Here is a 57,671-nt window from a genome sequence, read left to right as displayed (position 1 = left end):
TTACGCCAATGCCTCACAAGTTGCTTTTTATATTCAGCAAAACGTTTTGCGCATATTTCTACACTAAATAAGGCTTCGAGTAGTTCATCAACTAGCTCAAGCTGACTTGATGATAAGCCTGCAGTATGAAGCGTGAGGCCACCCTGGTGAGAGGTTAAATGATAACTTAAGCCTGCCAGCTCGGCAGGGTAAAATTGCTCAGCGACACTATCCATAAATAAATCAGCAAACAGCCGAGTTAAAGCCATATGCTTGACATCTTTAATGGCATAGTGCGAGTCCATCGCTAAGTAAAAATGTCCCTTAGCAACGCGAAAAGTCGCATCCTGCTTAAACCAAAAATCAAAGCCTTCTTGTTTTATCAGTAACTCAGGCGTTTTTTTAGGTTTATCCAGTGCTAAAAGTTCAACATTCTTCGTTAGATACGGGTTGGCAACAGGCAAACTCATTTCAGGTAATGGGGTGTTAATTTCACTTAATGCATCAAGCCAGCAAGGTGATATATTTTCGATTTTATAAGGCGTATTGTACCAAGCCGTGGTGTTTTCCGGCTCTACATCTGGATGTATGAGTACAAGACGCATATTATCAGGCGTTAACCACTGCATTGCAATTTCATGCGCACAGTGATTAAAGCCTTCCATGAGGTAATCACCTTGCACGTAGTTGGCTTCATCATAGTGTTGCATATTAATGCTTAAACCACTTACCCAATCTATAAGTCGGGCTTTTTCTTGATTATCAAAGGCAATTTGCAGCAAATTCTTTTTATCTTGATAAAGCCTTGGTAACTTGTCACAGTTTTGGTTTATCAGACAAATGTATTCGAATACCATTTCAACAATATCTTCGTAGTATTCAATACCTTCATCGGTCAGTGCCATACTGATATTGAAGTCTTTGAAGTTACTGCCGTTTATACCACCGCCTGCTGAGAGTGCGTTGATCCAACCTTGCTCTTTTAAAATTGAGTAAAGTGAGCCTTTTCCCTCATAACCTAACAAGTGAGCAATAAAGCTCACCGTTTTATGGCGATAAAAATCATCAATATTTGGCATAGCAAAGCTAATGATGAGCTTTTGCATGTGCTTATGCGGCTCAATGTGTAGCACTTTACCTAAGTCTTGTTTGCGATAAAGTGGCTGTTCAATAATTTCTTTGCTTTTGGGCTGACCTTTAATCTCGCTGAAATAGCGCTTTACCCAAGTTGTCATGGTCGCAATATCTTCATTACTACAGATCACCAGTGTCATCCACTGTGCTTGGTAATGGCTGTTGAAAAAAGCGCGTAGCTCGTCACTTATGCAGCCTTCGCGATCAGCCAAAGTTTGCTGGTTACCAACCGAAAATTTAGCGAAGGGGTGTGCAGGGTTTACCGTTTCTTTATGTGCTTGGTAGATGCGTCTGCCATCATCTTTGATCTTTAATTTAAATTCAGCATCAATCGCGTTACGCTCTTTGGCTGTCTCTTTTGGGTTTAATAGTGGGGCAATAAAAAAGCGGCTAAATTGAGCGAGGGCTTCAGAAAACTGATGATTATTAATATCAAAAAAGTAACAAGAGTGCTCAGTGCCTGTCCATGCGTTAGTGTTTCCACCAGATTGTGATACAAAATTAGAAAACCCGCCAGACTCAGGGTATAGGTCAGTGCCTAAAAAAAGCATATGCTCTAAAAAGTGTGCAAGGCCCTGCCTATCAAGGGGATCGTCAAAGTGACCCGCATTAATTGCCATTGATGCCGCTGATTTAGTTGATTCTAAGTCTTGCACTAAAAGTACTTTTAGACCATTGTCCAGTGTGAGGGGTTGGTATGTTCTGTTATCATTGCGGCTGATATTCAAAAGGTGCTCCTGAAGAATGCGTTAATGTCCTAACAACAGATGATAAATCAGGAACGCTAAAGGCACTGCAACGAAAATCTACCTGAATATCATAAGAGGATGTTTAATGTGTTTTGTGATGATATTCTAATATAGCGGACAATCAAGCAAACTGGCTACTGTTTTATATTCTTTAATCGGTTGATTTTTTATGAAAACAATCTTAATCATGCGCCATGGCGAAGCAACGCCAATGCAAGCAGATGATGCAGCAAGACAACTGACAAATACAGGGCGACAGGAAGCCAGTAAAATGGGGCAGTGGTTAGCAATAAATTATAAACCAGATGCGTTATTGGTAAGTCCTTACATACGTGCCCAGCAAACAGCGAAAGCGGCAACGCAAAATAATCCATTACAATTTAGTGAAACCTGTAACGACATAATTCCAGATGGCACTCCTCAAGTTGCTGCTGACTACCTTGAAACCTTAATCGCCATGCACCCAGAATGCTCAACTTGGTTGGTTGTTGCACACATGCCAATTGTTAGTTATCTGGTTGACCAATTGAGCCCTGGTAACATGCCGATTTTTAACACAGGCGCTATTGCTGTTATTGAATATGACGATACCAAGCAGCGCAGTCATTACTTAAGTATTCACTCACCTAATAACGTCGAAATATAAGTATGAATTTGCTAGATTTATGTTTCTGTTAACTATTGAATTAAAACTATGACAATCGAACGTTTACAAACTGGTGCGCGCATGAGCCGTATCGTTAAGCATAACGGTACGGTGTACCTGTGTGGCCAAGTGTGTGCAGATGCAGAAAAAGATATCAGCGAACAAACGCAAACCATGCTAGATAAGGTAGAAGCGTTACTTATTGAAGCGGGGAGTAGCAAAGAGCATATGCTAAGCGCCACAATCTACCTGAAAAGCATGGAATACTTTGCAGCGATGAACGCGGTTTGGGATGCATGGGTACCACAAGGTCATGCGCCAGCACGTGCCTGTGTAGAGGCAAAAATGGCGCGCGATGCACTGCTTGTAGAGATTTCGGTTGTTGCAGCCGTTAAGTAACGAGCAGCGTAAGGCGCAGTTGATTGCTCGCTTTAATGAGCAATCAGGGTGCGCCGTTGATGAACTACCAAGTTGGCATTTTTGTGATAATGAGCAAGATGCCAATGACTGCGCATTACTTGTTTTAAAAGGTATAAAACAAGCAACAACCTCTTCACTGTATTGGTTTAAAGCTAATGACGAAGCTTTACCTCAAGTTGGCGACCTAGCTATTTTTACTAATTGGCAAGAACAGCCCCTAGGCATTATTGAAACCATCGCGGTTACTATTACGGCATTTAATCAAATCACAGACGAATATGCTGCATTAGAGGGGGAGGGTGACAAAAGCCTTGCTTATTGGCAGCGTGTGCACTGGAATTATTATCAGCGAGAGCTAGCAGGTACAGGTTATCAATGTCATCCTGAAATGCTTTTAGTATGCGAGCAGTTTAAATTGGTATTTAAGGAGTGAGAATGAGTTTGAACCCTGTGGTTCTTATCACTGGAGGCGGCCGTGGTATTGGGGCTGCAACGGCTAAGTTATTTGCCGAGCAAGGCTATGACGTGTGTATTAACTATAAGTCAGATCAAGTAAGTGCACAGCAGGTCGCTGAAGAGCTAGAAGCCTTTGGCGTGAATTCATATTTGTTCCAAGCCGATATTGCTGATGAGCAGCAAGTACTCGCCATGTTCGCTAAATTAGATGAGCAAGTTGCGCGCTTAGACGTTTTAGTTAATAACGCGGCGATGATGAAACCACAAATGCCGCTATTAGAGATGGATGCCAAGCGCATTAACGCCATTTTAAGTTGCAACGTCACAGGCGCATTTTTGTGCGCGCGAGAAGCTATTAAACGAATGGATAAAGGCAGTATTGTGAATGTTTCCTCGGGTGCGTCGCGAACAGGTTCGCCAAATGAATATTTAGATTATGCCGCATCGAAAGGTGCACTTGATACGTTTACTATTGGCCTTGCTAAAGAAGTAGCCAGTAAAGGTATACGGGTGAATGCGGTAAGGCCTGGCCTTATTTATACCGATATGCACCGTGATGGCGGTGAAATGAACCGAGTTGATCGTTTAAAATCAAAGTTACCCCTTGGGCGTGGTGGTGAGGCTGATGAGGTTGCCTCAGCAATTTACTTTCTGGCAAGTGAACAAGCTTCATTCACAACAGGCAGTTTTATCGATGTGTCGGGTGGTTTATAAAACTAAAGTAAAATACTTAACCAAACACTAAAGCTGACTACACTTAATACCGTTGAGAGCACCACAGTACTTGCGAGCGTCGCTTGATGCTGCTTAATTTGATTGGCGATTAGGTAAGCGTTGACTCCTAAAGGAGAGGCGCTTAAAAGTACTAAAACGTTCAGTAACGATTGTTCTAGATGAAATACGTAGCCTGCAAAAAAGTAGACTCCGTACGGTAACACGGCAAGCTTGATGATGGTTGCGATAAGTGATGCTTGTAAGTTGTCGGCCACTTTATAAAACGCAAGGTTCGCTCCTAATACGAATAACGCACAGGCAATGGCAGGTTTAGCAAGTAAGCTGAGGCCATTTACTAAATCATCAAAAAGTGTAAAGCCAAGTAGGTTTACAGCAAGGCCGCTACTGATGCTTAATACCACAGGGTTCAGTAGCATGTTTTTAGCAAATGCTCGCCAAGAAAACGTTTGCTGCGATTTAGCACTGAGCAAAAAGGTGAGGGTAAACAAAAGTGCGCTATGAAAAGTAATGATCATAAACACAATGCCGACCATTTGCTCGCCAAGTGCAGCAATAATAATAGGCAAACCTACCAGTACCGTATTTGAGTAACTACTGCCAAGGGCAAAAACTGCGTGATGTGATGCTGCAGATTGTTTCTTAATGCAATAGCGGTCAATAACATAGCCAAGGGTGTAAATAGCCAACACCGGAATGTAAAAGCTCAAAAACCCCGCAACAGACACACTACTTTGTAAATCAGCTTGGGCCATATTTAAAAATAAAAAAGCAGGCACACTAATGTAAAAAGTAAACTTACTTAACCCTGCTATATGCTCTTTCGATAAAAACGTGCTTCGCGAGCTGATGTAGCCACTTAACACGATAAAAATCAGTGGAAAGATAATCGAAAAAATATGCACATTAGGCCTTATGATAAGAAGACGTTAGCGTCTGAACTCGTCACTTTGTGGAAGGTTAATTAAAATAAGTACTGCACCCTTACCACCAAATTCAAGCGGTGCTTGGTGCATGGCAATCACATCAGGGTGTTGTACTAAATATTGCGGTACCTTGTGTTTAAGTATGCGCTCACCAATACCGTGCACAACACAGGCGCAATAGTAATGTTGTTTTTTACACTCATGAATCAAACCCGCTAGCTCGTCTTTGGCTAATTCTTTATTTAAGCCATGTAAATCAAGGGTTAAGTCAGGTGGGTAATCTCCACGGCGAAGTTGTTTTGCCAAATAGCTATCGTGACCAGGCTTGACATAACTGACGGTGCCGTGAGTGTCGATATCTGGTACATATTCATCAGAAAAGAAAAATTCTGCCTGATGTTGCTTTTTTTGCTGGGAAAATTGCTTCGCTTGTGACACTTTAGGCTTATTGGTGAATCGAATAGTGTCTTGTTTAAATGCTTTGGCACCACTGATACTCTGACGAAATAAGTCAATATCGTCAGTGCTAATGTGGTTGTTGTCGTGGGGATCTTTTTTCATGGCGGCAGTCTAAACAAAAAAACGCTAAAAATCGAGTAAAAACCAACTGAAAAGACGGTACAATACGCGTCAGAACAGACTTTGAAAGTTAAGGAACATACATGAACCATTTCCAGATAGAAGACGCAATTTTAGACGAGGCAATTGCAGAACTTTCAACGTTGCACGATTGGTTACGTTGGACAACCAGTCAATTTGCCAGCAGTGGTATTTTCTTTGGGCACGGTACAGACAACGCGTGGGATGAAGCTGTTAGCCTGTTATTGCCAGCGCTAAGCTTGCCAATCGACGCGCCAAAAGAGCTAATGCATGCGCGTTTAACCAGCACCGAGAAAAACCGTTTAGCTGAACTAATTGCAGAGCGTATTAATGATTGTACGCCAGTACCTTACCTGACCAACACCGCGTGGTTCGCAGGTATGCCGTTTTATGTTGATGAGCGCGTGTTAATTCCACGTTCGCCATTTGCAGAGTTAATTAACAATCGCTTTGCACCATGGGTAGAAGAGCCAAGCTCAGTTACGCGCATTCTTGATTTATGTACAGGCTCTGCATGTATTGCTATTGCACTTGCGCAAGCATTTGAAGATGCACAGGTTGATGCGGTTGATATTTCTTATGAAGCGCTCGAAGTTGCCGATATTAATATCAGCGATTACATGCTAAATGACCGTGTACTGCCAATTCAGTCAGACGTGTTTAGTGGTGTTCCGGGTCAAAAATATGACCTGATCGTCGCTAACCCACCGTATGTTGATGCTGAAGATATGGCTGATTTACCACGTGAATTCCATCACGAGCCAGAGCTTGGTTTAGCATCGGGTCATGATGGTCTTGATGTTACTCGCACCATCCTAGCGGAAGCTGCTGAGCATCTAACTGATAACGGTTTGTTATTTGTCGAAGTTGGTAACTCTATGGTACATATGGAAGAGCTGTACCCAGGTGCGCCGTTTGAGTGGGTTGAATTCGAACAAGGTGGTCTTGGCGTGTTTGTAATCAGCAAACAGCAGCTTGTTAACTATTTCGCAGATTAAAAGCAGATTTTAAAAGCCGAGCCTGAGGGCTCGGTCTCAGTAGTCATTAGGAATGAGGAAAATTAATGGCAGGTAATAGCATCGGACAACTATTTAAAGTGTCCACCTTTGGTGAGAGCCACGGCGTTGCATTAGGCGGCGTTGTTGATGGCACACCAGCAGGTCTTGAAATTAGCGAGGCCGATTTACAAATTGATTTAGACCGTCGCAAGCCGGGGCAAAGTCGTTATACAACACAGCGCCGCGAAAGTGACGAAGTAAAAATTCTTTCAGGTGTGTTCGAAGGTAAAACCACAGGTACTAGCATTGGTTTACTGATTGAAAACACCGATCAACGTTCAAAAGATTACGGCAAAATTGCCGATGTATTTCGCCCTGGTCACGGCGATTATACCTATTGGCATAAATACGGTATCCGTGATTACCGAGGTGGTGGTCGCTCTTCAGCCCGTGAAACAGCAATTCGTGTAGCGGCAGGTGCAATTGCAAAAAAATACCTAAAACAGTTTCATGGTATTGAAGTGCGTGCTTGTTTGAGCCAGCTTGGGCCAATTAAAGCTGAAGATTACAACTGGGATGAAGTGGAAAACAATGCATTTTTCTTCCCTGATCCAAGCAAGTTAGACGCGCTTGATGAATATATGCGCGACCTAAAAAAGCAAGGTGATTCGGTAGGCGCTAAAGTTAAAGTGGTTGCTAAAAATGTGCCTGTTGGTCTTGGTGAGCCTGTATTTGATCGCCTTGATGCAGAACTTGCACATTCACTAATGAGCATTAATGCAGTAAAAGGCGTTGAGATTGGTGATGGCTTTGATGTGGTTGAGCAAAAAGGCTCTGAGCACCGTGATGAATTGACCCCAGATGGTTTCACATCAAATCACGCGGGCGGTGTACTTGCAGGCATCTCGACAGGACAAGATATCATTGCCTCTATCGCACTTAAGCCAACCTCAAGCATTACCATACCGGGCAACAGCATTAATACCAGCAACGAAGCGGTAGAGATGATCACCAAAGGACGTCATGACCCATGTGTAGGTATTCGCGCAATTCCAATTGCTGAGGCGATGATGGCGATTACCTTAATGGATCACTTATTGCGCCAACGTGGTCAAAACCCACATGTAAGCCACGAACATGGACCAATCAAAGGTTCGATTGATTAACTTGGTTTGATTAGCAAAGAACTATAAACTTAAAACGCGGCTTGATTTGCCGCGTTTTTGATTGGGGAAGGGTATTTTTAATCGTGTTTTTATTTGGTTATTTAGGCATGCAGCAGACTAAAATGCTCATAGAGCTAATAATTACACGAGTCAAATAACTACAGACTGCTTTATTATATAAGTTCAAATATGAGTTTCTTTTAATGGAAGTGAAAGGTGTTTTTGAAGTTTTAAATGTAATTTTTGTATTGAGTTTTTTAATTTCTGGATTGTGTTTTACGCGCTTAACCATTCGTCACTTAGATAAAAAAATCAAAGAGGAAGGTGAGGGAACCCCTTCGTGGGATAGGGGCGGGATGGGTCTTAGAGTTGGTATGTATGCAGGAATATTAGTTCGAGGTAAAAAAGGAAAAACCCCTCTAGCAAATGAAGATATCATTTTACGCCATGCAAGACCAATAGACCGTTTTCTGGCATTTTTTATGGATATCAGCCTAATTGGTATGATTCTTCTAGGTATAACGGGATTATGTTTGGGATACTTTGACTAGCAATAACTTAAAGTGGCTTAGTGTTTAGAAATTAATGCAATTTAATGAGCGCGATGATTAATAAAAATCATCACGCTTTTTTTATGCCTGTTAGAATTTTAATAAGGGGAGTAGGCTGTGTTTGCTATCAGTCCACATTGCCAGCTCGCTATGTGGGTAGCGTTTAATGGGCGACAAATCACTGATAGATACACGATTTAAAAAAGCCTGATTGTCAGTTAGCACCACCCAGTCTGAGCCTATGTCTGATGGGTTATGGCCTTGATAGCTAAACTTTAACAAAGCCTTATTAAAGTGTTGGCTATGTGCCTGTAATACAGGCAGTAAGTCGATATGATTATTTGAAATATGCACAATCAATACGCCATTTTCATTGAGCCTCTGCCAATAAAGTGACATTGCTTCTTGGGTTAGCAAATGCGCAGGAATTACATCACTGGTAAATGCATCAATAATTAAGACATCAAATACTTCGTTCGCATTATTTTTTAGCGCAATACGACCATCCCCTAAGCTGACTGTGAGCTTGGCTTCACTGTTTTCTAAATATGAGAAATAACGCTTTGCCATCTCGACCACAGCAGGGTTTAACTCAAAAAAGTGAATACTATCCTGCTGGTCTGCAAACCGAGCTAAAACGCCTGCACCCAAACCAATCACGCCAATGTTTAGTGCGCTGTGTTGTTTTAGTATGGCAAGTGATTTAGCGACACCAGTATGCTGGTGGTAATAACTTTGCTCAAACTGTTGGTTTGGATTTAGTGGCTCTGAGCCATGAATCGTGGTGCCGTCAATTAAGCGCCTTTCTTTTATTGATTGAGTGTTTATATCTTTAACCGCTAAATAGCCATAAAAGTTGCGGCTAGTCGCAACGTTATATTGGTTAAAGTTTACCGCTAAAAAACAATAACACGATAGCCAAGCAACGGAGCTGGTTGCGAGAGTGAATTTGAGCTGTTTTGTCTTTGTTCTAGCTTTTAATTGGTAGTAACACACAAAACTAAAAATAACCGCTAATGTAAGTAAATACTCGTCAATTTGGACGAATAGCAATGGGGCAATGAGCGTACTGAAAAGCGAACCTAACACACCGCCAAGGGCGATATAGAAATAAAAAATCGTAAATTGCTCATTTTCAGGGGCCTTGCTTCTAAGCTCACCGTGGCAAATCATGCAGGCGGTAAATAGAATCAGGCTGTAAATTATAAGCTGGGCTAGGGCATTGAATAAGCTGCCAAAATAAAACATTAGCAGGCCTGCAAAAGCCGAAAATATAAACGCATATGCCCACTTATGACGCTGATAATTTGCTTTGTTGGCAAACGTATAACTAAAGGTGAGCAAGTAAATTACAAGGGGCAGTGACCAAAGTAATGGCATGGGTGGAATATTAGTGCTGATCATATGCGTGGTAGATACCAACATGGCTGAGCTTAAGGCACTGAGTAACAGCCATTGACCTTTACCTTTTAATACCGTGATATGCCTAGTTTGAATAGGCGCTCTTGATATATCGGGTGCTTTTTTTAGTAAAAATATTACAAGAAGTGTTAATAACAAGCAGTAGCTGATAAGTCCAAATAGCCAGTAGGTAGTTTGCTGCTCTAAAGAAAATAGTAATTCATAAACGAGCGGGTAGCTCATTAACGCCAGTAAAGAACCCAAGTTTGAGATGGAATACCAATGGTAAGGCACTTGTGCTGAAGCAGTTTGCACGTACCACCTTTGTAAAAGCACGCTGGTGGCGCTCAGTAGAATAAATATTGGACCAATTTCAATAAATAGATTAACAAACACCGCAAGCGTAGGCGGCCACTTTGTGAGATTTGGGGCTGCAAATTTTGTCACAACAATGAGTGTGGCAAAGGTGACTAAAACTATATGGGTGACTACCTGCAACTTAATATGAAAGCGACCCATGTTATGCGCATAGAAATAGCCAATAAGTAACATGACTTGATAAAACACTAAACTCGCTGACCAAATAGATGCACCACCACCAAATTGGGGTAGAAGTTGTTTTGAAAGCATCGGCTGAATTTGAAAAATTAAAAAAGCACTGATGAAAATAGTGAGCGTTGATAAATATTTATACATTGTTTTTATTACCTATTTTGAGATAACAAAAACAATCTAATAGCCAGAGCAAAGTGACAATGGAGTAACCCTTGAGTTTCTCTTAAGAAAACCTTAATCTTTGATTCGTAAATATTTATTGGAGAAGTAAGTGGCGCGTTATCGAATCGGCAAATTTGCAATTGATAAGAGTAGATGTTTAATTTCATCGCAAGATTATGAGCAAATAGTCGAGCCAAAGGTCATGGATGTATTACATACTCTTTATTTAAATAAGGGTGAAGTGGTAAGCCAAGAAGTAATCTTTGCAAAAGTGTGGCCTAATGCTACCTATAACCCAAGTTCGGTACAGCGTTGTATCGCATTGCTGAGAAAAGCACTCCAAGAAGATGCCAAAAATCCGCAGTTTATAATTACACACCCTAAGCGCGGTTATAGCCTTGAAAAAGTAACAGACGGGCAAGCAAAAACACTAAAAGCGCAATTTTTGATATTGTTAGTTGTTCTGCTAATTAGTTTTGTTGTTATTGCTTGGCAGCTAATACCTCAAAAGAAAGTAAATACTCACTTTAACCAGTTAATGCCACTCACTTCGAGTGAACTAAATGAAGCTAACTTATCACTTTCACATAGTGGTAAGTACCTCGCTTTTGTGCGAGGCGATAAAGAGAGCCAACATATTTGGATTAAAGAGCTCTTAACAGAGCGAGAGGTGAGGCTGACTGAAGATGCCGCAAGCTACTACGCGTTGGGGTGGTCTACCTCCGATAATGCGCTCGCGTTTGTAAAAACCGTAGACCAAACACAATCACTCAACACCTTAAGCATAGATTTATCAAAATTTCTGCCATTAGAGCAAACGACAGTGAGTGTTTTTAATGACAGCATATTAACCAGTCATCACATAGATTGGGGAGCTGATAAGCTACTCTATTACATAGAAAAAGAGAAACAAAACAACGATACTCGACTTGTCTCACTGGATTTAAACACTAAACAAAAGACACGCTTAGTGACAGCAGCACAACAAGATTGGTTACTTGTGAGTGCGTTATCTAAAGATGGTAGTAAAATCGCATTAGGCATTGAAGCAGGGCAAAACAAATACCGTATTGATGTACTTGACCTTACCAATAGAAAATCACAAACCATTACTGTCATAGAAGATGGTATTCAAGGCTTAAGCTGGCACCCAAATAATCAAGCGTTATTAATTAGTCAACGCAATCAGCTTATTCACTTAGACCTTGATGGTGAGCTACAGCTAATTCCATTTAATAATTATCAAATAATTCGTGATGCACAGTACACATCAAACGCTGAAGCTATTTTGATGGAGTTAGTAAATGTTGATGTGGATATTGTCAGCCAAACACGCGCTAAACCAGACACTCTGACCAAACTCGTTGATACCTCATCAATCGACTTTCTTCCCGTGTTTTCGCCAGATTCTACTCAATTTGTATTTGAGTCACATCGTTTTGGATTAAAACAATTATTTTTATACGACAATGGTAAGCAAACACGTATTTTTTCAAACCCTGATAACCATGAGTTATTTGGCATAGTTTGGAGCCAAGATGCTCAACAGGTTTACACTGCAAGTAAAGATACATTATTTAAAATTGATTTAAGCAGTGGCACTTATGAATCAATTCCTCATGGTAATCACTCTTTTTATTTAAGAGAAATGTATCATAATGAAAACGCAATTCTGGTTTCTTATCGCGCAGAGGATGGACAGACATTTCACCCGGCTAAATTTGATTTAACAAGTCTAACTTTGACACCATTTACAGGCTCAGGGAAACGCTTAAGTTGCTATGGTATGGATTTAGATGAGCAAGATCAGATTTACTTTTCGAACAGTAACGAAGTGTTTCGAGTTAATAGCCGTGGCGATATAGAGACTGTTTGGCAAGCAGCTAACAATGACATCATTGGTATATCTGTAAGTAACCAGCAATTAGCCGTTACCATGGAGTATGCTGATAAAGTCAGCTTTCAGCGTATTGATTTAGCAACTGCCAAAACTGAACGTTGGCAATTAGCACAACCTAAGCAACATATGCTGATCAACAGTGCTCATAATTTAAGTGAGTTTTTATATCTTACAGAACCAATTAGAACTCGCAAATTGGTTAAACTCCAGTAGTTTATTATGCTTATTTATTCCCTAATCAACTCCACAATCCGCTTTAATTGCTCATGGCGAACAGGGTTGTGGGCATGATTACCATACAGTAGAACAATATCAATCATAGGAAGAGTTGGCAGCGAGCCATCGCTGATTTCTTCCACACTCGCTTGCATGCTTATTCGCGCCATACTCCCAATGGCTAGGCCTTGTTCAATTAAGCCATGTAACGCACCCACAGAGCCACAGCAGGCAACAATATTAAAACGACGCTCGGCTTTTAATAGACCCTCAATACTAGCTTGGTGAAACTTACAGTCTCGTTGAAACAAGGCGATAGAAAGAGGGGTTGAATCGTTAATCTCAAGGGCAGAGCTTTTCACCCACACGCCTTGGCTTGATCGTAATAAGTAACCTTCTTCGCTGTCAGGTGAGCGAGTGGCAATTACTAAATCCAGCATACCTTGGTCTAGTTTGGCTCTAAGCTCAGTGCTTGGAGCGCAGCTTATCTGTAAATCAAGCGCATTAAATTGCTGGTGCAGAGCATCAACAAGCTCTGGTAGTAAAGAATGGGCATAGTCATCAGGACAGCCAATGCGCACACGTAAATTACCTGTGCCTGCTTTTAATTGCTTAAACGCCTCATCATGAAGTGTGATCAGTTGCTTTGCATAACTTGCAAGCTGGTGGCCTTGCTGGGTTAGCACCAGTTGGCGTCCTTGTTTTTCAAAGAGTGGACTTGCTAAATCTTGTTCAAGCTTTTTCATCTGCATGCTTACCGCAGATTGAGTTCTACAAATTTGTGCTGCGGCGCGGGTAAAACTTCCCGTATCAACAAAGGCACAAAAAGTTCTGAGGGCATCAATATCCATCATGTATCAGCTTTTCTTATAGGTTGTATAAAAACTATTGGCGAGTAATTAACCGCTCGCTACTTTATAGTGAACTTAATCTACTCGTTAAAGAACGTATAATGCAATTATTTATTGGCAATAAAAATTACTCAACTTGGTCACTGAGAGCGTGGTATTTACTGAGTAAATTCAATGTCTCGTTTGTAGAAAAGCAACTAGTCTTAGATACCCCTGAATTTTATGAAGCGCTAAAAAGGAAGTTTCCAGTGCAAAAAGTACCGGCTCTTATAGATAGCAGTTTAATCGTGTGGGATTCGTTCGCAATTTGTGAATACATCAATGATGCTTATCTAAATGGTGCTGCTTGGCCTAGTGACATAGCCCAAAGAGCAAAAGCGCGGAGCTTAGCTGCCGAGATGCACTCTGGCTTTGCTGCACTTCGTAATGAAATGCCTATGAATATTCGTGCTAAAAGGCATGTTGAGTTATCAGAACAAGCTAGAAAAGACATTACGCGCATGGATGAGATATTTTCGGCTCAGCAGCAAAGTTACCCTAATGCGTGGTTATTTGGTGATTTTTCTATTGTTGATGCGATGTTTGCACCTGTGGTGCTGCGCTTTAAAACGTACCAGACCGAGCTTTCGAGTGCAGCACAAGCTTATTGCCAGCATGTACTTGCGTGCCCAATCTTGCAAACATGGATTGCTAAGGCATTGGCAGAAACAGATATTGTTGAATGTGATGAAGCTGGCGAGGAGCTTATTTAATTAAAGTGAAAAGTAGTTACCTATATTTTGTTATTGCCCTGCTATTTAAATGAACTAATTAATAGCCTTATTGAAAGACTGCATTGTTTTTTTGCTGTGAGCATAAATTTTGTAGCTTTCTATTTGTAATACTTAATCATTGGTGTATAAAAGATATACAAGTTAATAATTACGAATTTAGCATAGCAGGGAGTTGCATAGGTGCTGGTAGCTGCTTTTTATAAATTAAAAGAAAAAATCCGTTTCTCTATTCGTTTAACTGTTGTGGCTGTATTTGTGCTTGCAACCTCACTAACAGCAATTATTGCAATCAGCTTGCAATACTATTTTAGCGAAAAAATGGCATTAGAGGCGAGTGTAAAACACTTCAATTTAACCACAGACTCAGTGGCAGGTTATCTCACAAGGATTAATGAAAAGTCCGAAAACACGTTAAGTGTAATGATTCAAAATAGTACCCTTGTTACATCGAATAAAATCGACAAAAGTGAATTACGAAATGTAATGAGCGAGATAATGCAGCTAAATCCTCAACTTTATGCCATGTATGTTGGTTATGAGAATGGAGATTTTTATGAGCTTATTAATTTAGAAAGTAGCAATATCGTTCGTCAGCAGCTTCAGGCGATAGAAGCAGATCGTTGGGTAGTGATACACATTAAAGGGGAGGGAGAGGCCCGAACCCACCAAACTCATTACCTTGATGAACAATTTAATTTGCGTATTTCACAAAGTAAAGCAACTAATTATGACCCTCGTGAGCGGATCTGGTTTAAAAACGCGAATTCAACCCATGTCAGTAAAACGAAGCCTTATTTTTTCACACATTTGCAAGCGCCTGGGCAAACCTATTCTATAAAATCAGCGGATCAAAAAAGTGTATTAGCACTAGATGTGAGTTTGTCGAGTATTTCGGAATACTTGGCTCGTCAGCAAAAAAATATTAGCAGCAAGTACTTAACCGAGTTGTATATTTACAATAAAGAAGGGGAGATTGTAGCCTCTAACCAGCAAAAAAATAATCTTCAGTTACCCACATTAACACAGCTTACTTTGAGCGAATACCAACAAGCTGTGTTGAATAAATACCCCTACCTAACGGTATCAAATGAGACGAATTGGCCACCACTTGATTTTAGTGTTGGCGGGACACCCAAAGGCTATAGCATTGATTATATTAATGGGATTGCTGAGATGCTGGGCTTAAAAGTGACATATATCAATGGTTACGCATGGTCAGAGTTTTTACAGCAATTTGCCAATAATGAGATTGATATTGTTCAGCCTATCTTCAAAACACCAACTAATGAAGCGCTAGGGTTGATGAGTGAGCCCATAACAACCTTGCCATTTAGTATCATAACTAAAGAGGGGGAGCTGCCTATTTTAAGTATGAAACAGTTAGCAGGTATGAAGCTAGCTATAGGGGAAGGGTGGTCGGTGATAGAGGTCATAAAAAAACACTTTCCAGATATCGAAATTATTGAACTTGCAAGTACCAAAGCCGTGTTAGATGCCGTTAGTCAAGGGAAAGTTTTTGCAGGGCTCGATAACGAAGCCGTGTTTAAATACACGCAAAAGCAATTTTTTATTAAAGGCATTCAATACAACTATTTGGATGCTTTTAGCCATGATTTATTACCTGACACATTACACCTATTATTTCACCCTGAAGATGCCGAGCTTAAAGGTTTAATCGATTTGGCAATTAAGCGTTTACCTAGTGAGTACTTAACAGCCTTACATAATAAGTGGTTGTCAAATGAGTTGCATGTTACTTCAAAGGTCGTAGGAACAGTACCTTACCCAGAGCTTTTGACGCTACTTGAGCAGAGTGATCAGTTTTCCAAACTTAGGCTTATGACATTAAATGGCATTGAAAAATATGTTTATATAACCCCTTTATCTGCCAATATCAAAAATGGTGACTTTTTGGCAATTGCGGTACCCAAAGAGGGAGTGCTTAGTTCTACACATGAGAAAATTAAGCTTTCTACTTTCATTACAGCCGCTTGTTTAATTATGGTGCTACCTGTTTCGTGGTTTTTTGCTTCACCGATTGTCGGACCAATTAAAACACTGGAAGGTGAGAACTTAAAAATAAAAAAACGCCAGTTTGATCAAGTCTCTACTTTAAAAAGTAACATTAAAGAAATTCATAACTTGGCGTCTTCCATGGTCGAAATGAGCCAATCAATTCAACAACATGAACAAAATCAAAAAGCGTTAATGGAATCATTTATCGAGTTAATAGCGCAAGCTATCGACGATAAGTCCCCGTATACCGCCGGTCACTGTGAGCGGGTTCCTGAACTTGGAATCATGCTTGCAAAGGCTGCGTCAAGCTCAAATGAGCAAGCATTTAAAGACTTTGAATTTAAAAACGATGATGAGTTTAGAGAATTTAGTCTAGCAGCTTGGCTTCATGACTGCGGAAAAATTACCACGCCAGAGCATATTGTCGATAAAGGGACAAAGCTCGAAACTATCTATAACCGAATTCATGAAATAAGAACCCGCTTTGAAGTGTTATGGCGAGATGCTGAAATTGACTATTTACAAGCTGCACGCCGAGCGCCAGAAAAAGAAGGGCAATTAAAGTCACAGCTCAAAGAAAAACAGTCTCAGTTACAAAAAGATTTTTCATTCATAGCATCCTGTAATGTAGGTGGTGAGTTTATGGATGAAGCGAGCCTTGAGCGGCTAGAGAAGTTAAGCAATATCACGTGGCTGCGGTATTTTGATGACAAATTAGGGTTGTCACCGGTGGAGGAAATTCGTCATAGTAATACTGATGAACAACTCCCTGCAACAGAGAAACTATTAAGTGATAAAGCAGAGCACCTAATACCCCATGATAAGCCAATAGAATACGATGAGCGCTTAGGTATTAAAGTGACGATTCCTGAATACAAATACAACCTAGGTGAATTGTATAATTTAAAAATTACACGTGGCACGCTAACAACAGAAGATCGCTTTAAAATTAATGAACATATTATAAGTACTATTCGTATGCTTGATAATGTGCCGTTTCCCGATGAGCTTGCTAGAGTACCCCGTTACGCATCAACTCACCATGAGACATTAATTGGCACAGGGTATCCGCGTAAATTAACTGCTGATAACTTATCTATTCCAGAGCGTGTGTTGGTTCTTGCGGATATTTTTGAAGCACTTACAGCCGCAGACCGGCCTTATAAAAAAGCCAAACCCTTGAGTGTTGCAATCGATATATTGGCGAATATGGTGGATGAGCAACATGTAGACCGTGATGTTTTCACACTGTTTTTACGCTCCGGAATTTACTTGAACTATGCAAAACGGTACTTGAACCCTGCACAAATTGATCAGGTCGATCTAACAAAGTACCTATAGCTTTTACTTTGACCCTAAAAGTCCGTACAATTCGGCTCGTTTTTAGCGTGTTATTTTAACCCTTTTGACGAGACGAATTCAGCCTGTATGCACCATATTGCCGATTTAATCGCTATTTTTGAAAGCACCTTTTATCAAAGCCATAACACGCGTTTGATAAAGGGCGAAGATGAACCTATTTACCTGCCTGCTGATCAGCAAACACCTTATCACCAAATCGTGTTTGCCCATGGTTTTTATGCCAGTGCCTTACACGAAATAGCCCATTGGCTGGTGGCCGGTGAAGCACGACGATTAAAAGAAGATTATGGTTATTGGTATTGCCCTGACGGTCGTGATAAACAGCAGCAAGCTGAATTTGAAGCGGTTGAAGTAAAGCCTCAAGCTATTGAATGGGCGCTAAGTGTGGCTGCGGGGTTTGCTTTTAATGTCTCGGTTGATAATTTAAATGGTGAACAGACCTGCCGATTTGATTTTCAAGCGCGGGTTCACCAGCAAGTGTTGAGCTTTTTAGCATCTGGCTTTAATCAGCGCACGACAGCGCTACTCAAAGCATTGAGTGATTTTTATAAAACCCCATGGCCATTAACGGCTGCACAGTTTACGTGGCAGCGTGATTTTCATGGCAACCAAGGAGCTTTATCTAATGCAGTTTAAATTAGGTCTGATTGTTAACCCTGTTGCTGGCTTAGGAGGCAGTGTGGCACTGAAGGGCAGTGATGGGGCAGATACGGCAGCAAAAGCGATACAACTCGGTGCAGAGCCCAAAGCTAATTTACGAACCCGTGCAGCCCTTGAAGTTCTTCTAACTCATCAAGATGCACTCACTATTTACACTGTAAACGGTGAAATGGGCGAGCAAACGGCAAGTCAGCTAGGCTTTAATACTCAAGTGGTTTATCAAACAAAAGATATCACAACACCCGATGATACTGAGCAGGCTGCCAAGTTATTAGTTGAGCAAGGTGTCGACCTTATTTTATTCGCAGGGGGCGATGGTACGGCCCGCAATATTTGTCATGCGGTTGGCGATAGCACCCCTGTGTTAGGTATTCCAGCAGGCTGTAAAATACATTCTGGCGTTTATGCTATTACCCCTAAAGCTGCGGGGCGCGTTGTTGAAATGCTCGTTAAAGGTGAGCTTGTTAGCCTTGGCGATGCTGATGTAATGGATATTGATGAAGACGCATTTCGTGAAGGCATGGTAAAAGCTAAGCGCTATGGTGAAATGCAAGTACCTAGTGAAGTGCGTTATGTACAAGCGGTTAAAAATGGCGGCAAAGAAACTGATGAGTTAGTGCTTGCGGATATTGCTGCTTATGTTGTCAGTGAAATGGATGAAGACTGCTTATATGTGATGGGCAGTGGTTCAACCGTGGCTGCAATAATGGAAGAGATGGGTCTTGAAAATACCTTATTAGGTGTTGACTTAGTGGCAGACCAAGAACTTGTCGCTAAGGATTTAACAGCGCAGCAATTACTTGAGCTCACAGAAGGTAAAGAAACCAAGTTGGTGATCACCTTAATTGGTGGACAAGGGCATATTTTTGGCCGTGGCAACCAACAACTAAGCCCTGCACTTATTCGTGCGATTGGTCGCGATAATATTATTGTAGTGGCGACTAAAACCAAATTACAGGCTTTAAATGGCCGACCACTGATTGCCGATACAGGTGATAGTGAATTAGACGATGAATTAAGTGGTTATATTCGTGTAACCACAGGGTTCAATGACCATATTATGTATGCAGTGGGTCATCAAGAAGGGCTGCACCCAGAGGAGAAATAACAATGAGTTTAGTAAGTTATATTGATGCAGCGCAGCAATATTTTGATGATTTGGTTGATAAAGCAACCGACGACGAGCTTTTTGCTGGTGGTTATTTACGTGGCCACTTTGATTTAGCCGTTGGTTATGCCCAAGTTGAAGAGCTTAACCTGACGACTGAAGAACTAAATAGCCAAGTAGAGTCAAGCCTCGTAAAGGCGTATCGCAATGGTGAGCTTAATGAAGATGATAAAGCATTAGTGGTTCGTCTTTGGGATGAAGTGAAGTCACTGGCTTAATAAGTGTCTATCAAAAGAATATGAGCGGCTTTTTTGCCGCTTTTTCATACAATCCGTTTACCTAATAAAGGTAATTTTATTAACTTAAAATTTACCTTGTTGTAGAGATACGATAAGGTTAGCAAGACGTTTTTCTAGGGAATAAAAAAATGAATAACAATAATAATGTGCAGGCACAAAGTGGTGCAATCGCACGTTTTTTAAATACAATAGAAAGGGTTGGGAACAAACTTCCTGATCCAGCCATAATCTTCTTAGTAGCTATGCTACTTATTTGGTTATTGTCATGGCTGTTTTCAGGCATGACATTTGACGCTATTGACCCACGTACAGGCGAGGCTATCGTTGTACATAACCTTTTAGCGGGTGACTCCTTAGCTACTTTTTTATCATCAATGGTAAAAACCTTCACAGGTTTCGCCCCTTTAGGTGTAGTGCTTGTTGCTATGTTAGGTGTCGGGGTCGCTGAACATTCAGGCTTTATCAATACGGGTTTAAAGTTAATGCTAAAGGTAACCCCTAAGCAGCTTTTAACCCCGTCGATTATCTTAGTAGCGATAGTCAGCCATACTGCTACGGACGCTGGCTATGTGTTAGTTATTCCGCTTGCTGGGGTTATTTTTTATGCCATGGGGCGTCACCCGCTAGCTGGTATTGCTGCCGCGTTTGCTGGGGTTAGTGGCGGCTTTAGCGCAAACTTTATTCCATCAGGCATTGACCCGTTACTGCAAAGCTTTACGCAAAGCGCGGCGCAAATTATTAACCCTGATATGGCGATTAACCCACTTAATAACTGGTTTTTCACCTCAGCTTCAAGCTTATTTATTATCTTATTAGGTTGGTACATCACAGATAAAATCATTGAACCGCGTTTGCAAAATACCCCACTTGATGGTGACACTGAAGACTTACCAGCGTTTGATGAAGCGCGTAGCGACGAAAAACGTGCGTTTTATATTGCCAGTTCTGTAATGATTGCAGGTCTGGCTTTACTATGGTTTGTATCTGCCCCTGCTGATTCTGCTCTACGTAGCCCAGATGGTTCATTAACTAACTTCCGCTCGCCTTTAATGCAATCTATTGTGCCGCTCATCTTCTTATTGTTCTGGATCCCAGGTGCAGTATATGGCTTTGTGGTTGGTACGTTTAAAAGCTCAAAAGATATGATAGATGCAATGAGTAAGGCTATGGGTGGCATGGCTTACTATATTGTTATGGCATTTTTCTGTGCGCTATTTATTGCGGCATTTAGTAAATCAAACCTAGGGGCATTACTTGCTATTGAAGGGGCGCAATTACTTAAAGCGATGGCATTACCTAGCTCTGTCACAGTGATTGGTATTATCTTTTTAACAGCATTTGTAAACTTGTTCGTAGGTTCAAGTTCTGCAAAGTGGGCGTTATTAGGGCCAATTTTTGTACCCATGCTGATGCAGTTAGGAATTTCCCCTGACCTTTCACAAGCGGCTTATAGGGTAGGTGACTCAAGCTCTAATATCATCACCCCACTGATGCCTTACTTCCCGCTGGTGGTGGTTTACTGCCAAAAGTATGTTAAGGATACTGGTATCGGCACACTTATTGCGATGATGCTGCCTTATTCAATTGCATTCTTAATCGGTTGGAGCATCTTCTTACTGGCGTATTGGGGCTTAGGCATCCCACTTGGCTTACAGTCGAGTTATGTATACCCAGCTGTAGTGCCATAGTAACTAAGATGTGATTTTTTAAAAGAGAGGCCTCATCATGAAAATGGTGAGGCCTTTATTATTTAAATTAAATTTATTTTTCATAGCTAATTATTATTTTTTCGATAGATGTAGATAAAACAGCGCCATTTTTATCGAGAATATTTGTTATACGTATGTCTGGCAGACCGTCCCCAGTAGTATCTTTAATAATTATTTCTGATTCATCATTCAAACTGGTAAAAGTAGAGAAAACAAGGTTATCTTGTTTATTGATCACAAATGGAGAGGGTGTAACGCTCGTTTCTTGTATTTCATAGCTAGTGTCAGTAAAAGCTAAATTAATTTTAAAGTTATCAGTCCATACGCTAGAGTTTAAGTTATCATTTATAGCTGATATCACCGCTGGGTTAGCCTTAAAAGCTAAAGTGATTAAAATAAGTATTAGAGCAGTTAATAGCTTCATGTTCTCTCCTTAACTACCTGTTTGTCTGGATAAATCTAAGATCATCAAAGCATAGTACTTTGATGATCTTAGATGTGATATTTATAGACTGATAGTTGAATTATTATTTGAAGTAGGCAGGTTTTGCTGGTTTTGATCTTGTGCGCCAACATCTGTCGAAGGGCTTGTTGATGAAGCAATACTATATGTGGCACCTGATGAGCTTTGAATCTGTAGCACCAGAATATATGCTGTTGCACTTACTTCAAAGCCAGGGATCAAACCAGTGACCATAAGGTCAACATCCACGGAGCCATCGACTTTTTGCTGTTGACTAAGCTCTTGCATTGCTTCTTTGATTTCCTCTTTGTGTGTTTCGGCATTTGCACCGAAACCAAGCCATCCCCAAAAGCCACTAACGCCACCTGATATATTGTATTCAGAAACCATTTTTTGATATGTACGAGAGCTTTCTAGGTTTACTATCGAAAAATCAAAAGAACCAGACATTTTAGCCCAAGCACCAGCTCCAGATACTGTTACACCGACACCTGAAATAGTCCCTTTCTTTTCCGAGATCTGCCACGTCTCCGCTTCAGTTGATGCAAGCGCAGTTGTATTCGCAGGAGTAGTGTTAGCAACTAGGATTGTTTTTGGATTCGGTAGTATAGTAAGTGTATTTGACATGATAAATCTCCATTTAAGTTTGCTGAGTATTAGTTTGAATAAAGATGTATTCCTTATTCCACAAACTTTATAGCTGAGAAACTCATCATTAAACATTACACACTATTACGAGCAATAAATGAGGGATGGTGTATGGCTGATATTTACTGCTGTAACGCTATGGATCTAAAAAATTTACAGCGCTAAAAACAAAAAAACCTTGTCACTTTCATGACAAGGTTTTTACTTAAAGCTTACTGCTCTATTAGTTCGATGTGAAGCTCACTGGACGGCGCTCTTTACGTGGGCCGCCACGTTTTTCACCACGATCTTTGTCTTTGAAGCTGCGCTTTTTGTCACCACGATCACCGCTTGGGCGTTCAGAGCGAGGAGCCGCAGGACCTTGGTCTTGCGTTAGCGTCATATTCATAGGACGTTTACAGATAAATACCTTTTGGAAGTGATCAAGCACATCTTTTGGCATGTTCTGTGGTAATTGCACAGTACTGTGACTGTCGTGTAAGCGGATATCACCAATGAACTTGCTTGAAATATCAGCTTCGTTAGCAATCGCGCCTACAATGTTCTTAACTTGTACACCGTGCTCACGACCGACTTCGATACGGTAAGTGTCCATAGGACCCATACTACGGCTGTTGCGTTCACGCGGCTCACGAGGTTTACGCTCACGTCCAGCACGGTCGCCACGATCACCACGTTCGTTACGACGACGATCGCTACGTTCGCTACGCTCACCACGCGGTTGAACTTTAACTTCTTCAACTTTGATCGGTGATTGTTGCTGTGCCAAACAAAGTAGCGCACCAGCTAAATCTTCAAAGCTTAGTTCAAGTTTTTCAGCCATGTTAGCGGCCACTTGATTAAAGAAGGTGATATCTTTGTTTTCAAGTGCAATAGTGAGTTTATCTTGAAGCGCTTTAATACGTTTTTCTTCAACTACTTTTGCTGTTGGTAAATCAACTTGTGCGATCTCTGACTTCGTATGACGAATGATATTTTTAAGTAAATAACGCTCGTTATGTTTTACGAAAAGAATCGCTTTACCTGTACGACCCGCACGACCAGTACGCCCAATACGGTGAACGTAGGCTTCTGAGTCTTGTGGAATATCGTAGTTGATTACTAAGCTTAAACGGTCTACATCAAGACCACGTGCAGCAACGTCTGTTGCAATAACGATATCAACTAGGCCGTTTTTCAAACGGTCTACTGTGCGCTCACGTGCTTGTTGGTTCATGTCACCATTAAGTGGTGCCGCAGAGAAACCTTCGCGCTCAAGTAATTCAGCTAACTGTACAGTGTCGTTACGTGTACGTACGAAAACAATTGCACCATCGTATTGTTCAGCTTCTAAGAAGCGAACGATAGCTTTGTTTTTATGTACATGTGCATTCCAAAATACTTGCTCAACAGTAGATACAGTTGAGTTACGAGCAGAGATATGAACTTGCTCAGGCTCATTCATGTATTTGCTACTGATATTTTGGATTTGCTTAGGCATGGTCGCAGAGAAAAGGCATGTTTGCTTTTCACGCGGTGTTTTTTCCATGATGCTTTCAACATCATCGATAAAGCCCATGCGTAACATTTCGTCTGCTTCATCAAGAACAAGCGCTTGTAAGCTCTCAAACTTGATGGTACCACGGTTAATGTGGTCGATTAAGCGACCTGGCGTTGCAACAATAATTTGCGCGCCACGACGAAGTGCACTTAATTGGATGCTGTAGCTTTGGCCGCCATATAGGGCTAAAACTTCAACTCCACGAGTATGCTTAGCATATTGTTCGAATGCCTCAGCTACTTGGATCGCAAGTTCACGCGTAGGCGTTAAAACAAGGATCTGTGGCTGTTTTACAGACGGGTCAATATTATTTAGTAACGGCAGTGCAAATGCTGCTGTTTTACCTGTACCCGTTTGCGCTAGTCCCAGTACGTCCTTTCTTTCTAGCAATAACGGTATACATTGAGCTTGGATTTCAGATGGAGTCTTGTAACCCAACTCTTCAACTGCTTTAAGGATTGCAGGAGAAAGATTTAGAGATTCAAACGTGACTGGTTCTGACATTAATACGCCTCAACGAATTTAAAGAGGCGCGCATTGTATAGGAAATACAAGGCAATTGCTTGTATAAATTACAACTAATTTGTATGTGGTTGATGTTGGTCATAATTTAATCAGTCCAAAAGTGCCAAAATCAACCATGTTTACAATTTATTGATATAACCCTAAATTTTCTTTTGCGTATGCCTCAAATTCAGTGAAGCCACCAATGTGGGCTTGGTCAATAAAAATCTGTGGTACGGTTGGGCAGGGTTTGCCTGCAGACTGCTCTAAATCAGCTTTACTGATACCTTCTTTGATAATGTCGATGTAACGGTATTTAAAATCGTCACGCTCATTTGCTAGTTTCTCAGCAACGTCTTTAGCACGAACGCAAAAAGGGCAGCCTTCACGGCCAAAAATTACAGTTAACATATCGCTCTCCTCGATGTGAATGTGTTTATCATCTTAACGGATTAAATGAATAAAAACAGTGCATAAAATCGATTGTACTGTTCTGTTTTTTCTCTTTATGAATAATTTAACTACTCAAGTGTTCGCAAGCGTAAGCCTAGTTCAGTTGAGTAACCCATAGAACGTGCTGTAATGGTCAGTTGCTCATCAATCACATAATAGGTGGGGTAAGCAGACACTTTATAATCTTTACCTGTGTTTCGACTGCCCAATAGTACCGGCATGGTTAACTGTAATGAGTCAGTAAACTGTTTTATTTCATCAATATTTTGATAATCAAGAGCGATCGCAATCGCATTTAGCTTACCTTGTTGATGGGCTGTTTCTAAATTTGGCATGCTGTAGCGACAAATTGAACACCAAGGGGCAAAAAAGTACACCACGGTTTGTTTACCTTGTAACTGTGCAATACTGACGCGCTGATTTGGGTCTTCGAGTGTGGCTAAATTAAAATAAGGTGCGGGCGTTTTATCTGTTGAGAGTAAGTTACGTTGCTGAAATGTCGTTACAGCATAAAAAACCACAACTATCAACACGGCAGTTTTTATCACACTGAAAAATTTTTTTAAAAAAGTAGGATTTTTTTTCATTCTCACCTTGTACGTGCTTAGCCTTTTAAAATCAACCTATTCGGACCAGTTTTAGGCTTTTTGAATTTCACTTTTTAGAAAAAACCCCCATTTTTTTTACTAAAAAATCTTGAAAAGAATTTACCCGCCCATAAATAGTTTAGTGAGGACGCCTGATGGGTCCCAAACCAACTAAAGTAATTGAAATTTATAATGTTAATTTAACTTTGTTAGCGTTTGTTCAAACGAAGAACACTAACAAAATATCGCTTAAATATGAGGATATAATTATGCGTACAGTAGACTTATCACCACTTTATCGTTCATTCATCGGCTTCGATCATTTAGCATCATTAATGGATGCGGCAGCACGTACCGACAAGCAGCCAAGTTTTCCTCCGTATAACATCGAAGCACTCGATAAAGACAAATATCGTATCACTATGGCTGTAGCCGGTTTTAGTGACAGTGAATTGACTATTGAGTCAGAAAACAACACCTTAAAAGTCAGCGGTACTAAAGCTGATAAAGAAGATAATGCAGAGCGTAAATTCATTCATCAAGGCATAGCAGAGCGCAACTTTGAGCGTAAATTCCAATTAGGTGACCACGTCAAAGTGCTGGGTGCAGATCTTGAAAATGGTTTACTTAGTATCGATTTACAACGTGAAATCCCTGAAGCTTTAAAACCACGTAAAATTGAAATCGGTAATGGTAACTTACTCGAAAATAAGTAATACCGACCAGCATTGTTCCCTGAATTAGTTTTGCCGCCTCAATTGAGGCGGCTTTTTTTGTTACAGTTTTTCTAAATTATCTAAGCACCACTTGGCACGTTTTAACGTTGCTTGCTTAAGTGACTCATCTTGTTTATACCAATTGTTGTAAATCATTCCAATACGTGGGTTTTGCGATAGCTGTTGTTCGTGCTCTAACATAAAGTGCCAATATAAACTGTTAAACGGACATGCGTCATCAGTTTCTTTTTCTTTAACGTTGTAGCTACAATGCTTGCAGTAATCACTCATTTTATTGATGTAATTACCACTGGCGGCATAGGGTTTAGTTGCTATTAACCCTCCATCTGCGAACTGACTCATGCCACGCGTGTTCGGCATTTCTACCCATTCGATAGCATCGATATAGATACCTAAATACCAAGCATCAACTTCATTTGGATCAATAGCAGTTAACAAGCAGAAGTTACCGGTGATCATTAAGCGTTGAATGTGGTGTGCATAGGCCGTTTGCAAACTTTGTGTAATGGCATGGTGCATACAATTCATGTTCGTTTTGCCGTGCCAAAAATAGTCGGGTAGGGTACGTTCAGCATTCAAGGTATTTTTACTCGCATAATCAGGCATATTTTGCCAATAAATACCGCGAACATATTCACGCCAACCAAGGATCTGCCTAATAAAACCCTCTACTTGTGCAATGTCGATGTGCTGTTTCTTAAAGCTACTTAATACTTGCTCAATGACCTGCATCGGGTGCAGCATTTTGGTATTAAGCGCGAATGATAAGCGACTATGATACAAAGACCATTGATAGTCTGATTGACATGTCATGGCGTCTTGAAACTGGCCAAAGTGAACAAGTAAGTGTTTACAGAAAAAGTCGAGTAATTGTTTTGCTTCCGAGCGCGTAGTTGGCCAGATTAAGGTTTCGTTACACTCTCCAAAAGTATTTATTTTATGTTTTTCTATACGCTTTAGAATATCACTCACATCATGGCTAAAGCACAAAGGTTCAGGGATATTTTTAAGATCGCTTTGTTTTAACTTATTTCTGTTTTGCTGATCAAAATTCCATTGCCCATCAAGCGGTTCATTATTCTTATCCATTAAAATATTAAAGCGCTTACGCATGGCTCGATAGAAAAACTCCATTTTTACATGTTTATCTTTTTTGAAATATTGAGGTATTTCATTAAACGGTAGCAAAAAGTGTTCTGTATCGTACGCATTTACCTTAAGTGAGGTTTGTTTTGTATAATCGAGTAGTTGCTGTTTAAGTCGATATTCATCAGGAGATTGATACTCAATAGTTTGGCAATGGTATTGTTTAGCTAAATTTGTCAAAAGGGTAGCTAGCGAAGAACTGCCAGAGGTTTCATTAAGGGTAAGATGCAGTACATTAAATCCTGCTTTTTTTAATGCACATGCAAAATTTTCCATAGCAGCAAAAAAAGCGGCAATCTTTTGTAGGTGATGTTTTACATAGTCGGTTTCTTGTTTTAGTTCGGCCAATACATACAACACATCTTGCTGATCGTCTTCTTTAAACCAACTATGACTGGCGTTAAGTTGGTCGCCAAAAATAAACCGTAAAGTTGAGTATTGCACTATAGTAAACCTAATTGACTTGTGACTAAATAAATCGATACGAAGTAAATGCAGATATAGATCGTGAAATTAATTAGTGTGTTAATATAAGGAACTAAACTCTAAAAGGGTGATGGCATGCAAATTCAGTTTAAAACAGTGATATTTTTGAGTTGTGCGTATTTAATGTTTACGAATGTAGTAAACGCGGCGGTTTACCAGTGTGAAAAAAACGGCGTGGTTGAGTTTAGCCAGCAACCATGTGGAAAGGACGCTAGATTAGTAATCATTCAAGAGCAAAATCCGCATGTTTCTAATCTATTTGAATCAGCACCTGTAAAGCCTGATTCTGGTGTAGATAGCTATATCCGAGTAAAGCAAATTGATGCCGAAATTCAACAGCACCACAACAAAATAGACACTTTAACCCAACGCTTAGATAATGATATTGCCAGCTTAAGTAAACAAGCTGACACACAATTGAATAATGTAGTGGGGAATAAAAAAGTAGCTGCAATTGCAAAACAAATGACTGCTACATCTCAGCGCTACAAATTACTTATCGATAATGAACAACGAGGTATCGATAGACTAAATACTGAAAAAGCGACGCTTTTAGCGCAAAGTGATCAAACTGTAGATACAGAGGTTGATAGTTTTATTCGAACACAGCAAATAAAACGAGAAATCACTGAGCATCAAAATAAGATTGACACACTCTATGCACAGCTAAATAGTCAACTGAGTCAACTTGAACAACAAACCCGCCCCCGTGCTGTAAATTTGACAGATGTGAGTGCTGACGAAGCATTGTCTGAGAAAATGAGCGCTGTAACGAGTCAATTTGATACTCTAATTGCGGTTGAGCAACGCCAGATTGATAGGCTAAACACTGAATTAGGGCAATTATGAACTTAGCTGTGTTGCTTGCCTTTGCGCTAAAGACACAACATTACTATATGAAAAAAGATAGCTTTTAACGATATTCTTAAATATTAATATTGCTTGTAACCATGCCTGACTTAGGTGACTATTCAATTTAATTGATTGTTTTTGAAGGGTGTCCCAAAAAGCATCACAAAGTAAGTCAATGTCAGTACAATTAACGTTTAAAAAGCTGAGATTGTTTGCCATATAGTGAATAAATGGGATCACAAGGGGTAAATCATCTAAATGATTTATTACCTTATTAAGTGCACAATATAAAATGTAGCTTTGCTGATTAATGCTTTCTTGACTTGGAATTGTCATTTGCAGCGGCTTTTCACTCATTAACGAATGAAATGTCTTTGTAAATTGATGAAAATCCGGTTTTATCAGCTCAACATTTTGTTGTAAAAGCTTTTTTTGAAAAATAGATAGACTCATTAATTATCGCTTAATAGCACTCGCTATAGTTTTTCTTATTATAATACCAACTATAGACCACTTTTCTCGAAAATAGGAAATTAATGACAGGGCTGTCATAATGTTTTTATCTACAAAATAGTCTAACTAATTCACCCAATGAGGTTGCTAATTGAGCGCTACGTGCTTATAATAGCCGCCATTGATTTGAGGTACTTGTCACTCAAACTGCGATATTTAGCAATTAGCTTTAATATCCATTGGCGCGGGATGGAGCAGCCTGGTAGCTCGTCGGGCTCATAACCCGAAGGTCGTCGGTTCAAATCCGGCTCCCGCAACCAACTCAGTGTTTACACAGTAATGTGATAAACATACACAGTAAGTTAGCTTACTGTATTGAAGTCGCGCATTCTGGGTAATGCGCGTTTTGCGTTTAGGCTATCTAGTTTAATTTAGTCAGATAAATGACTCGCAACCAAGCTTGGCCCTAGGCCACACAGTTTTATGCTTTAGGTGTGACGCCCCGCTTGGTTCGGGGCGTTGTTGTATCTGGTCTAGCATGATTTACTTAATACCCCAGTGGTATAAATCATTATTAAACTCAGTATTCAGGGCTATATGCCCTTTTTTTGTTTGTATGGAGGATTTTCGTGACAAAACTTGAGCAAGATTTAGTAACCATGCTCTCACCAGCCGTAGAAATGTTAGGTTTTGAGTTACATGGTCTTGAGTTTGTGCAAGCTGGTCGCCACTCTACATTACGTGTTTACATTGATCACGATGCAGGGATTACGGTTGATAATTGTGCCGATGTAAGTCGTCAAGTTAGCGCGATTTTAGACGTAGAAGACCCGATTACAAACGAATATGATTTGGAAGTTTCGTCTCCTGGTGTTGATCGTCCATTATTCAAACAAGATCACTACGAGAAGGCGCAAGGAGAAGAGGTACGCGTGCGTACTAAGCTTCCGCAAGATGGTCGCCGTAATTTTAAAGGCGATTTAGTATCAGTTAGCAGTGATATGATCACACTTTCGGCAGATGGCACTGAGCATATGATTATGCTAAGTAACATTGAACGTGCGAACATCATCGCAAAGTTTTAATTCGAGTGCGAAGGAATAGGGCAAGCGAGGCATAACCCATGGCAAAAGAAATATTATTGGTTGCTGAAGCCGTCTCCAATGAGAAAGCGGTTCCAAAAGAAAAGATTTTTGAAGCGTTAGAGTTCGCATTAGCGACTGCGACAAAGAAAAAACACGATGGCGAAATCGATGTTCGCGTATCAATCGATCGTAAAACAGGTAATTACGACACGTTCCGTCGCTGGAAAATTGCAGAAGTTCAAGAAGACGGTTCGTTAGAACACCCTTACAGCGAAATTACGTTGGAAGCAGCGCAAGTTGAAGACCCTGAGTTACAACTAGGTGATTACGTAGAAGAGCAAATTGAGTCAATCAAGTTCGACCGCATTACAACGCAAATGGCAAAGCAAGTTATCGTGCAAAAAGTACGTGAAGCTGAACGTGCGTTAGTTGTTGAAGAATATAAAGATCAACAAGGTGAGTTGGTGACAGGTGTTGTTAAAAAAGCAACGCGTGACGCTATTGTACTTGACCTAGGTAACAATGCTGAAGCGGTTATCTACCGTGATGACATGTTACCGCGTGAAAACTTCCGTCCAGGTGACCGTATCCGTGGTTTGCTTTACGAAGTTAAACCAGAAGCACGTGGCGCACAGCTATTCGTAACGCGTTCTAAGCCTGAAATGCTGATGGAACTTTTCCGCATTGAGGTGCCAGAGATTGGCGAGGAAATGATTGAATTACGTGCCGCAGCACGTGATCCAGGTTCGCGTGCAAAGATTGCAGTAAAATCTAACGACAAACGTATCGACCCTGTAGGTGCGTGTGTTGGTATGCGTGGCGCACGTGTTCAAGCTGTGTCAACTGAGCTTGGCGGTGAGCGTGTTGATATCGTTCTTTATGATGATAACCCTGCGCAATTTGTTATCAATGCAATGGCGCCAGCTGAAGTGGCATCTATCGTGATGGACGAAGATACACATTCAATGGATATCGCTGTAGAAGCCGATAACCTAGCACAAGCGATTGGTCGTAACGGTCAAAACGTGCGTCTTGCTAGTCAATTGACTGGTTGGGAATTAAACGTCATGACTGTTGATGACATGCGTGCGAAGAACGAAGCTGAATCAGACAAATTAATCAACTTATTCACTGAGTACCTAGACATCGATGATGAGTTTGCAACATTGCTTATCAACGAAGGTTTCTCAACACTTGAAGAAGTTGCTTATGTTCCTGCATCTGAATTCTTAGAAATTGACGGTTTAGATGAAGAAACAGTTGATATTTTACGTTCTCGTGCAAAAGACGCATTAACAACAAAAGCGCTTAAGACAGAAGAAAGCCTTGATGGTGCAGAGCCTGCAGAGGATTTACTAGCACTTGAAGGTCTAGAACGTCACCTTGCATTTGTAATGGCAAGTAAAGGTGTAATAACACTTGAAGACTTAGCTGAGCAAGGTATTGATGAGTTAGTGGATATCACTGACCTTTCAGAAGAAGAAGCTGGCAAGCTTATTATGGCTGCGCGTAACATTTGTTGGTTCGCAGACGAGTAATTTATTAACGGAGGTATTACACACTATGGCAGAAGTAAATGTTGAAAAACTAGCCGGAGATATTGGTACAACTGTTGATAAATTATTACAGCAGCTTGAGCAAGCCGGTATCAAAAAACAAGCAGGTGATATGGTAACAGAAACTGAGAAGTCAACGTTACTTGATCACCTGAGTAAGCAGCATGGTGGCACGGGCTCGGAAGGCCCTGCTCGCATGACTTTGCAACGTAAGAGCAAAAGCACGTTAAGTGTAACTGGCTCTACAGGTAAAGCGAAGTCAGTCCAAGTAGAAGTACGTAAAACGCGTACCTACGTAAAGAAAAGCGCCGTTGAGCAACAGCAAGAAGAAGAGCGTTTAGCTGCAGAAGAAGCTGCTCGTAAGGCAGCAGAGCTTAAAGCCCAGCAAGAAGCTGAAGAGCTTAAAGCGAAACAAGAGGCAGAACGTAAAGCTAAAGAAGAAGCTGAGCGTAAAGCCAAAGAAGAGGCTAAACGCAAAGCTGAAGCTGAGCGTAAAGCGAAACAAAAGCAGATGACCCCAGAGCAAAGTGCTAAGTCTGAAAAAGATCGTGCCGAAGCTGAGCGTCTGCAAAAAGAAGCAGAAGAGGCCGCATTGAGAAAAGCTGAAGAAGAAGCGAAACGTCAAGCAGAAGAGGCAAGAAAGCTAGCTGAAGAAAATGAAGCTCGCTGGAAGAAAGAAGAAGAAGAGCGTAAGCAGCGTGAAGAAAACGCTGATCACCATCTTACGACTTCAACTTACGCGCGTGAAGCAGAAGATGAATCTGATGCACGTGAAGAGCAAAGTGCTCGCCGTAAGAAAAAGAAAAAAGGACCTCAAAAAGAGAAGGCTCCTTTACCTAAGGGTAAAAAAGGCAAATTAAAAGCACCAACTTCACTACAGCATGGTTTCCAAAAGCCAACTGCAGATGTTAAAAACGAAGTACGCATTAGTGAAACAATCACAGTTGCTGAACTTGCATCTCGTATGGCTGTTAAAGGTGCTGAAGTTGTTAAAACAATGATGAAGATGGGTGACATGGTTACCATCAACCAAGTGATTGACCAAGAAACAGCACAACTTGTTGCTGAAGAAATGGGCCACAAGGTTATTATCGTTAAAGAAAACGAATTAGAAGAGAAAGTACTCAACGACCGTAGCGAAGAAGGTACAGCTGTACCTCGTGCTCCAGTTGTAACCGTAATGGGTCACGTTGACCACGGTAAAACGTCAACACTTGACTACATTCGTTCAGCAAAAGTTGCATCTGGTGAGGCGGGCGGTATTACCCAGCATATTGGTGCATACCACGTTGAAACTAACGGTAACATGATTACCTTCTTAGATACGCCAGGTCACGCCGCGTTTACATCAATGCGTGCACGTGGTGCAAAAGCAACGGATATCGTAATCCTTGTTGTTGCTGCGGATGATGGTGTAATGCCACAAACTAAAGAAGCGGTTCAGCACGCCCGTGCTGCTGGCGTTCCTTTAATTATCGCAGTAAATAAGATGGATAAAGAAGGTATCGACCCAGATCGCGTTAAGAATGAGCTAGCTCAACTTGATGTAATCCCTGAAGAGTGGGGCGGTGATACGCAGTTTGTACATATCTCTGCAAAAACAGGTTTAGGTATTGATGACCTACTTGAAGCAGTCCTAATGCAAGCAGAGCTTCTTGAGCTTACTGCGCCTGCAGAAGGTATGGCGGCGGGCGTTGTAATCGAATCACGTCTTGATAAAGGTCGTGGTCCAGTTGCATCAGTTCTTGTACAATCAGGTACACTGAATCAAGGTGATATCGTACTGTGTGGTCTTGAATATGGCCGTGTACGTGCGATGAAAGATGAGAACGGTAAAGACATCAAGTCTGCGGGTCCATCTATCCCAGTTGAGATTTTAGGTCTCTCTGGTATCCCTGCTGCGGGTGACGAAGCAACAGTAGTTAAAGATGAGCGTAAAGCGCGTGAAGTCGCACTTTACCGTCAAGGCAAGTTCCGTGAAGTGAAGCTTGCTCGTCAACAAAAAGCGAAGCTTGAAAACATGTTTACGAACATGGCTGAAGGCGATGTATCTGAAGTTAATATCGTTCTTAAAGCTGACGTACAAGGTTCAATCGAAGCAATCGCTGATTCATTAACTAAGCTTTCTACTGATGAAGTTAAAGTGAAGATTGTTGGTTCAGGTGTAGGTGGTATCACTGAAACTGATGCAACGCTTGCAGCGGCGTCAAACGCGATTGTTGTTGGCTTTAACGTACGTGCTGATGCATCAGCTCGTAAAGTAATTGAGTCAGAAAACTTAGACTTACGTTACTACAGCGTAATCTACAGCCTGATTGAAGAAGTTAAACAAGCGATGTCAGGTATGCTTGCACCAGAATTCAAGCAAGAGATCATTGGTCTTGCTGAAGTTCGTGACGTGTTCAAGTCACCTAAGATTGGTGCAATCGCAGGTTGTATGGTTACTGAAGGTATCGTTAAGCGTAGCGCGCCTATCCGTGTACTTCGTGATAACGTGGTTATCTATGAAGGTGAACTTGAGTCACTGCGTCGCTTTAAAGACGACGTTGCTGAGGTTCGTAACGGTATGGAATGTGGTATCGGCGTTAAGAACTACAACGATGTTAAAGTTGGCGACCAAATCGAGGTATTCGAGACGGTTGAAGTACAACGTTCACTTTAATTTCGTTTAAGTTATTGCTTTAAATGGGGGCCTAGCCCCCATTTGTGTATTCGTAATTAAATTAACTTATTCTTTAACATCAATAAGTTATTATTTTAGAGTGAAATGAAATGAGAGAATTTTCTCGCACAGATCGTGTTGCTCAGCAAATTCAAAAAGAGATTGCTGTTATTCTTCAACGCGAAATCAAAGATCCTCGCCTAGGCATGGTGACAGTGTCTGCGGTTGAGGTATCTCGCGACTTATCTTACGCAAAAGTATTTATCACAGTGTTTAATACTGATGATGAAGATAAAGCCAAGCAAAGTGCTAAAATCTTAAATGAAGCAACGGGTTATATTCGTTCTTTATTAGGTAAACGCATTCGTGCGCGCATCATGCCTGAGTTACGGTTTGTAATCGATAACTCGCTTATGGAAGGTATGCGTATTTCAAACTTGGTTGATTCTGTTATTCGTGAAGACAATGCCAAGCATGTAGACGAAGATGACAGCGAAGAAGGCACTAAAGACTAATGGCTAGACGCACTAAAGGTCGTGCTATTGACGGCATTTTATTACTTAATAAGCCGCAAGGTATTTCATCAAACAAAGCGTTGCAGCAAGCAAAGGGAATTTACTTTGCTCAAAAAGCGGGCCATACCGGTGCGCTTGATCCGCTCGCGACGGGGATGCTGCCTATTTGTTTTGGTGAAGCGACTAAGTTTACCCAGTTTTTGCTAGATACCGATAAAACTTATGTCGTTCGTGCCAAGCTAGGTGAGCGAACTACAACGTCTGATTCAGATGGGGAAGTGGTTGAAACGCGTGAAGTCTCGGTAACACCTGAGCAATTAGCTGAGCAAATTGCCAGTTTCTTAGGTGAGTCGGATCAATATCCTTCGATGTACTCTGCGCTTAAATACCAAGGTCAGCCTTTGTATAAATATGCCCGCGAAGGCATTGAAGTGCCGCGAAAGTGTCGAAAAATTAATGTATTTAGTTTAACGCTTGATGAGTTCGATGAAGCGAATAACGAAGTACAAATGACGGCACATGTGTCTAAAGGCACCTATATTCGTACTATTGTTGACGACTTAGGTGAAAAGCTTGGCTGTGGTGCGCATGTGATCATGTTACATCGCAGTGCAGTTGGCCATTATCCAAGTGAGAAAATGGTCACTCTTGAACAACTTGAAGAAAAGTTACAACAAGCAAAAGCAGATGATGTTGCGCCTTCAAGCTACCTCGATGAACTCCTACTGCCAATGGATACTGCTTTGGTTGACCTACCTGTGATTGAAATTACACACGAGCAGGGCGTGGCATTTAGTCATGGTCAAACTGTAGTGATTGGTAAGCCTGTACCAGATGGTGCGGTAAAAGTAATGGCTGATGGGGTATTCATTGGTACCGGTGAGCGCCATAAAGATGGTCACTTAAAATCAAAGCGCGGTTTATCAAATCAACTGCCTGAGTAAAGATTACCTTGTAGTTATTAGCAAAGCTGGGTAGAATACGCCCGCTCAATCGTTTTGGCTGAATTAGTGATCGGCTAAAACACAATTTAAATTAATTTTTGGAGTTACTATGTCACTAAGCAATCAAGAAAAAGTTGAAATCATCGCTAAATTTGCACGCGCTGAAGGCGACACTGGTTCACCTGAAGTACAAGTTGCACTTCTTACTTTCGATATCAACAAGCTTCAAGGTCACTTTGCTAGCCACAAGCACGACTTCCACTCACGTCGTGGTCTTCTTCGCAAAGTAAGCCAACGCCGTAAACTGCTTGATTACCTTAAAGGTAAAGACATTGCACGTTACACTGCGTTAATCCAAGAGCTTGGCCTACGTCGCTAAGAACTAGATTACGAGAAAAGGGGCTATTTAGCCCCTTTTTTTGTGCGCGTATGAAAGGTATACTAGCGCACACCTAGGGAGTGGATGCTTCCTAGATATCAAAAACATCATTGCCAATTGTAGTACTTAATTGATTTTGCACAAGTTCAATTAAGTACTGTAATTGGTACTTTGATGGACTATTTTTACCAATTCGGAGCGCTGCTCTGAGTTGCTTTTACATTTAAAGGATATTTTTAAGTGCAAGCAATTATTAAAGAATTTCAACTAGGTCAACATACTGTGACTCTAGAAACAGGTGCTATCGCACGTCAAGCTGACGGCGCAGTACTAGCAAGCATTGGCGATACTTCAGTATTGGTTACTGTAGTTGGTAAGCGTGATGCACAACCAGGTCAAGACTTCTTCCCACTAACAGTTAACTACCAAGAGCGTATGTACGCTGCGGGTCGTATCCCTGGTGGTTTCCTTAAGCGTGAAGGTCGTCCTAACGATGGCGAAACGCTTATTGCTCGTCTAATCGACCGTCCAATCCGTCCTCTTTTCCCTGACGGTTTTGTAAACGAAGTACAAGTAATCGCGACAGTTGTTTCTGTTAACCCAGAAATCCAACCTGATATGGTTGCTATGATTGGTACGTCAGCAGCACTTGCTATCTCTGGTATTCCATTCAATGGTCCTATCGGTGCATCACGTGTTGGTTTTATCAACGGTGAATACGTACTTAACCCAACACTTGCTGAACTTGAAGAAAGCCAATTAGACCTAGTTGTTGCTGGTACTGATAACGCAGTACTTATGGTTGAATCAGAAGCTGAAACACTATCTGAAGACGTCATGCTAGGTGCGGTTGTTTATGGTCATGAGCAATCTCAAGCTATCATCAACGCAATCAACGAATTCAAAGCAGAAGCAGGTAAACCTGCTTGGGATTGGACAGCACCAGAGAAAAACATCACTCTTGCTGAGAAAATCTCTGCAATCGCTGCTGACAAAGTAGGTGAAGCATACCGCATCACTGACAAAGTAGCGCGTAAAGAAGCATTAGGTGTAGCGAAAGAAGAAGTAGTTGCTACATTAACTGCTAACCTTGCTGAAGGCGAAGAGCTAGATACGCAAGAAGTTGGCAAGCTATTCGGTTCTTTAGAGAAAGAAATCGTTCGTGGCCGTATCATCGCTGGTGAAAAACGTATCGATGGTCGTGAACCAGATATGGTTCGTGCACTAGACGTAATGACAGGTGTGTTACCGCGTACTCACGGTTCAGCAATCTTCACCCGTGGTGAGACACAAGCACTTGTGACTGCAACATTGGGTACAGAGCGTGATTCACAGTTAATCGACGATTTAACTGGTACTAACAAAAATCACTTCATGCTTCACTACAACTTTCCTCCGTTCTGCGTAGGTGAAACTGGTTTTGTAGGCTCACCTAAGCGTCGTGAAATTGGTCACGGTAACCTAGCTAAGCGTGGTATCTCAGCGGTACTACCTACGCTTACTGACTTCCCATACTCAATCCGTGTTGTTTCAGAAATCACTGAATCAAATGGTTCATCGTCTATGGCATCAGTATGTGGTACGTCATTAGCGCTTATGAATGCCGGTGTACCAATTAAAGCATCTGTTGCTGGTATTGCGATGGGTCTAGTTAAAGAAGGCGAAGATTTCGTTGTTCTTTCTGATATCTTAGGTGATGAAGATCACTTAGGTGACATGGACTTTAAAGTAGCGGGTACTTCAAACGGTATCACAGCACTACAAATGGATATCAAAATTGAAGGTATCACTAAAGAAATCATGCAAATCGCGCTTAAACAAGCGAAAGCAGCACGTCTACACATATTAGGTGTTATGGACGAAGCGATTTCAGCTCCTTCTGAAGAGTTATCTCAGTTCGCACCACGCATCTACACAATGCAAATTCCTGCGAAGAAAATTGCTGAAGTTATTGGTAAGGGTGGCGCAACTATTCGTCAACTTACTGAAGAAACTGGCACGACGATTGAAATCGAAGATGACGGTACAATCAAAATCGCTGCAACTGACGGCATAAGCGCAAACGATGCTATCAAGCGTATCGAGCAATTAACTGCAGAGCTAGAAGTAGGGACCATCTACACAGGTAAAGTGGTACGTATTGTTGATTTTGGTGCGTTCGTTAATATCCTTCCGGGTAAAGACGGTCTAGTGCACATTTCACAAATCAGCACAGAGCGTGTTAACAACGTAACTGATCACCTAAGCGAAGGCCAAGAAGTACAAGTAAAAGTTCTTGAAGTTGATCGCCAAGGTCGTGTACGTTTAAGCATTAAAGAAGCGATGGAACCAGCTGCTGAAGAAAAAGCAGAAGAGCCAAAAGACGCTGAATAATGATTGATTGACCAGTAATTTACTGGATATCAGAAAAAGGGGCTGTTTAGCCCCTTTTTTTATGCTTTAATGAAACCTATTAGCTTCGACTTTGTCTACAGAGCATTCTTCAGGTATTAAGGATTTTAATGAATTTTAAACACTTAGCATTGACCGCCGTGGCTCTTTTTTCTTTAAGTGCATGTCAAACAACGTCACAACCTGAGTCTTTGCCTATTGTTAATGTGCCATTCACAGCGCCGTTGGCTTCTGATTTTCGCAATGAAATTACGATTGCACGCTATTCAGAGTTATTAAATAGAACGGATCTAAGCCCAGAGCAGCAAGCAAAACTATATTACGATCGCGGTGTGCTATTTGATAGCTTAGGGATGTCAACATTGGCACGAATAGACTTTAATCGTGCTATAAAGCTTAAACCAGATCTTGCTGAAGTCTATAATTTTTTAGGTATTCATCACACACTTATGCAGCAATACGAACAAGCGTATGAGTTTTTCGATTCAGCCTTAGAGTTAGATGAGCAGCATGAATATGCCTATTTAAACCGCGGTATTGCGCTTTATTATGGCGAACGTCCATTACTGGCTGCGGATGATTTACAACAGTTTCTAAATCGAGCGCCGAGTGATCCTTATCGTGTGCTTTGGTTGTACCTCGCTCAAGCAGAAGCAAATAAAGAGCAAGCGTTGCTTGATCTTAAAGCGAATGCACAAGGGGTTGATGAATCACAATGGGGTTATCAACTTCTAGCACTTTATTTGGGCGATATTAGCGAATTTGAGTTTTTATCTGGCATTATCGAAGGCGTAACGTCAGAACAAGAGTATGCTCATCGTTTATGTGAAGCCTACTTTTATTTAGCTAAATTACATCAAGCTGCTGGTGATAGCTACCTCGCTGCTGATTACTTTAGATTAGCCCTTTCTACAAATGTGCATGAGTTTGTTGAATATAAATACGCACGTTTAGAGCTTGAGTTAATGGCTGGTGAAGACGCGAGCTAATCAGTACCTGTTAGTAGGGTTATTACTGAGTTTGTCTGGACTCTCAAGCTCAGTATCCTACTTTTCACCGTCTTATCTTTATTATATTGGCAAAACACCTTCCCAAACTGCTGCTATTTACTATTTAGCACCTCATGTTGTTAATACGCAATTAGCTAGACTCAGTACTTCACAACTTCGTCATTTGGCTGAGCTTGATAATACCGATGCCAAATATCAGCTAGCTTTGCGTTTTTTACAGCAAGGTAATGTTTCTGCGGCGCAATTGTGGTGGCAAACCCAGTTTGACTTCTTTGACTTGCAACAGCAGCAAAACCTCGCTAAGCAATTAGTAATAAACGAGCAGTGGAATGCTCTGGAGTCATTATGGAAGACAAATCGATTACCCGATGGTGACGCTAAGCAAACATGGCTTTTACAACAAAGCATGCCTACTATTAAAATAACAAGCGAGTATGCCAATTTACATAATTTTGCCTTGTCGTTAGACGCTATTACAACAAATCCAACATGCCATTTTAATGTGTTAATGATGGCGGATCATAAAAGTGGTATTGCTGCTTTACAATCTTTTAAAGGCCAATATCAGTCTAATCCAGAGCCTGCCATGAATAGCTTTTGTTTTAGCGATGTTGTTTATGTAGGCAACCAATATCGCTGCGAGGAAAATAATAACGCATTGCAATGTGACTGGAGAGAAGCAAAGAACCACACATGGCCAGCTGGTTTTGACTTTATTGTCATGATGTCGAAAGAGGGGAGTGCAAACGTACAAGGTGGTATTATGCATATTAATTCATCCCAATCATATGCAGTATTTCTACATGAGCTAATGCACTTTAATGGTTTTGAGGATGAATACCCATTGCCAGAACAAAAACAGCAATGGTTGTGCCAGCAAGAAGGGCTAGTGGCGCCTAATTTATTTATTGCAAGTAACAGTTTGCCGCCAAAAGGATGGCAGAAAAGTGTGGCTTGCAAAAACCAAATGGCTTATAAACCCAGTCTTCATTGGTCAATAATGCAATACCAAAAGGTGGGATTATCTGAACAATATCGCCAACTTTGGTTAAAACAAATTAACTCCCCCTTAACAAAGCCAGTAAGGTACACTGATTATTTTGCCTTTATTGGTGTAAAGCCTGTAATAACAACAGCTTTAAGCTCTAAAGAATTTTCTGACTAATCGCTTATTTATTGCTATTTTAATACGTAAAGTGGTTAAAAGTTGGCCGAATAGGTGTGTCTCCTATAGACAAAATAGCACCCAATCAGTATAACTATACGCATTGTAAGCTTTTTTTGAAGCCAACTTTTAACCATCCAAATGAACAGTACGCAACTAATTATAACTAGCAGCGGTATTGATATTCTTATGACACTAAAAGGCTCCTTATTATGACTTTGCTCTGGATACCCCTGTTATCCTTGATTGGCAGTGTTATTTCATCCTGCACTTCAAAACTAACACGTAATCAAAGCACTGCTTTGACCATGTTAGCGCCTTTGATTGCTCTTGGAATCGTATTTTCCTATACACCAGCCGTTTTTTCTGGTGAAACTATCCGCTATACAGCAGATTGGATCCCACTGTTGAATATGCAAGTCTCATTTCGACTTGACGGGTTAAGTTTATTATTCCTTTATATGATTTTGGGTATTGGTACTCTAGTCATTTTCTATGCACGCTATTACTTAAGTAATAACGACTCACTGCCCAAGTTATATTGTTACCTTATGCTATTTATGACGGCCATGGTTGGCATTGTGATGTCTAACAATGTCATTCAACTATGGCTATTTTGGGAATTAACAAGTATTAGCTCGTTTTTATTAATTAGTTATTGGTGGCATAAGTCAGAAGCACGAAAAGGTGCAAGAATGGCGCTAGCAATTACGGGGGCGGGCGGTCTTGCGTTATTAGCGGGTTTACTTTTAATTGGTGATATTGTTGGTAGCTATAACCTTGATGTCATTCTTGCTAGTAAAGCATTAATTCAATCACACGACTTATATGAAGTGGGTCTGGTACTTATACTATTAGGTGCATTTACTAAGTCTGCGCAGTTTCCTTTTCATTTCTGGCTACCTCATGCTATGGCTGCACCGACACCCGTTAGTGCATACTTACACTCAGCAACCATGGTTAAAGCCGGTATATTTTTACTTGCGCGATTCTATCCTGCACTATCAGGTACTGATACGTGGTTTATTTTAGTCGCGATGACAGGTTTATCGACTTTACTTGTTGGTGCTTACATTGCGTTATTTAAACATGACTTAAAGGGACTGCTTGCTTACTCTACTATCAGTCACTTAGGTCTAATCACATTGCTGTTAGGTTTAGATACCGAACTTGCAACTGTGGCAGCTATTTTCCACATTATTAATCACGCGATATTTAAAGCGTCATTGTTTATGGCGACGGGTATTATTGACCATGAAACTGGCACCCGTGATATGCGTAAGTTAAATGGTATGTGGCGTTTTATGCCATATACAGCAACACTTGCTATGGTGGCCGCCGCTTCTATGGCAGGGGTGCCTCTGTTAAATGGTTTCTTATCAAAAGAAATGTTTTTTGCTGAAACCTTGCACCAGCAGGTACTGGGTTCTATGTCTTGGCTTATTCCTGTATTAGCGACTTTAGCGGGTGCCTTGTCTGTAGCGTACTCAGCACGATTTATACATGATGTTTTCTTCAATGGTGACCCGATTGATTTACCAAAAGAGCCCCATGAACCGCCGCGCTACATGCGCGTACCTATCGAAATTTTAGTGGTATTGTGTTTATTGGTCGGTATGTTCCCTCACTTTGCCGTCAGTGATATTTTGGCCTCAGCATCCTACGCTGTGCTGGGGGATGCTGCACCCGATTATAAATTATCTGTTTGGCATGGATTTAACTTACCTCTATTAATGAGCTTTATTGCAACCTGCTGCGGAATACTGATTTATGTACAGCGTAAGTATTTGTTCCAGTTCCAAGCATCATTGCCAACAATCAGTGCGAAAAAAGGTTTTGAGGGGGGGTTATACCGTGTGATCAAGTGGTCACAAGAGAAGATAAATCATATCGAAAATGGCTCGTTGCAACGCTACGCTTTTGTCATGATTACGGTTGTTTTACTGTGCGCTGGATGGCCTTTGTTTGAAATGCGTCAACTTGCTGGTGCCAGTGAGCTAACGCCTATTGATTTTCATAATGCCATTGGTGCTGGTTTGTTGATTATTGGTGCATTAGCAACCGTATTTTGGCATCGTTCACGGATGATATCTTTAATCATGATTTCAATCGTAGGCCTGATGGTGTCCGTTGCCTTTACTCGCTTTTCTGCGCCAGATTTAGCACTGACACAGCTTACGGTTGAAGTAGTCACTGTGATGCTACTGATGCTAGCACTATTCTTCTTACCACAGCGTACTCCAAAAGAGTCAAGCTCATTACGTATTTTACGTGATCTGGGGATTTCGTCGGCTATAGGTGTGGTTGTGGCGAGTATTTGTTATGCGCTATTAACAAGACCACTTGAGTCAATTTCTGACTTCTTTGTTGCCAATGCTAAAACTGGCGGTGGTGGTACAAACGTGGTGAACGTTATTCTAGTCGACTTTAGGGGCTTTGATACCTTAGGTGAAATCACCGTTTTAGGTATAGCCGCGTTAGGTATTTATAAATTGCTTATCAATTTACCTTTATTTATGCCTGCAAGTGATAGTGAAGGGCGTCCGTGGGCGCGGGAGCGTTATCCAATTCTTCTTGCAAGTATTTCACAAAGCTTATTACCTTTGGCATTGTTAGTTTCTGCATATATCTTTTTACGAGGCCACAATTTACCAGGCGGTGGATTTATCGCAGGCTTAGTCACAGCCATTGCATTTATACTACAGTACATGGCGAATGGCTCTAATTGGATAGCAGAGCGGTTTGATGTGAATTACCGTAAGATTATCGCATCGGGCATTGCTATCGCTTTATTCACAGGTGTTGGAAGCTGGGCATTTGGTCGTCCATTCTTAACAACGTGGTTTGATTATTTTGATATACCGTTAGTTGGCAAAACAGAACTTGCCAGTGCTATCGTATTTGATTTAGGTGTGTATTTAACTGTTGTAGGTGCAACGCTGATGATTTTAGCTAGTTTAGGAAAACTAACGGCTAATACACCCAAGCAAGAGGTAAATATTTAATGGAAGTATTGTACGCATCATGCGTGGGCGTGCTGGTTGCATGCGGCATTTATTTAATTTTAAGAGCGCGAACCTTTCCGGTCGTGTTAGGTTTAACCATGCTGTCTTATGCGGTAAACCTATTCTTGTTTTCATCAGGGCGATTAACAATTAATAAAGCAGCGGTTTTGGGCAGTGCCAGTGAGTATGCAGATCCACTCCCTCAAGCTTTAGTGTTAACGGCTATTGTAATCGGTTTTGCAATGACCGCTTTTGTCGTTATTTTGTCAATTCGTGGTCGTGCCGATTTGGGTAATGATCATGTTGATGGACATTTAGTTAAGTCTTCAAAGGAGCGAAAATGATTCAGCATTTGGCTTCTTTACCTATCTTAATTCCCATGCTGACAGGCATTATTTTACTCATGCCTCCATGCGGTAAGAATCTTCATATTCGCCGTGTGATGTCGGTGTTAATGTCGATTATAACCCTTGCTGTTAGTGCATTTTTACTACTTCATGTAAATAGTACGGCACCCATGGTATACGCCATCGGTGACTGGTCGGCTCCTTTTGGTATTGTATTGGTTGCAGATAGACTAGCGACTTTGCTGGTAGTGCTGACCAGCTTACTAGGTGCGGTTGTCGTGCTATATAGCTGCGCAGGTGATGATAAAAAAGGAAGCTTCTTTCATCCTCTTGTTCATTTCTTAATTTTAGGTGTGAACGGTGCATTTTTAACTGGGGATGTATTTAACCTATTCGTATTTTTTGAAGTGCTGCTAATCGCATCTTATTCATTATTGATGCATGGCGGGGACAAGCACAGCACCCGTGCAGCTCTACAGTATGTGATTCTTAACCTGATTGGCTCGAGTGTATTTCTTATTGCGCTTGGTGTTTTATATGGCGTAGTGGGTACCTTAAATATTGCTGATTTAGCCCAGAAAGTACCTCAGTTAACAGGTGATGATGTTTATTTAGCTAAAATCGGTGGTTTACTACTCATTGTAGTTTTCGCCCTTAAAGGAGCGTTGTTACCGCTACATTTGTGGTTGCCTAATACCTACGCAAGTGCCACCCCAGTTGTAGCCGCTTTATTTGCGATCATGACTAAGGTGGGTGTGTATGCCATGCTTCGTGTGTACACCGTCATCTTTGGTGATAACGCGGGTGAGCTTGCACACATGGCACAACCTTGGTTATGGGGGCTTGCATTAGCGACCATCATTCTGGGGTCGATAGGCGTTCTTGCAAGCCAAGATTTTAGAAAGCTCATTGCAAACTTAGTGATCGTATCAGTGGGTACATTGGTTGCGTTAGTCGCTATTCAGAATGTAGCGGCGACTGCGGCGTTACTTTACTACTTAGTTCATTCAACGATTGTTTGTGCTGTGCTCTTTTTACTGGCTGATTTGATTGCGCATCAGCGTGGAAAAGTGGCCGATCGCCTTGTTGCAGGGCGTGCTGTTGCACAACCTTTTTTATTAGGAATTAGCTTTGTAATTGCTGCCTTAACAGTAGTAGGCATGCCTCCACTGTCTGGTTTTGTAGGTAAAATTTGGATTCTAAAAAGTACCTTAGATAGTGAGAAGGGCATGGTGTTTTGGCCAATTTACTTACTTTCAAGTTTAGCCTTATTGGTTGCTATTTCTCGTGCTGGCACAAGCCTTTTTTGGGACCGAAAGTTCAAAGAAAGTGAAGCTGTCGAAGGTATAAAGGCACACCCATTAAAAGTCACGGCGATGTTACTATTGTTAGTTTGCTCTCCTTTGATGGTTATTTTTGCCGGTCCAATTTCAGATTTTATGCTTGCGACATCTGAGCAATTGTTCGATATCAACACCAGTATTAATAATGTACTACAGGGAGGCCGCTAAATGCGTTTAGAAGCTCGTTTTCGTTGGCTACCCACTCCGTTTCGCAGTGTTTTACTCTTCGTCGTGTGGTTGTTGCTCAACAATAGTGTGTCGCCTGGGCATCTACTGCTTGCAGCCCTTTTTGCGATCACAATTCCATGGATCACCTTTCCATTTCGGGATCCACAGCCGTTAATTGTTCGACCTGGCCTTGCATTTAGGCATTTACTGTTAGTCTTGTACGATATTGTAACGGCTAACTTGCAGGTTGCCTTACTGATCCTTGGGCCAACTAAAAGGCTACGCCCTGGCTTTGTTAAGGTGCCACTTGATTTAAGTCATGATATGCCAATTACGATATTAGCAAGTACAGTATCTTTAACGCCGGGTACGGTCAGTGCTGAGGTGTATCCCATTCCAGAGTCGCTTGCAGAAGGTGAAGAAATTGAGCAACGTTATTTGCTAATTCATGTGCTGGATTTAGCAGATGAAGCTGAACTTATTAATAAGATTAAACAGCGTTACGAAGCCCCGCTTAAGGAGATTTTCCGATGTTAGATACGGTATTCCTCATTGTGTATGGGATGATTGCCATTTCACTTTTATTGAATTTATGGCGTCTTATTATTGGGCCTTCAGTGCCAGATCGCATTTTAGCGCTTGATACCATGTTTATAAATACCATTGCATTAATCATTCTTTACGGTATGAGCATGGATACAGATTTATATTTTGAAGCGGCTTTATTAATTGCGATGCTTGGCTTTGTGAGTACGGTAGCAGTATGTAAATACTTGCTACGCGGCGATATTATTGAATAAGGTAACAAATGATGAGTGAATGGGTTGTTTCAATCTTATTGTTAATTGGTGGTTGCTTTATTCTGATAGGCTCAATCGGTTTGGTTAAAATGCCTGATTTTTTTATGCGCCTGCATGGGCCCACCAAAGCGACGACACTGGGTATGGCTTCACTGTTAATAGCGGCGATGGTTTATTTTACTTTCACACACGATGGTGTAAGTGTAAAAGAAATTCTTATTTCTATCTTTTTGCTCATTACAGCACCTATCAGTGGTTACATGCTGATTAAATCGGCTATTCACCATAAATTGCGTGCAAAAGAGGGCACCAAGGGCCAAGACAACATCGAAGAAGATTAGTCTGTAGTATTTATCAATATGTGATCTGCGCTCTTGGCTTTTATTGCACGGGCAGATCGCATAGAATGCCCCGTCATTTAGCACACTAGGTAAATAGATCATTATGCGAGTAGCACTTGGAGTAGAATACAACGGCGCCCGTTACAGTGGTTGGCAACGTCAATCACACGTCAACAGCGTACAGCAAGAAGTAGAAACAGCGTTGTCGCGTATTTGTAATCATCCTGTTGAGATTGTTTGTGCGGGTCGCACGGACGCAGGCGTTCATGGTACAGGCCAAGTTGTGCACTTTGATACTCATGCTGAACGCGAAATGGTGGCGTTTACGATGGGAATGAATACCCTATTACCAAAAGATATTTCTATTCGTTTTGCTAAGCCTGTGTCTGAAGATTTTCACGCACGTTTTAGTGCGACAGCACGCCGTTATCGTTATGTAATCTATAATTATACCTATCGCGGTGCCATTATGAGTGAAGGCGTTACTCATTTTCATCACCCATTAGACGAAACTAAAATGCAACAAGCCTGTCAGTACTTAATAGGTGAACACGACTTTACATCGTTCAGAGCACTGCATTGCCAAGCAAATACAGCAAATCGTACTATTCACCATTTGTCGGTAAAACGCCAAGGTGATTATGTGATCATTGATATTAAAGCCAATGCGTTTTTACATCACATGGTACGTAATATTACTGGTTGCTTGATGGACATTGGTTTACATAAGCATGAACCTGTTTGGTTAAAAGAGTTACTTGATTTAAAAGAGAGAGCCAAAGCCAGTGCGACAGCTAAAGCTGCGGGTCTTTATCTAGTGGATGTGGATTACCCTGAGCAGTTTGAGATCCCTAAAACACCATTAGGGCCTTTGTTTTTACCTGATTTAGACAGTTAACACTTGGTAGTACACTACTAAGACCAGTTTTTTATATCGTCTGCGGGTAATTCATGTTTTAATTGAAAAAATCTGTCTGTTTATTGGTTGTCAGAAATATCAATCAGTATTCCCAATTAAGCAGACTGCGACACAGAACAGTATTAAGAGAGTTGCAAATGAGTTGGTTAGAAAAAATCTTACCTAAAACGACTAAATCGTCAGGCCGAAAAGAAATCCCAGAAGGGGTTTGGGCAAAGTGTACAGACTGTGATTCAATTTTATATAAAGCAGAATTAGAAAAGTCACTTAACGTATGTCCAAAATGTGATCACCATATGCGTTTAAGTGGTCGTAAACGTCTTGAAAACTTTTTAGATGACGCTGATCGTCAAGAAATTGGTGCAGAGCACGAACCAAAAGACGTATTAAAGTTTAAAGATTCTAAAAAATACTCTGACCGTATTACCCAAGCACAAAAAGCAAGCGGCGAAAAAGACGCACTTGTGGCAATGAAAGGTCGCCTAAAAGGTATTCCTGTTGCTGCTGTTGCTTTTGAGTTCTCGTTTATGGGTGGCTCTATGGCGTCAGTAGTCGGTGCTCGTTTTGTTGAAGCTGTAGATCAATGTTTAGAGCATAATATGCCACTTATTTGTTTTTCAGCATCAGGCGGTGCCCGTATGCAAGAAGCACTTATGTCATTGATGCAAATGGCAAAAACAAGTGCTGCACTGGCGAAAATGAGCGAAAAAGGCTTACCGTTTATCTCAGTATTAACCGACCCAACAATGGGTGGTGTATCTGCGTCACTGGCAATGCTTGGTGATGTAAACGTTGCTGAACCAAAGGCACTTATTGGCTTTGCCGGCCCTCGTGTAATCGAGCAAACAGTCCGTGAAACTCTGCCTGAAGGTTTCCAACGCAGTGAGTTTTTGCTAGAGCACGGTGCAATCGACATGATTGTGGACCGTCGTGAAATGCGTGACACCCTTGCGCGTATCTTAGCGAAATTTATGAACTTGCCTTCTACTGAACAAGAGCATAGAGTAGCGTAAATTTCAGCTTAACTGATTAATCGCTATGACAGAAATCCTTCCTAGCCAATCATCAAGCCTTGATGATTGGCTTTGTTATTTAGAAAGTGTTCACCCTGCCAATATCGAGATGGGTCTAGAGCGCGTTGCTCGCGTTGCAAACCAAATTGGCTTACTCGATACACCGAGCAAAATAATCTTAATTGCAGGTACCAATGGTAAAGGCACCACAGCGCGTTGCCTAGAAAGCCTATTACTAGCGCAAGGTTTTAGTGTGGGTACATATGCTTCTCCACACCTTATTCGTTACAACGAACGCGTACGCATTAATGGCCAAGAGCTTGACGATCAATTCCATGTTGATGCTTTCGATATGCTGGAAAAGGGCCGTGGTGAGACACCACTGACGTATTTTGAGTACGGCACGTTAGGTGCACTGGCAATTTTTAAACGTCACGCCGTTGATTATGTGCTGCTAGAAGTGGGGCTGGGTGGCCGTTATGATGCGACTAATATCGTGAACCCGCATGCTTGTGTGATCACCACCATAGATTTAGACCATAAAGAATACCTAGGTGATACACGCGAGCTTGTTGGTTACGATAAAGCAGGTATTTTCCGACCTCATATACCCGCAATTGTGGGTGATTTAAATATTCCGCATACAGTAACTGATTACGGTAATGAAATTGATGCTGATATGGTTTTATCTGGCCGTGATTTTAAATTCACTGAAGACAGTGAAGGTTTCAATTGGCAGTACAAAGGTAAAGATTGGCGCTTAGCTAAACCCGCGATCCCTTGTCAAAATGCTGCCACTGCGTTGACCTTATTGGCTAAACTTGACTTACTACCTAGTGAGCTACAAGTACGCGATTGTTTAGCTAATTTAACAGTTGAAGGACGTTTTCAGCAGCTAAATGAACAGCCTCTTATTTTTACCGATGTGGCACATAACCCTGAATCGGCCCGTTATTTGGCGCGTAAATTAAGCGTGTATAAAGATCAAGGGTTTAAAATTCATGCATTAGTCGCTATGCTTGCAGATAAAGATAAAGTGGCAGCAATGTCAGCTGTGGCGGATGTTGTTCACGAGTGGTCGTTAGCCAGTTTAGATTGTTTTCGCGGCGATAAGGTTGAAAACCTTGCAAAGGCATTGGCTGAAACGACATCAACAGCGCCTAGTACGCAATATGACAGTGTTGAAACTGCGCTAGACACACTATTACCAAATGTAGACAATAACACCTTAGTAATTGTGTTTGGCTCATTTATAACCGTGGCTGCAGCAATCAGCTATTTTAAAAAATAGAGAGGAATTCGGTGAACGCAGGGTTTATTAATCGCTTAGTAGGGACCACCATTGTGGTTGTGGCGGCTATTGTCTTTATTCCAAATATTTTGGATGGAGAGAAAGTTCACTATACAGAAGGTTTTAAAGCAATTCCTGAACGCCCTGAGTTCACAACGATTGACTTACAAGATGAAATTGATAGTAAAGTTGCCTCTGCAGAGCAGCCTGCTGAAATACCTGTCGAAAATGCACAAGCGAATGATGCTGAGCTTACAGCAGAGCAAACTGAGCAATTTGATGATGCACCTAAAATGGTTGAAGCATCAACTCAAGATCCTGTTGAAGTTGTTAAAGTAGCCAAGCCAGTAGTAAAAACATCGGAGCCTGCTCGTAAGCCAGAAGAAAACCTCACGCAAATGGCTTATGTAATCCAATTAGGTAGTTTCTCACATGCGCCTAATGTAAAGTCGTTACTTGAAAAGCTCAAAGCGAATGGCTTTAAAACCTTTACTCGTCCAATCAAAACCCCGAACGGAACACTGACAAAAGTCTTTGTAGGTCCTTCACTTAGCAAGAAAGAGTTAGAAAGTAAGCTTGTTGAGTTAAAGCAGTTAACCAAGTTAAACGGCAAAGTTACTCAGTTTGAAATTACAAAATGATCTGGCAATTCCTCCGCTTGTCTTATAGAATGCGCCCCAAATTAACGACTAGTTGGTTCTTATGATCTGGGTTGATTACGCCATACTTGGCATTATTGCACTATCCACTATCATCGGCTTAATACGTGGCTTCGTAAAAGAAGCAATGTCATTAGCTGTATGGGCTGGCGCATTTATCATCTCTAGTTTGTTTTACCAATATTTAGCTTCCTTCCTAACAAGTATTTCAGAACCCCTTTTAAGAAATGCAGCCGCAATAGCCATATTATTCTTTGCGACACTCCTGTTGGGTGGATTACTAAACTATATTTTAGGTGAGCTTGTACAACGTACTGGTTTATCTGGCACCGACCGTGTATTCGGCATAGTGTTTGGTGCTCTTCGTGGCGTGTTGGTCGTAAGCGCGTTACTCTTCTTTCTTGATGCTTTTACCGGTGCACCTAATACGCACTGGTGGGGTAACTCTATTTTGATTCCAGAATTTGGCTTTGTTGTTGAGTGGTTCTTTTCGTACCTCGAAAACAACTCGAGCTTTTTAAATTCGGTAAACCGTTAATCGGCGAGGATAAATTTAATGTGTGGTATCGTTGGCATAGTCGGAACTTCTCCTGTTAATCAGGCGCTGTATGATGGCTTAACTGTTTTGCAACACCGCGGTCAAGATGCAGCTGGCATCATTACCATTGAAAATAATACGTTTAGCTTACGTAAAGCCAACGGCCTTGTGAAAGATGTGTTTCATACCCGTCACATGAAACGCCTTCAAGGTACGATTGGTATTGGTCATGTTCGCTATCCGACAGCTGGATCTTCTAGCTCGTCGGAAGCGCAACCTTTCTATGTTAACTCACCGTTTGGTATTGCACTTGCACACAATGGTAATTTAACAAACGCTGAAGCATTAAAAGAGCAATTATTTTCAGAAGCTCGCCGTCATGTTAATACAACATCTGACTCTGAAATATTACTTAATATCATGGCGCATGAGTTAAGTAAGTCTAATAAACTTAAACTCGATGCTGAAGATATCTTCACAGCAGTAACACAAGTAAATAACAAAGTAACGGGTGGTTACGCAACAATAGCAATGATTATCGGCCACGGTATTGTTGCCTTTCGTGACCCGAACGGTATTCGTCCGCTTGTATTTGGTAAGCGTGAAACAGCGAACGGTACTGAGTACATGTTTGCATCAGAAAGCGTTGCATTAAAAACAGATGGCTTTGAGTTTGTCCGCGATGTAGCGCCAGGTGAAGCTATTTACGTAACTGAAGAAGGTCAGCTTTTCTCACAAGCGTGTGCAGAAAAAGCAACGTATTCGCCGTGTATTTTTGAGTTCGTTTATTTTGCGCGACCAGATTCAACCATTGATCGTATGTCTGTTTATGCAACGCGTGTAAACATGGGGACTAAGTTAGGTGAAAAAATAGCACGTGAATGGGCTGATAAAGACATCGACGTGGTTATTCCAATCCCTGAAACATCATGTGATGTGGCGCTTGAGATTGCATCAGCGCTTAACCTGCCATACCGTCAAGGTTTCGTTAAAAACCGCTACATTGGCCGTACCTTCATCATGCCAGGTCAAGAAATGCGTAAGAAGTCAGTTCGTCAAAAACTGAATGCCATTGACCGTGAGTTCAAGGGCAAAAACGTATTGCTTGTCGATGACTCAATTGTTCGTGGTACTACGTCAGCGCAAATCGTTGAGATGGCTCGTGAGTCGGGTGCAAAGAATGTTTATTTTGCATCAGCTGCACCAGAAATTCGTTTCCCGAATGTCTATGGAATTGACATGCCTTCGGCTGCTGAGTTAATTGCTCATGGTCGTGAAGTGGAAGATATTAATGCAAGCATTGGTGCTGATGGTCTCATTTTCCAGTCTCTTGATGATTTAATCTCAGCGGTGAGCCAAGAAAACCCTGAAATCACGCGTTTTGAAACCTCGGTATTCGATGGACAATATATAACGGGTGATATCGATCAAGAATATCTTAACCATATCGATCGTCTACGTAATGATTCTGCAAAATCAACGCGTGAAAACGCAATGTCTTCAGGTTTAGAATTACATAACCAAGAAGAAAACAGTGCAGACTAATTAGTTTTTAAACTAATACATGAAAAAGGAGCTAGATAGCTCCTTTTTTGCTTGTGGAAAGAAAGGAAATAATTTAGGTAAACATCGGGTGGACAATACCGTTTGTCCACAGAATTGCTGTCGCAGCAAGGATTATGACCAGTAGAATTAATCCGCAAGTGACCACTGAACTGGCATAAATAAAGCCTCGTTCTTCAGGAATGTGCATTAAAATTGGCACCCCAGTGTAGAGCAGGTAAACAGAGTAGGCGAGGGCTACGAGGCCTACACACACCACAAACCAAAGCTCTGGTAGAAACGCCGCAAATGAAGACATAAACACCGGCGTTGCTGTGTAAGCAGCAAGTTCTAGGGTTTGAGTAAAGGTAGGTTTTGCACCAAAGGTCACGGCCATCCAATGCGCCAAGTAAGCCAGTGCAAATACGCCAACTATAAGCGCAAAGTACATGGCTATCGCAATCAGAAGCGCGCTATCATGCGTTAAAAATACTGCCTCGCCAGAGCCAATGCTCCAACCTAGATGGACTGATGAATAATAGCCCATGATGGATGGAATACATGCAATGAGTAAGATGTGCGATAAGCTATAACGCAAGCTTTCATGGCGGTTATCAATTGTTTGCCATTCTTCGAGTGGGTGGGCGTATAAGCCCCATAAGTGGTTCAAAATCATAATTGTTGCCCCTGTAAATAGGAATATGAGCTGTTTTATTTTTGTACAGCTTTGATTAAGTTATGGTCCACTTATTAAATATTGTCAAGAACCTGAAATACTGGAAGTGACGGGCCATGTATAAGTCTTTAGTACATATAGAAATTAGTTTTGCACTGATATGGGTCATAGAATGGCGGTGTATTTATATGGTAAAATCTAACCACGTTTATTGATGAGAATTTATTTAGTGCCTTACTCTGCTTTACTCGCTCCTATCCATTCTTTTTTAAAGTGTGAAACGCCAGATGAGTGGATTGCTGCGGCAATCAAACAAGAAAACTTAGATGTGGTATTAATTGATCACCTTATTTGTGAATTGAAAGCTGCTCAGTCAGCGATGTTTTTAATTCGTAAGTATGCAGTTGATAAAGAAAGTGGTGATGCATTACTTGCATGGCTAAAACCTTTTGAAACACTTATTTATAAACGAGAAGGGGATTGGCGAGAGCTTGCAGATAAAAACAAGCTAACTAAATCAATGATTCCAAAATCGAACTCGCCTTACGGGCAAGATCTGATTGATAAAATGGTCATGCTTATAAAAGAAGAGCTGCATCACTTTTATCAAGTGCTTGAGATCATGGATGAGTATGGTATTGAATATAAAAGCATTACGCCATGTCGCTACGCAAAGGGTATGCTGCGCCATGTAAAAACCTATGAGCCAGATGCGCTAGTCGATAAACTCATTATCGGTGCTTACATCGAAGCCCGCTCGTGTGAACGGTTTGCTAAGCTCGCTCCTCATGTTGATAAGCGGTTAGGGGATTTTTATATTTCATTACTGCGCTCAGAAGCCCGTCATTACCAAGATTACTTGACCCTTGCACAGGAAATCAGTGAATTTGATATTACCGAGCGTGTTGATTTTTTTGGTCAAATTGAGGCTGAGCTGATTGCAACGCCTGATGACGATTTTAAGTTTCACAGTGGCGTGCCAGTTTAAAAAGCGATGTAATCCAACAGCAAGGAGCGATTATTAATAAGCTCTTTGCTATCATTTTACTTTCTTATTTTATAAACCCTACCCCCAGCTATTTTCAAGAGCCTTATTCTTTATAAAAAAATAAATATTGACAATGCTGTAAATCTAAAGTACCCATAAATGGTCCAAAGTATTGACGTATGTATTTTATAACCTTGATTAAAACAAAATGGATGACCCCTTGATATTGAGGGTAAGGAAATAAGATGAAATATAAGTTGATATTAATGTTGGCTGTAAGCGCTTTGTTTATTGCAAATGATGCTGCAGCAGCACTTACAGAAGCAAAAGCGTGTGATACATGTGACTATAGAGAGGCACTGCGTATTGCAAAATTATATTATGAGAGGCCTAACTGTGAAGTTAGGAATTTAAATGATGGTAAGCCAGAGTTTGGGGTAACGACCTATCTTTGTAATATAACTTCAAAAGAGGTTATTGTTGCTAATGCACTGCAGCGCGTGGCGTTTAAATTTATAATTACTACAGAGCAACAAACCCAGTATAGTAAAGCGGTAAAAGTCAAAGCAATAGATACTACACTCAATAGCGCTGAAGCCGCTGCACTTGATGACTTTTATGAGATAGATAGTGAATTTAGGCGGGCTGTGAATGAAGCCGGTACTGTTACAACTAACTCAACAGTGACTGTACATGCAGGAAACTGGGGGGATGATTCAACACGTTCCACGCTTGCTAGTTCTGATGAAAGTTGTGCCAATCACCCATCTTTTTATTTAACGAGCATTGATGCACGTAGAAGTATTAAAAAAGAAATGCATGCTCAAATAGCCACTCGCCTTGGTAAAGGTAGCTGGAATGAGTTTATTACTGATACTCAAGTGAAAGTTTCGGGGATTCATATTGGTAAAAATAGTGCAGGGATTTCACTTTCATTAAGCCACGATAAAGTCGGTGTGTATGCAACGCGTTCTTATGGTAATTCAAGTAATAAATTAGTGTTTAAAGTCAGTTATGGTGGTGAATCAATAACAAATGGGAAAAGAGACTTGAATCTAAAATTTACAATGGATAGAGGCTTTTCACTCGTTGATGGCATTGAAATTGGCACTTTTATGAGTGGCATCAATGTTACTTTAACAGATACACTTGTTTCTAATTGTTTAATCGAAAATTTAGAAAGTATTGAAGGTGCAACAACGCAAATGAGTTCGCCTGGAGGTGGTGGAATTGGCGGGATTGTTACAGGCCCAGGAGGGGGGACGCTTATTAGAGGGGGTGGCTGTACTCGAGAAATAAATTATACAACCTGTTCGACCTCGGGTGGGGTGACAACTTGCACAAATAATTCCGTGAGCACTGGCTGTTAGGTTATTTTAGTATAGAGGCGTTATAGCCTCTATACTAAGCAAAATAAATGACTTACGAACTTGGCTAATTAAAATTTTTGCTAAGCAACGCTAAAACTTTGTCAGTTTGATTCGTGTCAAAATCATAACGTTTTAATATTTTTTCGGCGTCTCCATTTGCCACAATAGTTTGTAACCCTGTATATAAATCTTGCTGAAAATAGTCAGATTGAGGGTGATCTTTGGCCGTAATAACGTGTAACATTTGAGTTGATAGGAAAGGGGTGATGACCTGTATGTCTGAGTGTTTGAAATTTTGCAAGGTTTCGTTATTTTCTAACCAGTATAATGCGACTTCTTTTGTGCCGGCAACGAGGTCTACACGGCCATGTATTAAAAGGGTTAAGCTTTCTATTAGACTATGTGTTGTCGTAACCGCAAGTTGAGGATGGTGTTCAAACTCCTCACTTATAACATAGTCTTCTCCTTTGCTGATTGTGTAAGGAGTCAGAGAGTATAAGGAACCTGAATAGGTAATCTCACTATCAGCACGTTTCAAAAGCACAATATCAGCTGTCGCAAGAGGTAGAGAATAGGTAAATATTTTCGCCCTTTTTAGGGTATAAAAAGCACCAATAACCGCGACACGTTTATGTCGCTGCGCAAGCTTTAATGCGCGAGCCCAATGAGTATACTCAATCTCTACATTTTTATTTTGACTTTTTAGTGCGCTAACAACGAGTTCATGAACCCAGCCCGGCTTTTCGTTGTTGTCGATAAGGAAAGGTGGGAATGGTTCTGTGACTAATCGCCAAGTTTGGCTATAAGGAGAAAAACTTAGCATTAAACAACAAAACAAACAGGTTAACCGAACAATCATGACACACGCTTTTTAGTAAAAACTCTATTCAAGCATAGTCAAAGTTTCTATTATTTAAAGTGGCGAGCTGATTAGCTCTTGATTAGCAGGTGTAACCCTTAGGTACGACCCTTGCTCATACCAATCACCGAGTACAGTGCGAGTCAATGTCTTATTATTTACCCTGTAGTGATGTACGTTGGGTCTGTGTGTATGACCGTGGATCATATTAACAACCTGATGCTTTTCAAACATCGCTAATACCGCATCTTCAGTCACATCTAGAATTTCTAATGCTTTGCCAGCTTGGCTTTGTTTTGATTTTTCGCGTGCGTTACGGGCAATTTTCTTACGATACCAAAGCGGCATAGCAAGCATTAATTTTGGCCACCACCAACCACGACTTTTTTTACGGAATTTTTGATATTCAACATCTTGGGTGCACATTTCATCACCATGCAAGATAACTGTTGGAGTACCATATAAATCAATAACAACTTGTTCAGGTAATAAAGTCATACTCGCGCTTTTTGCATAGTCTTCTCGCATAATAAAATCGCGATTGCCATGAATAAAAAACACCTGTGTACCACTTTCACTTACTTGGCTTAAACGTGCGGCAACATTGATTGAAAGATCAGTTTGATAGTCATCACCGACCCATACTTCAAAAAAGTCGCCCAAAATGTACAATGCATCAACGTCATCATTAATAATCTTGTTATCAAGAAAATCAAAAAATGCTACTGTGATATCAGGGCGGTTTTCTGTTAAATGGAGATCGGCAATAAAATAACTTTGTTTCATGGTTACTCGCAAAAAAGCGGGCAAAGGCCCGCTTAAAAAGACTAAACGATTAAATTAGCTAACCGTTACTTTTTCGATGAT

Annotated in this window: 55 protein-coding genes and 1 tRNA gene (2 of these 56 cut by a window edge); 40 read left to right on the top strand and 16 right to left on the bottom strand. The window is 41.0% G+C overall.

Annotation, left to right across the window (positions count from 1 at the left end; all coding sequences use genetic code 11):
- On the bottom strand, positions 1 to 1,841 hold the 5' portion of the coding sequence (locus L3V41_RS01845; RefSeq protein ID WP_237127086.1) for an insulinase family protein. Its footprint begins 880 nt before the window's first position; the window shows 1,841 of its 2,721 coding nt (coding positions 1–1,841); it begins with the start codon at positions 1,839 to 1,841; its stop codon lies off the left edge, out of view.
- 190 nt (positions 1,842 to 2,031) lie between these two features.
- Here L3V41_RS01845 and sixA point away from each other — a divergent pair, with 190 nt between their 5' ends.
- Genes sixA through L3V41_RS01825 form a run of 4 tightly spaced genes read left to right on the top strand, consistent with a single transcriptional unit; the run spans position 2,032 to position 4,098 of the window.
- Positions 2,032 to 2,508, top strand: coding sequence for a phosphohistidine phosphatase SixA (gene sixA, locus L3V41_RS01840; RefSeq protein WP_237127085.1), 477 nt, complete (start codon positions 2,032 to 2,034; stop codon positions 2,506 to 2,508).
- A 48-nt stretch (positions 2,509 to 2,556) separates the two neighbouring features.
- Positions 2,557 to 2,907 carry a RidA family protein gene (locus tag L3V41_RS01835; RefSeq protein ID WP_062569797.1) on the top strand — a complete coding sequence of 117 codons (351 nt, stop codon included), beginning with the start codon at positions 2,557 to 2,559 and terminating at the stop codon, positions 2,905 to 2,907.
- Entirely contained in the window at positions 2,888 to 3,361 is a 474-nt protein-coding gene (locus L3V41_RS01830; RefSeq protein ID WP_237127084.1) for an ASCH domain-containing protein, read from the top strand. Before L3V41_RS01835 ends, L3V41_RS01830 begins: the two co-directional genes overlap by 20 nt.
- Positions 3,362 to 3,363: 2 nt before the next feature.
- Positions 3,364 to 4,098, top strand: a complete 735-nt coding sequence (locus L3V41_RS01825; RefSeq protein ID WP_062569799.1) for an SDR family oxidoreductase — start codon at positions 3,364 to 3,366, stop codon at positions 4,096 to 4,098.
- A gap of 2 nt (positions 4,099 to 4,100) precedes the next feature.
- On the opposite strand, the gene L3V41_RS01820 is transcribed toward L3V41_RS01825, so the two are convergent.
- Together L3V41_RS01820 and smrB are read right to left on the bottom strand one after the other, a co-directional pair.
- On the bottom strand, positions 4,101 to 5,021 hold the full coding sequence (locus L3V41_RS01820; RefSeq protein WP_237127083.1) for an AEC family transporter: 921 nt from the start codon (positions 5,019 to 5,021) through the stop codon (positions 4,101 to 4,103).
- A 24-nt stretch (positions 5,022 to 5,045) separates the two neighbouring features.
- The gene (smrB, locus tag L3V41_RS01815) at positions 5,046 to 5,603 is read right to left on the bottom strand and encodes an endonuclease SmrB (RefSeq protein ID WP_062569801.1); all 558 of its coding nucleotides are present in this window, start codon (positions 5,601 to 5,603) and stop codon (positions 5,046 to 5,048) included.
- Positions 5,604 to 5,704: 101 nt separating this feature from the next.
- Between smrB and prmB the strand changes: the two genes are divergently transcribed.
- From prmB to L3V41_RS01800, 3 genes are all read left to right on the top strand, one after another.
- The gene (gene prmB / locus L3V41_RS01810; protein WP_193987594.1) at positions 5,705 to 6,640 is read left to right on the top strand and encodes a 50S ribosomal protein L3 N(5)-glutamine methyltransferase; all 936 of its coding nucleotides are present in this window, start codon (positions 5,705 to 5,707) and stop codon (positions 6,638 to 6,640) included.
- Between the two features lie 65 nt (positions 6,641 to 6,705).
- A complete protein-coding gene (gene aroC / locus L3V41_RS01805; protein WP_062569802.1) occupies positions 6,706 to 7,806 on the top strand; it encodes a chorismate synthase in 1,101 nt (366 codons plus the stop codon).
- Between the two features lie 203 nt (positions 7,807 to 8,009).
- Positions 8,010 to 8,357 (top strand): hypothetical protein, encoded by a 348-nt coding sequence (locus tag L3V41_RS01800; protein ID WP_237127082.1) that lies wholly within the window; start codon positions 8,010 to 8,012, stop codon positions 8,355 to 8,357.
- A 90-nt stretch (positions 8,358 to 8,447) separates the two neighbouring features.
- Here L3V41_RS01800 and L3V41_RS01795 read toward each other — a convergent pair whose 3' ends face one another.
- Positions 8,448 to 10,454: a fused MFS/spermidine synthase gene (locus tag L3V41_RS01795; RefSeq protein WP_237127081.1), complete on the bottom strand. Its 2,007-nt coding sequence runs from the start codon at positions 10,452 to 10,454 to the stop codon at positions 8,448 to 8,450.
- Between the two features lie 130 nt (positions 10,455 to 10,584).
- On the opposite strand from L3V41_RS01795, the gene L3V41_RS01790 reads away from it, so the two are divergent.
- On the top strand, positions 10,585 to 12,588 hold the full coding sequence (locus L3V41_RS01790; protein WP_237127080.1) for a winged helix-turn-helix domain-containing protein: 2,004 nt from the start codon (positions 10,585 to 10,587) through the stop codon (positions 12,586 to 12,588).
- A gap of 14 nt (positions 12,589 to 12,602) precedes the next feature.
- Here L3V41_RS01790 and L3V41_RS01785 read toward each other — a convergent pair whose 3' ends face one another.
- On the bottom strand, positions 12,603 to 13,445 hold the full coding sequence (locus tag L3V41_RS01785) for a LysR family transcriptional regulator (protein ID WP_346656308.1): 843 nt from the start codon (positions 13,443 to 13,445) through the stop codon (positions 12,603 to 12,605).
- 98 nt (positions 13,446 to 13,543) lie between these two features.
- Here L3V41_RS01785 and L3V41_RS01780 point away from each other — a divergent pair, with 98 nt between their 5' ends.
- The 6 genes from L3V41_RS01780 (at position 13,544) to L3V41_RS01755 (ending at position 21,348) form a co-directional block, all read left to right on the top strand.
- Entirely contained in the window at positions 13,544 to 14,194 is a 651-nt protein-coding gene (locus tag L3V41_RS01780; RefSeq protein WP_237127079.1) for a glutathione S-transferase family protein, read from the top strand.
- Positions 14,195 to 14,395: 201 nt separating this feature from the next.
- The gene (locus tag L3V41_RS01775) at positions 14,396 to 17,572 is read left to right on the top strand and encodes an HD domain-containing phosphohydrolase (protein WP_237127078.1); all 3,177 of its coding nucleotides are present in this window, start codon (positions 14,396 to 14,398) and stop codon (positions 17,570 to 17,572) included.
- 87 nt (positions 17,573 to 17,659) lie between these two features.
- Positions 17,660 to 18,229 (top strand): elongation factor P hydroxylase, encoded by a 570-nt coding sequence (locus L3V41_RS01770; protein WP_237114286.1) that lies wholly within the window; start codon positions 17,660 to 17,662, stop codon positions 18,227 to 18,229.
- Entirely contained in the window at positions 18,219 to 19,361 is a 1,143-nt protein-coding gene (locus tag L3V41_RS01765) for an ATP-NAD kinase family protein (protein WP_237114285.1), read from the top strand. The genes L3V41_RS01770 and L3V41_RS01765 overlap by 11 nt, the downstream gene beginning before the upstream one ends.
- Positions 19,362 to 19,363: 2 nt before the next feature.
- A complete protein-coding gene (locus tag L3V41_RS01760) occupies positions 19,364 to 19,639 on the top strand; it encodes a YfcL family protein (protein WP_062569812.1) in 276 nt (91 codons plus the stop codon).
- Between the two features lie 149 nt (positions 19,640 to 19,788).
- Complete coding sequence (locus tag L3V41_RS01755; protein ID WP_062569813.1) at positions 19,789 to 21,348, top strand: AbgT family transporter; 1,560 nt, start codon at positions 19,789 to 19,791, stop codon at positions 21,346 to 21,348.
- 73 nt (positions 21,349 to 21,421) lie between these two features.
- Here the strand turns inward: L3V41_RS01755 and L3V41_RS01750 are convergent, their stop codons facing one another.
- The 5 genes from L3V41_RS01750 to L3V41_RS01730 all read right to left on the bottom strand — a co-directional run bounded on the left by L3V41_RS01750 (position 21,422) and on the right by L3V41_RS01730 (position 25,564).
- A complete protein-coding gene (locus tag L3V41_RS01750; protein WP_062569814.1) occupies positions 21,422 to 21,793 on the bottom strand; it encodes a hypothetical protein in 372 nt (123 codons plus the stop codon).
- 81 nt (positions 21,794 to 21,874) lie between these two features.
- Positions 21,875 to 22,459 (bottom strand): hypothetical protein, encoded by a 585-nt coding sequence (locus L3V41_RS01745; RefSeq protein ID WP_209438188.1) that lies wholly within the window; start codon positions 22,457 to 22,459, stop codon positions 21,875 to 21,877.
- A 244-nt stretch (positions 22,460 to 22,703) separates the two neighbouring features.
- A complete protein-coding gene (locus L3V41_RS01740; protein WP_062569815.1) occupies positions 22,704 to 24,524 on the bottom strand; it encodes a DEAD/DEAH box helicase in 1,821 nt (606 codons plus the stop codon).
- Between the two features lie 147 nt (positions 24,525 to 24,671).
- Positions 24,672 to 24,935 carry a GrxA family glutaredoxin gene (locus L3V41_RS01735; protein WP_062569816.1) on the bottom strand — a complete coding sequence of 88 codons (264 nt, stop codon included), beginning with the start codon at positions 24,933 to 24,935 and terminating at the stop codon, positions 24,672 to 24,674.
- 110 nt (positions 24,936 to 25,045) lie between these two features.
- Positions 25,046 to 25,564 (bottom strand): TlpA disulfide reductase family protein, encoded by a 519-nt coding sequence (locus L3V41_RS01730; RefSeq protein ID WP_062569817.1) that lies wholly within the window; start codon positions 25,562 to 25,564, stop codon positions 25,046 to 25,048.
- Positions 25,565 to 25,833: 269 nt separating this feature from the next.
- Between L3V41_RS01730 and L3V41_RS01725 the strand changes: the two genes are divergently transcribed.
- Positions 25,834 to 26,280, top strand: coding sequence for an Hsp20 family protein (locus L3V41_RS01725; RefSeq protein ID WP_062570041.1), 447 nt, complete (start codon positions 25,834 to 25,836; stop codon positions 26,278 to 26,280).
- 60 nt (positions 26,281 to 26,340) lie between these two features.
- On the opposite strand, the gene L3V41_RS01720 is transcribed toward L3V41_RS01725, so the two are convergent.
- Positions 26,341 to 27,894 carry a cryptochrome/photolyase family protein gene (locus tag L3V41_RS01720; protein ID WP_237127268.1) on the bottom strand — a complete coding sequence of 518 codons (1,554 nt, stop codon included), beginning with the start codon at positions 27,892 to 27,894 and terminating at the stop codon, positions 26,341 to 26,343.
- A 114-nt stretch (positions 27,895 to 28,008) separates the two neighbouring features.
- Between L3V41_RS01720 and L3V41_RS01715 the strand changes: the two genes are divergently transcribed.
- Complete coding sequence (locus tag L3V41_RS01715; RefSeq protein WP_237127077.1) at positions 28,009 to 28,782, top strand: DUF4124 domain-containing protein; 774 nt, start codon at positions 28,009 to 28,011, stop codon at positions 28,780 to 28,782.
- Here L3V41_RS01715 and L3V41_RS01710 read toward each other — a convergent pair.
- A complete protein-coding gene (locus L3V41_RS01710; protein ID WP_062569820.1) occupies positions 28,777 to 29,238 on the bottom strand; it encodes a globin in 462 nt (153 codons plus the stop codon). The genes L3V41_RS01715 and L3V41_RS01710 overlap by 6 nt on opposite strands.
- A 243-nt stretch (positions 29,239 to 29,481) precedes the next feature.
- On the opposite strand from L3V41_RS01710, the gene L3V41_RS01705 reads away from it, so the two are divergent.
- From L3V41_RS01705 to purF, 22 genes are all read left to right on the top strand, one after another.
- Positions 29,482 to 29,558 (top strand) — tRNA-Met (locus tag L3V41_RS01705).
- A 309-nt stretch (positions 29,559 to 29,867) separates the two neighbouring features.
- Positions 29,868 to 30,323 carry a ribosome maturation factor RimP gene (rimP, locus tag L3V41_RS01700; protein ID WP_062569821.1) on the top strand — a complete coding sequence of 152 codons (456 nt, stop codon included), beginning with the start codon at positions 29,868 to 29,870 and terminating at the stop codon, positions 30,321 to 30,323.
- A gap of 38 nt (positions 30,324 to 30,361) precedes the next feature.
- A complete protein-coding gene (gene nusA, locus L3V41_RS01695) occupies positions 30,362 to 31,861 on the top strand; it encodes a transcription termination factor NusA (protein WP_062569822.1) in 1,500 nt (499 codons plus the stop codon).
- A 25-nt stretch (positions 31,862 to 31,886) separates the two neighbouring features.
- Positions 31,887 to 34,541, top strand: coding sequence for a translation initiation factor IF-2 (gene infB, locus L3V41_RS01690; protein ID WP_062569823.1), 2,655 nt, complete (start codon positions 31,887 to 31,889; stop codon positions 34,539 to 34,541).
- 110 nt (positions 34,542 to 34,651) lie between these two features.
- Entirely contained in the window at positions 34,652 to 35,056 is a 405-nt protein-coding gene (gene rbfA / locus L3V41_RS01685; protein WP_054553174.1) for a 30S ribosome-binding factor RbfA, read from the top strand.
- Positions 35,056 to 36,000, top strand: a complete 945-nt coding sequence (gene truB, locus L3V41_RS01680) for a tRNA pseudouridine(55) synthase TruB (RefSeq protein ID WP_062569824.1) — start codon at positions 35,056 to 35,058, stop codon at positions 35,998 to 36,000. Before rbfA ends, truB begins: the two co-directional genes overlap by 1 nt.
- Positions 36,001 to 36,109: 109 nt before the next feature.
- The gene (rpsO, locus tag L3V41_RS01675) at positions 36,110 to 36,379 is read left to right on the top strand and encodes a 30S ribosomal protein S15 (RefSeq protein WP_054553172.1); all 270 of its coding nucleotides are present in this window, start codon (positions 36,110 to 36,112) and stop codon (positions 36,377 to 36,379) included.
- A gap of 240 nt (positions 36,380 to 36,619) precedes the next feature.
- Complete coding sequence (pnp, locus tag L3V41_RS01670) at positions 36,620 to 38,752, top strand: polyribonucleotide nucleotidyltransferase (RefSeq protein ID WP_062569825.1); 2,133 nt, start codon at positions 36,620 to 36,622, stop codon at positions 38,750 to 38,752.
- 128 nt (positions 38,753 to 38,880) lie between these two features.
- Positions 38,881 to 39,759 (top strand): lipoprotein NlpI, encoded by an 879-nt coding sequence (nlpI, locus tag L3V41_RS01665; RefSeq protein ID WP_062569826.1) that lies wholly within the window; start codon positions 38,881 to 38,883, stop codon positions 39,757 to 39,759.
- Positions 39,743 to 40,945, top strand: coding sequence for a hypothetical protein (locus L3V41_RS01660; RefSeq protein WP_237127076.1), 1,203 nt, complete (start codon positions 39,743 to 39,745; stop codon positions 40,943 to 40,945). Before nlpI ends, L3V41_RS01660 begins: the two co-directional genes overlap by 17 nt.
- Positions 40,946 to 41,157: 212 nt before the next feature.
- Complete coding sequence (locus L3V41_RS01655) at positions 41,158 to 43,950, top strand: monovalent cation/H+ antiporter subunit A (protein ID WP_062569828.1); 2,793 nt, start codon at positions 41,158 to 41,160, stop codon at positions 43,948 to 43,950.
- Positions 43,950 to 44,294 (top strand): Na+/H+ antiporter subunit C, encoded by a 345-nt coding sequence (locus L3V41_RS01650; RefSeq protein ID WP_062569829.1) that lies wholly within the window; start codon positions 43,950 to 43,952, stop codon positions 44,292 to 44,294. The genes L3V41_RS01655 and L3V41_RS01650 overlap by 1 nt, the downstream gene beginning before the upstream one ends.
- Positions 44,291 to 45,808 (top strand): monovalent cation/H+ antiporter subunit D, encoded by a 1,518-nt coding sequence (locus L3V41_RS01645; RefSeq protein ID WP_062569830.1) that lies wholly within the window; start codon positions 44,291 to 44,293, stop codon positions 45,806 to 45,808. Before L3V41_RS01650 ends, L3V41_RS01645 begins: the two co-directional genes overlap by 4 nt.
- Entirely contained in the window at positions 45,809 to 46,345 is a 537-nt protein-coding gene (locus L3V41_RS01640) for a Na+/H+ antiporter subunit E (protein ID WP_062569831.1), read from the top strand.
- Entirely contained in the window at positions 46,339 to 46,608 is a 270-nt protein-coding gene (locus tag L3V41_RS01635) for a K+/H+ antiporter subunit F (protein WP_062569832.1), read from the top strand. Before L3V41_RS01640 ends, L3V41_RS01635 begins: the two co-directional genes overlap by 7 nt.
- A gap of 8 nt (positions 46,609 to 46,616) precedes the next feature.
- Positions 46,617 to 46,949, top strand: coding sequence for a Na+/H+ antiporter subunit G (locus tag L3V41_RS01630; protein ID WP_062569833.1), 333 nt, complete (start codon positions 46,617 to 46,619; stop codon positions 46,947 to 46,949).
- Between the two features lie 103 nt (positions 46,950 to 47,052).
- On the top strand, positions 47,053 to 47,847 hold the full coding sequence (truA, locus tag L3V41_RS01625; protein ID WP_237127075.1) for a tRNA pseudouridine(38-40) synthase TruA: 795 nt from the start codon (positions 47,053 to 47,055) through the stop codon (positions 47,845 to 47,847).
- Positions 47,848 to 48,005: 158 nt separating this feature from the next.
- On the top strand, positions 48,006 to 48,881 hold the full coding sequence (gene accD, locus L3V41_RS01620) for an acetyl-CoA carboxylase, carboxyltransferase subunit beta (protein ID WP_062569835.1): 876 nt from the start codon (positions 48,006 to 48,008) through the stop codon (positions 48,879 to 48,881).
- A gap of 25 nt (positions 48,882 to 48,906) precedes the next feature.
- Complete coding sequence (gene folC / locus L3V41_RS01615) at positions 48,907 to 50,172, top strand: bifunctional tetrahydrofolate synthase/dihydrofolate synthase (RefSeq protein ID WP_237127074.1); 1,266 nt, start codon at positions 48,907 to 48,909, stop codon at positions 50,170 to 50,172.
- A gap of 11 nt (positions 50,173 to 50,183) precedes the next feature.
- On the top strand, positions 50,184 to 50,813 hold the full coding sequence (locus L3V41_RS01610; protein WP_062569837.1) for an SPOR domain-containing protein: 630 nt from the start codon (positions 50,184 to 50,186) through the stop codon (positions 50,811 to 50,813).
- 61 nt (positions 50,814 to 50,874) lie between these two features.
- Positions 50,875 to 51,369, top strand: coding sequence for a CvpA family protein (locus tag L3V41_RS01605; RefSeq protein ID WP_036969851.1), 495 nt, complete (start codon positions 50,875 to 50,877; stop codon positions 51,367 to 51,369).
- An 18-nt stretch (positions 51,370 to 51,387) separates the two neighbouring features.
- Positions 51,388 to 52,914: an amidophosphoribosyltransferase gene (gene purF / locus L3V41_RS01600; protein WP_062569838.1), complete on the top strand. Its 1,527-nt coding sequence runs from the start codon at positions 51,388 to 51,390 to the stop codon at positions 52,912 to 52,914.
- A 73-nt stretch (positions 52,915 to 52,987) separates the two neighbouring features.
- Here purF and L3V41_RS01595 read toward each other — a convergent pair whose 3' ends face one another.
- Entirely contained in the window at positions 52,988 to 53,587 is a 600-nt protein-coding gene (locus L3V41_RS01595) for a Yip1 family protein (RefSeq protein WP_062569839.1), read from the bottom strand.
- A 229-nt stretch (positions 53,588 to 53,816) separates the two neighbouring features.
- Here L3V41_RS01595 and miaE point away from each other — a divergent pair, with 229 nt between their 5' ends.
- Together miaE and L3V41_RS01585 are read left to right on the top strand one after the other, a co-directional pair.
- Entirely contained in the window at positions 53,817 to 54,575 is a 759-nt protein-coding gene (gene miaE / locus L3V41_RS01590; protein ID WP_062570042.1) for a tRNA isopentenyl-2-thiomethyl-A-37 hydroxylase MiaE, read from the top strand.
- Between the two features lie 245 nt (positions 54,576 to 54,820).
- Positions 54,821 to 55,945: a hypothetical protein gene (locus tag L3V41_RS01585; protein ID WP_237127073.1), complete on the top strand. Its 1,125-nt coding sequence runs from the start codon at positions 54,821 to 54,823 to the stop codon at positions 55,943 to 55,945.
- Positions 55,946 to 56,009: 64 nt separating this feature from the next.
- Here L3V41_RS01585 and L3V41_RS01580 read toward each other — a convergent pair whose 3' ends face one another.
- The 3 genes from L3V41_RS01580 to ppiB form a co-directional block, all read right to left on the bottom strand.
- Positions 56,010 to 56,768: a transporter substrate-binding domain-containing protein gene (locus L3V41_RS01580; RefSeq protein ID WP_237127072.1), complete on the bottom strand. Its 759-nt coding sequence runs from the start codon at positions 56,766 to 56,768 to the stop codon at positions 56,010 to 56,012.
- 90 nt (positions 56,769 to 56,858) lie between these two features.
- Positions 56,859 to 57,590, bottom strand: coding sequence for a UDP-2,3-diacylglucosamine diphosphatase (locus tag L3V41_RS01575; protein WP_237127071.1), 732 nt, complete (start codon positions 57,588 to 57,590; stop codon positions 56,859 to 56,861).
- Positions 57,591 to 57,644: 54 nt separating this feature from the next.
- On the bottom strand, positions 57,645 to 57,671 hold the end of the coding sequence (gene ppiB / locus L3V41_RS01570; RefSeq protein WP_237127070.1) for a peptidylprolyl isomerase B. The gene runs 465 nt beyond the window's last position; 27 of the gene's 492 nt are visible here — the last part of the coding sequence; the start codon falls outside the window, past its right edge — the gene reads right to left on this strand; its stop codon occupies positions 57,645 to 57,647.

Origin of the sequence: Pseudoalteromonas sp. L21 (assembly GCF_021728035.1) — a bacterium.
Lineage (GTDB): Bacteria > Pseudomonadota > Gammaproteobacteria > Enterobacterales > Alteromonadaceae > Pseudoalteromonas > Pseudoalteromonas arabiensis.
This window is presented reverse-complemented; position numbering and strand designations above follow the sequence as displayed.

What these genes read in the sequence shown, in the direction of transcription:
- sixA (WP_237127085.1), top strand. Translation starts at nt 2,032, where the DNA reads ATGAAAACAATCTTAATCATGCGCCATGGCGAAGCAACGCCAATGCAA.
- L3V41_RS01835 (WP_062569797.1), top strand. Translation starts at nt 2,557, where the DNA reads ATGACAATCGAACGTTTACAAACTGGTGCGCGCATGAGCCGTATCGTT.
- L3V41_RS01825 (WP_062569799.1), top strand. Translation starts at nt 3,364, where the DNA reads ATGAGTTTGAACCCTGTGGTTCTTATCACTGGAGGCGGCCGTGGTATT.
- smrB (WP_062569801.1), bottom strand. Translation starts at nt 5,603, where the DNA reads ATGAAAAAAGATCCCCACGACAACAACCACATTAGCACTGACGATATT.
- prmB (WP_193987594.1), top strand. Translation starts at nt 5,705, where the DNA reads ATGAACCATTTCCAGATAGAAGACGCAATTTTAGACGAGGCAATTGCA.
- aroC (WP_062569802.1), top strand. Translation starts at nt 6,706, where the DNA reads ATGGCAGGTAATAGCATCGGACAACTATTTAAAGTGTCCACCTTTGGT.
- L3V41_RS01800 (WP_237127082.1), top strand. Translation starts at nt 8,010, where the DNA reads ATGGAAGTGAAAGGTGTTTTTGAAGTTTTAAATGTAATTTTTGTATTG.
- L3V41_RS01795 (WP_237127081.1), bottom strand. Translation starts at nt 10,454, where the DNA reads ATGTATAAATATTTATCAACGCTCACTATTTTCATCAGTGCTTTTTTA.
- L3V41_RS01785 (WP_346656308.1), bottom strand. Translation starts at nt 13,445, where the DNA reads ATGATGGATATTGATGCCCTCAGAACTTTTTGTGCCTTTGTTGATACG.
- L3V41_RS01780 (WP_237127079.1), top strand. Translation starts at nt 13,544, where the DNA reads ATGCAATTATTTATTGGCAATAAAAATTACTCAACTTGGTCACTGAGA.
- L3V41_RS01770 (WP_237114286.1), top strand. Translation starts at nt 17,660, where the DNA reads ATGCACCATATTGCCGATTTAATCGCTATTTTTGAAAGCACCTTTTAT.
- L3V41_RS01765 (WP_237114285.1), top strand. Translation starts at nt 18,219, where the DNA reads ATGCAGTTTAAATTAGGTCTGATTGTTAACCCTGTTGCTGGCTTAGGA.
- L3V41_RS01760 (WP_062569812.1), top strand. Translation starts at nt 19,364, where the DNA reads ATGAGTTTAGTAAGTTATATTGATGCAGCGCAGCAATATTTTGATGAT.
- L3V41_RS01755 (WP_062569813.1), top strand. Translation starts at nt 19,789, where the DNA reads ATGAATAACAATAATAATGTGCAGGCACAAAGTGGTGCAATCGCACGT.
- L3V41_RS01750 (WP_062569814.1), bottom strand. Translation starts at nt 21,793, where the DNA reads ATGAAGCTATTAACTGCTCTAATACTTATTTTAATCACTTTAGCTTTT.
- L3V41_RS01745 (WP_209438188.1), bottom strand. Translation starts at nt 22,459, where the DNA reads ATGTCAAATACACTTACTATACTACCGAATCCAAAAACAATCCTAGTT.
- L3V41_RS01740 (WP_062569815.1), bottom strand. Translation starts at nt 24,524, where the DNA reads ATGTCAGAACCAGTCACGTTTGAATCTCTAAATCTTTCTCCTGCAATC.
- L3V41_RS01735 (WP_062569816.1), bottom strand. Translation starts at nt 24,935, where the DNA reads ATGTTAACTGTAATTTTTGGCCGTGAAGGCTGCCCTTTTTGCGTTCGT.
- L3V41_RS01730 (WP_062569817.1), bottom strand. Translation starts at nt 25,564, where the DNA reads ATGAAAAAAAATCCTACTTTTTTAAAAAAATTTTTCAGTGTGATAAAA.
- L3V41_RS01725 (WP_062570041.1), top strand. Translation starts at nt 25,834, where the DNA reads ATGCGTACAGTAGACTTATCACCACTTTATCGTTCATTCATCGGCTTC.
- L3V41_RS01715 (WP_237127077.1), top strand. Translation starts at nt 28,009, where the DNA reads ATGCAAATTCAGTTTAAAACAGTGATATTTTTGAGTTGTGCGTATTTA.
- L3V41_RS01710 (WP_062569820.1), bottom strand. Translation starts at nt 29,238, where the DNA reads ATGAGTCTATCTATTTTTCAAAAAAAGCTTTTACAACAAAATGTTGAG.
- nusA (WP_062569822.1), top strand. Translation starts at nt 30,362, where the DNA reads ATGGCAAAAGAAATATTATTGGTTGCTGAAGCCGTCTCCAATGAGAAA.
- infB (WP_062569823.1), top strand. Translation starts at nt 31,887, where the DNA reads ATGGCAGAAGTAAATGTTGAAAAACTAGCCGGAGATATTGGTACAACT.
- rbfA (WP_054553174.1), top strand. Translation starts at nt 34,652, where the DNA reads ATGAGAGAATTTTCTCGCACAGATCGTGTTGCTCAGCAAATTCAAAAA.
- truB (WP_062569824.1), top strand. Translation starts at nt 35,056, where the DNA reads ATGGCTAGACGCACTAAAGGTCGTGCTATTGACGGCATTTTATTACTT.
- rpsO (WP_054553172.1), top strand. Translation starts at nt 36,110, where the DNA reads ATGTCACTAAGCAATCAAGAAAAAGTTGAAATCATCGCTAAATTTGCA.
- nlpI (WP_062569826.1), top strand. Translation starts at nt 38,881, where the DNA reads ATGAATTTTAAACACTTAGCATTGACCGCCGTGGCTCTTTTTTCTTTA.
- L3V41_RS01655 (WP_062569828.1), top strand. Translation starts at nt 41,158, where the DNA reads ATGACTTTGCTCTGGATACCCCTGTTATCCTTGATTGGCAGTGTTATT.
- L3V41_RS01650 (WP_062569829.1), top strand. Translation starts at nt 43,950, where the DNA reads ATGGAAGTATTGTACGCATCATGCGTGGGCGTGCTGGTTGCATGCGGC.
- L3V41_RS01645 (WP_062569830.1), top strand. Translation starts at nt 44,291, where the DNA reads ATGATTCAGCATTTGGCTTCTTTACCTATCTTAATTCCCATGCTGACA.
- L3V41_RS01640 (WP_062569831.1), top strand. Translation starts at nt 45,809, where the DNA reads ATGCGTTTAGAAGCTCGTTTTCGTTGGCTACCCACTCCGTTTCGCAGT.
- L3V41_RS01635 (WP_062569832.1), top strand. Translation starts at nt 46,339, where the DNA reads ATGTTAGATACGGTATTCCTCATTGTGTATGGGATGATTGCCATTTCA.
- L3V41_RS01630 (WP_062569833.1), top strand. Translation starts at nt 46,617, where the DNA reads ATGATGAGTGAATGGGTTGTTTCAATCTTATTGTTAATTGGTGGTTGC.
- truA (WP_237127075.1), top strand. Translation starts at nt 47,053, where the DNA reads ATGCGAGTAGCACTTGGAGTAGAATACAACGGCGCCCGTTACAGTGGT.
- accD (WP_062569835.1), top strand. Translation starts at nt 48,006, where the DNA reads ATGAGTTGGTTAGAAAAAATCTTACCTAAAACGACTAAATCGTCAGGC.
- folC (WP_237127074.1), top strand. Translation starts at nt 48,907, where the DNA reads ATGACAGAAATCCTTCCTAGCCAATCATCAAGCCTTGATGATTGGCTT.
- L3V41_RS01605 (WP_036969851.1), top strand. Translation starts at nt 50,875, where the DNA reads ATGATCTGGGTTGATTACGCCATACTTGGCATTATTGCACTATCCACT.
- purF (WP_062569838.1), top strand. Translation starts at nt 51,388, where the DNA reads ATGTGTGGTATCGTTGGCATAGTCGGAACTTCTCCTGTTAATCAGGCG.
- L3V41_RS01595 (WP_062569839.1), bottom strand. Translation starts at nt 53,587, where the DNA reads ATGATTTTGAACCACTTATGGGGCTTATACGCCCACCCACTCGAAGAA.
- L3V41_RS01585 (WP_237127073.1), top strand. Translation starts at nt 54,821, where the DNA reads ATGAAATATAAGTTGATATTAATGTTGGCTGTAAGCGCTTTGTTTATT.
- L3V41_RS01580 (WP_237127072.1), bottom strand. Translation starts at nt 56,768, where the DNA reads ATGCTAAGTTTTTCTCCTTATAGCCAAACTTGGCGATTAGTCACAGAA.
- L3V41_RS01575 (WP_237127071.1), bottom strand. Translation starts at nt 57,590, where the DNA reads ATGAAACAAAGTTATTTTATTGCCGATCTCCATTTAACAGAAAACCGC.